The organism is Paenibacillus bovis (assembly GCF_001421015.2).
Lineage (GTDB): Bacteria > Bacillota > Bacilli > Paenibacillales > Paenibacillaceae > Saccharibacillus > Saccharibacillus bovis.
Genome location: NZ_CP013023.1, coordinates 5,070,344 through 5,112,500, shown reverse-complemented (window position 1 = coordinate 5,112,500; position 42,157 = coordinate 5,070,344). Strand labels below are relative to the sequence as shown.

At 47.8% G+C, this 42,157-nt stretch carries 28 protein-coding genes, 11 tRNA genes, 2 rRNA genes and 1 pseudogene (2 of these 42 cut by a window edge); 30 read left to right on the top strand and 12 right to left on the bottom strand.

All coding sequences use genetic code 11. The features are described from left to right. The 20 genes from AR543_RS21930 to glmS form a co-directional block, all read left to right on the top strand. Positions 1-2,490 (top strand): 23S ribosomal RNA (locus tag AR543_RS21930) (it extends 433 nt beyond the left edge of the window). A gap of 71 nt (positions 2,491-2,561) precedes the next feature. Next, a 5S ribosomal RNA gene (gene rrf, locus AR543_RS21925) occupies positions 2,562-2,678 on the top strand. 39 nt (positions 2,679-2,717) lie between these two features. Next, positions 2,718-2,793, top strand: a tRNA-Asn gene (locus AR543_RS21920). A 3-nt stretch (positions 2,794-2,796) separates the two neighbouring features. Beyond that, positions 2,797-2,869: transfer RNA gene (locus tag AR543_RS21915), tRNA-Thr, on the top strand. Positions 2,870-2,879: 10 nt separating this feature from the next. Next, a tRNA-Glu gene (locus AR543_RS21910) sits at positions 2,880-2,951 on the top strand. An 11-nt stretch (positions 2,952-2,962) separates the two neighbouring features. Further along, a tRNA-Val gene (locus AR543_RS21905) sits at positions 2,963-3,038 on the top strand. Positions 3,039-3,056: 18 nt separating this feature from the next. Next, positions 3,057-3,131, top strand: a tRNA-Gln gene (locus tag AR543_RS21900). A 4-nt stretch (positions 3,132-3,135) separates the two neighbouring features. Then, positions 3,136-3,211, top strand: a tRNA-Lys gene (locus AR543_RS21895). 15 nt (positions 3,212-3,226) lie between these two features. Continuing rightward, positions 3,227-3,308: transfer RNA gene (locus AR543_RS21890), tRNA-Leu, on the top strand. Positions 3,309-3,319: 11 nt separating this feature from the next. Next, positions 3,320-3,394 (top strand) — tRNA-Gly (locus AR543_RS21885). A gap of 4 nt (positions 3,395-3,398) precedes the next feature. Further along, positions 3,399-3,475 (top strand) — tRNA-Arg (locus tag AR543_RS21880). 22 nt (positions 3,476-3,497) lie between these two features. Beyond that, positions 3,498-3,571: transfer RNA gene (locus AR543_RS21875), tRNA-Pro, on the top strand. A gap of 5 nt (positions 3,572-3,576) precedes the next feature. Then, positions 3,577-3,650: transfer RNA gene (locus tag AR543_RS21870), tRNA-Gly, on the top strand. Between the two features lie 518 nt (positions 3,651-4,168). Next, positions 4,169-6,964, top strand: coding sequence for a phosphoenolpyruvate carboxylase (gene ppc, locus AR543_RS21865; RefSeq protein WP_060536420.1), 2,796 nt, complete (start codon positions 4,169-4,171; stop codon positions 6,962-6,964). A gap of 569 nt (positions 6,965-7,533) precedes the next feature. Then, complete coding sequence (sigW, locus tag AR543_RS21860) at positions 7,534-8,103, top strand: RNA polymerase sigma factor SigW (protein WP_060536419.1); 570 nt, start codon at positions 7,534-7,536, stop codon at positions 8,101-8,103. Between the two features lie 165 nt (positions 8,104-8,268). Beyond that, the gene (locus AR543_RS21855) at positions 8,269-8,883 is read left to right on the top strand and encodes a zf-HC2 domain-containing protein (protein WP_017814207.1); all 615 of its coding nucleotides are present in this window, start codon (positions 8,269-8,271) and stop codon (positions 8,881-8,883) included. Between the two features lie 372 nt (positions 8,884-9,255). Next, positions 9,256-10,098 (top strand): diadenylate cyclase CdaA, encoded by an 843-nt coding sequence (gene cdaA / locus AR543_RS21850; protein WP_060536418.1) that lies wholly within the window; start codon positions 9,256-9,258, stop codon positions 10,096-10,098. Continuing rightward, entirely contained in the window at positions 10,079-11,680 is a 1,602-nt protein-coding gene (locus AR543_RS21845) for a CdaR family protein (RefSeq protein WP_060536417.1), read from the top strand. The genes cdaA and AR543_RS21845 overlap by 20 nt, the downstream gene beginning before the upstream one ends. A 177-nt stretch (positions 11,681-11,857) precedes the next feature. Continuing rightward, positions 11,858-13,198 carry a phosphoglucosamine mutase gene (gene glmM, locus AR543_RS21840; protein ID WP_060536416.1) on the top strand — a complete coding sequence of 447 codons (1,341 nt, stop codon included), beginning with the start codon at positions 11,858-11,860 and terminating at the stop codon, positions 13,196-13,198. An 884-nt stretch (positions 13,199-14,082) separates the two neighbouring features. Beyond that, a complete protein-coding gene (gene glmS / locus AR543_RS21835; protein WP_060536415.1) occupies positions 14,083-15,915 on the top strand; it encodes a glutamine--fructose-6-phosphate transaminase (isomerizing) in 1,833 nt (610 codons plus the stop codon). 164 nt (positions 15,916-16,079) lie between these two features. Here glmS and AR543_RS21830 read toward each other — a convergent pair. The 8 genes and pseudogenes from AR543_RS21830 to AR543_RS21790 all read right to left on the bottom strand — a co-directional run bounded on the left by AR543_RS21830 (position 16,080) and on the right by AR543_RS21790 (position 26,096). Then, positions 16,080-16,774 (bottom strand): annotated as a pseudogene (locus AR543_RS21830) (response regulator transcription factor). Next, positions 16,774-18,237 (bottom strand): sensor histidine kinase, encoded by a 1,464-nt coding sequence (locus AR543_RS21825; RefSeq protein ID WP_060536414.1) that lies wholly within the window; start codon positions 18,235-18,237, stop codon positions 16,774-16,776. Before AR543_RS21825 ends, AR543_RS21830 begins: the two are co-directional and overlap by 1 nt. 41 nt (positions 18,238-18,278) lie before the next feature. Next, positions 18,279-19,451 (bottom strand): ABC transporter permease, encoded by a 1,173-nt coding sequence (locus AR543_RS21820; RefSeq protein WP_060536413.1) that lies wholly within the window; start codon positions 19,449-19,451, stop codon positions 18,279-18,281. Beyond that, positions 19,448-20,143: an ABC transporter ATP-binding protein gene (locus tag AR543_RS21815; protein WP_060536412.1), complete on the bottom strand. Its 696-nt coding sequence runs from the start codon at positions 20,141-20,143 to the stop codon at positions 19,448-19,450. Before AR543_RS21815 ends, AR543_RS21820 begins: the two co-directional genes overlap by 4 nt. Beyond that, a complete protein-coding gene (locus AR543_RS21810) occupies positions 20,140-21,543 on the bottom strand; it encodes an efflux RND transporter periplasmic adaptor subunit (RefSeq protein WP_060536411.1) in 1,404 nt (467 codons plus the stop codon). Before AR543_RS21810 ends, AR543_RS21815 begins: the two co-directional genes overlap by 4 nt. Further along, positions 21,540-24,302, bottom strand: coding sequence for a hypothetical protein (locus AR543_RS21805; protein WP_060536410.1), 2,763 nt, complete (start codon positions 24,300-24,302; stop codon positions 21,540-21,542). The genes AR543_RS21810 and AR543_RS21805 overlap by 4 nt, the downstream gene beginning before the upstream one ends. 298 nt (positions 24,303-24,600) lie before the next feature. Further along, complete coding sequence (locus AR543_RS21800; protein WP_060536409.1) at positions 24,601-25,104, bottom strand: DUF4334 domain-containing protein; 504 nt, start codon at positions 25,102-25,104, stop codon at positions 24,601-24,603. 533 nt (positions 25,105-25,637) lie between these two features. After that, on the bottom strand, positions 25,638-26,096 hold the full coding sequence (locus AR543_RS21790; protein ID WP_060536408.1) for a rhodanese-like domain-containing protein: 459 nt from the start codon (positions 26,094-26,096) through the stop codon (positions 25,638-25,640). 270 nt (positions 26,097-26,366) lie between these two features. On the opposite strand from AR543_RS21790, the gene AR543_RS21785 reads away from it, so the two are divergent. Together AR543_RS21785 and AR543_RS21780 are read left to right on the top strand one after the other, a co-directional pair. Further along, on the top strand, positions 26,367-27,305 hold the full coding sequence (locus AR543_RS21785; protein WP_060536407.1) for a LysR family transcriptional regulator: 939 nt from the start codon (positions 26,367-26,369) through the stop codon (positions 27,303-27,305). Positions 27,306-27,439: 134 nt separating this feature from the next. Further along, positions 27,440-28,366 carry a manganese-dependent inorganic pyrophosphatase gene (locus tag AR543_RS21780; RefSeq protein WP_060536406.1) on the top strand — a complete coding sequence of 309 codons (927 nt, stop codon included), beginning with the start codon at positions 27,440-27,442 and terminating at the stop codon, positions 28,364-28,366. A 330-nt stretch (positions 28,367-28,696) separates the two neighbouring features. Here AR543_RS21780 and AR543_RS21775 read toward each other — a convergent pair whose 3' ends face one another. The 3 genes from AR543_RS21775 to AR543_RS21765 all read right to left on the bottom strand — a co-directional run bounded on the left by AR543_RS21775 (position 28,697) and on the right by AR543_RS21765 (position 32,231). Further along, positions 28,697-29,983, bottom strand: coding sequence for an ABC transporter permease (locus tag AR543_RS21775; RefSeq protein WP_060536405.1), 1,287 nt, complete (start codon positions 29,981-29,983; stop codon positions 28,697-28,699). Then, the gene (locus AR543_RS21770) at positions 29,967-31,370 is read right to left on the bottom strand and encodes an HlyD family secretion protein (RefSeq protein ID WP_060536404.1); all 1,404 of its coding nucleotides are present in this window, start codon (positions 31,368-31,370) and stop codon (positions 29,967-29,969) included. Before AR543_RS21770 ends, AR543_RS21775 begins: the two co-directional genes overlap by 17 nt. A gap of 204 nt (positions 31,371-31,574) precedes the next feature. Beyond that, positions 31,575-32,231, bottom strand: coding sequence for a MarR family winged helix-turn-helix transcriptional regulator (locus AR543_RS21765; protein WP_227871797.1), 657 nt, complete (start codon positions 32,229-32,231; stop codon positions 31,575-31,577). Positions 32,232-32,487: 256 nt separating this feature from the next. On the opposite strand from AR543_RS21765, the gene AR543_RS21760 reads away from it, so the two are divergent. Beyond that, positions 32,488-32,952, top strand: coding sequence for an RrF2 family transcriptional regulator (locus tag AR543_RS21760; protein ID WP_060536403.1), 465 nt, complete (start codon positions 32,488-32,490; stop codon positions 32,950-32,952). Between the two features lie 117 nt (positions 32,953-33,069). On the opposite strand, the gene AR543_RS21755 is transcribed toward AR543_RS21760, so the two are convergent. After that, positions 33,070-34,041 (bottom strand): bile acid:sodium symporter family protein, encoded by a 972-nt coding sequence (locus AR543_RS21755; RefSeq protein WP_060536402.1) that lies wholly within the window; start codon positions 34,039-34,041, stop codon positions 33,070-33,072. A 241-nt stretch (positions 34,042-34,282) separates the two neighbouring features. Here AR543_RS21755 and AR543_RS21750 point away from each other — a divergent pair, with 241 nt between their 5' ends. From AR543_RS21750 to AR543_RS21720, 7 genes are all read left to right on the top strand, one after another. Next, positions 34,283-34,888 carry a DJ-1/PfpI family protein gene (locus tag AR543_RS21750; protein ID WP_060536401.1) on the top strand — a complete coding sequence of 202 codons (606 nt, stop codon included), beginning with the start codon at positions 34,283-34,285 and terminating at the stop codon, positions 34,886-34,888. A gap of 50 nt (positions 34,889-34,938) precedes the next feature. Beyond that, a complete protein-coding gene (locus AR543_RS21745) occupies positions 34,939-35,508 on the top strand; it encodes a glycerol-3-phosphate responsive antiterminator (protein WP_269466987.1) in 570 nt (189 codons plus the stop codon). Between the two features lie 245 nt (positions 35,509-35,753). Then, a complete protein-coding gene (locus AR543_RS21740; protein ID WP_060536399.1) occupies positions 35,754-36,575 on the top strand; it encodes an MIP/aquaporin family protein in 822 nt (273 codons plus the stop codon). Positions 36,576-36,667: 92 nt separating this feature from the next. Then, entirely contained in the window at positions 36,668-38,161 is a 1,494-nt protein-coding gene (glpK, locus tag AR543_RS21735; RefSeq protein WP_060536398.1) for a glycerol kinase GlpK, read from the top strand. A gap of 334 nt (positions 38,162-38,495) precedes the next feature. After that, positions 38,496-39,473: an iron-hydroxamate ABC transporter substrate-binding protein gene (locus tag AR543_RS21730; RefSeq protein WP_060536397.1), complete on the top strand. Its 978-nt coding sequence runs from the start codon at positions 38,496-38,498 to the stop codon at positions 39,471-39,473. 381 nt (positions 39,474-39,854) lie between these two features. Further along, positions 39,855-41,543 (top strand): glycerol-3-phosphate dehydrogenase/oxidase, encoded by a 1,689-nt coding sequence (locus tag AR543_RS21725; RefSeq protein ID WP_060536396.1) that lies wholly within the window; start codon positions 39,855-39,857, stop codon positions 41,541-41,543. Between the two features lie 245 nt (positions 41,544-41,788). Continuing rightward, positions 41,789-42,157 carry the 5' portion of a hypothetical protein gene (locus tag AR543_RS21720; protein ID WP_060536395.1) on the top strand. It continues 135 nt past the right edge of the window, so 369 of the gene's 504 nt are visible here — the first part of the coding sequence; its start codon is at positions 41,789-41,791; its stop codon lies beyond the right edge, outside the window.

Genomic DNA, 42,157 nt, shown 5'->3' with positions numbered 1-42,157 from the left:
TGAAACCCCGTATGAATCTGCCAGGACCATCTGGTAAGGCTAAATACTCCCTAGCGACCGATAGTGAAGCAGTACCGTGAGGGAAAGGTGAAAAGGACCCCGGAAGGGGAGTGAAATAGAACCTGAAACCGTGTGCTTACAAAAAGTCAGAGCCCGATATAGGGGTGATGGCGTGCCTTTTGTAGAATGAACCGGCGAGTTACGTTCCCGTGCAAGGTTAAGGTGAAAAGCCGGAGCCGCAGCGAAAGCGAGTCTGAATAGGGCGAATTAGTACGTGGACGTAGACCCGAAACCGGGTGATCTACCCCTGTCCAGGATGAAGGTACGGTAACACGTACTGGAGGTCCGAACCCACGCACGTTGAAAAGTGCGGGGATGAGGTGGGGGTAGCGGAGAAATTCCAATCGAACCCGGAGATAGCTGGTTCTCCCCGAAATAGCTTTAGGGCTAGCCTCGGAAGGTGAGTCGCGGAGGTAGAGCACTGATTGGATGCGGGGCCCGCAAGGGTTACCAAGTTCAGTCAAACTCCGAATGCCGCAGACTTTATTCCGGGAGTCAGACAGTGGGTGCTAAGGTCCATTGTCAAAAGGGAAACAGCCCAGACCATCAGCTAAGGTCCCCAAGTGTGTGTTAAGTGGGAAAGGATGTGGAGTTGCTTAGACAACCAGGATGTTGGCTTAGAAGCAGCCACCATTGAAAGAGTGCGTAATAGCTCACTGGTCGAGTGACTCTGCGCCGAAAATGTAACGGGGCTAAACACACCACCGAAGCTATGGCTTGATACATTCGTATCAGGGGTAGGGGAGCGTTGAATTTAGGTTGAAGGTGTACCGTAAGGAGCGCTGGACAGAATTCAAGTGAGAATGCCGGTATGAGTAACGAAAAGATCAGTGAGAATCTGATCCGCCGAAAGCCCAAGGGTTCCTGAGGAAGGCTCGTCCTCTCAGGGTAAGTCGGGACCTAAGGCGAGGCCGAAAGGCGTAGTCGACGGACAACAGGTTGAAATTCCTGTACCACCGAAAGCCGTTATGAGCAATGGGGTGACGCAGGAGGGTAGTGACGCGGACTGATGGATGTCCGTCTAAGCAGTGAGGCTTGCATGTAGGTAAATCCGCATGCTCCAAGGCCAGGCTGTGATGGGGAGCGAAAATTATAGTAGCGAAGGTCATGATCTCACACTGCCAAGAAAAGCCTCTAGCCAGGAAGCAGGTGCCCGTACCGCAAACCGACACAGGTGGGCGAGAAGAGAATTCTAAGGCGCGCGGAAGAACTCTCGTTAAGGAACTCGGCAAAATGACCCCGTAACTTCGGGAGAAGGGGTGCCCCGGTAGTGTGAATAGCACGAGGGGGCCGCAGTGAAAAGGCCCAAGCGACTGTTTAGCAAAAACACAGGTCTGTGCGAAGCCGCAAGGCGAAGTATACGGGCTGACGCCTGCCCGGTGCTGGAAGGTTAAGGGGAGTGGTTAGCGCAAGCGAAGCTATGAACCGAAGCCCCAGTAAACGGCGGCCGTAACTATAACGGTCCTAAGGTAGCGAAATTCCTTGTCAGGTAAATTCTGACCCGCACGAATGGCGTAACGATTTGGGCGCTGTCTCAACGAGAGATCCGGTGAAATTTTAATACCTGTGAAGATGCAGGTTACCCGCGACAAGACGGAAAGACCCCATGGAGCTTTACTGCAGCTTGATATTGAACTGGGGTGCGATTTGTACAGGATAGGTGGGAGCCTACGAAGAGGGAGCGCAAGCTTCCTTGGAGGCGCCGTTGGGATACCACCCTGATCGCATCTGAGTTCTAACCTGGTACCGTGATCCGGTACAGGGACCGTGTCAGGTGGGCAGTTTGACTGGGGCGGTCGCCTCCTAAAATGTAACGGAGGCGCCCTAAGGTTCCCTCAGAATGGTTGGAAATCATTCGAAGAGTGTAAAGGCATAAGGGAGCTTGACTGCGAGACCTACAAGTCGAGCAGGGACGAAAGTCGGGCTTAGTGATCCGGTGGTACCGCATGGAAGGGCCATCGCTCAACGGATAAAAGCTACCCTGGGGATAACAGGCTTATCTCCCCCAAGAGTCCACATCGACGGGGAGGTTTGGCACCTCGATGTCGGCTCATCGCATCCTGGGGCTGAAGTAGGTCCCAAGGGTTGGGCTGTTCGCCCATTAAAGCGGTACGCGAGCTGGGTTCAGAACGTCGTGAGACAGTTCGGTCCCTATCTGTCGTGGGCGCAGGAAATTTGAGAGGAGCTGTCCTTAGTACGAGAGGACCGGGATGGACGCACCGCTGGTGTACCAGTTGTTCCGCCAGGAGCATCGCTGGGTAGCTACGTGCGGACGGGATAAGCGCTGAAAGCATCTAAGCGTGAAGCCCCCTCAAGATGAGATTTCCCAACTAGTAAGACCCCTTGAAGACGACGAGGTAGATAGGTTGGGGGTGGAAGTGCAGCAATGCATGGAGCTGACCAATACTAATCGGTCGAGGGCTTATCCAATAAAGCTTTCTAAAGCAGCGATGTTACGTTTCGGATTCAGTTTTCAGGTGATTAACCTGTAAGGTAAGACGTTTGGTGATGATGGCGGAGGGGTTCCACACGTACCCATCCCGAACACGACCGTTAAGCCCTCCAGCGCCGATGGTACTTGGACCGCAGGGTCCTGGGAGAGTAGGACGTTGCCAAGCGAAAACAGCAAGACTTCCGCTCGCACGAGCGGGCATTATTCCCTGATAGCTCAGTTGGTAGAGCACTCGACTGTTAATCGAGTTGTCACAGGTTCGAGTCCTGTTCGGGGAGCCATTTGCTCTCATAGCTCAGTAGGTAGAGTGCATCCATGGTAAGGATGAGGTCACCGGTTCGAATCCGGTTGAGAGCTTACTCAGCAAGGCCCGTTGGTCAAGGGGTTAAGACACCTCCCTTTCACGGAGGTAACAGGGGTTCGAATCCCCTACGGGTCATCTACATTTATGGAGACTTAGCTCAGCTGGGAGAGCATCTGCCTTACAAGCAGAGGGTCGGGGGTTCGATCCCCTCAGTCTCCACCATAGATATTCTTGATACGTTGGGGATTAGCCAAGCGGTAAGGCAACGGACTTTGACTCCGTCATGCATAGGTTCAAATCCTATATCCCCAGCCATTGAGAGCCATTAGCTCAGTTGGTAGAGCACCTGACTTTTAATCAGGGTGTCGAAGGTTCGAGTCCTTCATGGCTCACCATTTATTTATCAATATGCGCGTGTGGCGGAATTGGCAGACGCACTAGACTTAGGATCTAGCGTCTTACGACGTGGGGGTTCAAGTCCCTCCACGCGCATCCTTATTTTTGCGGACGTGGCTCAGCGGTAGAGCATCGCCTTGCCAAGGCGAGGGTCGCGGGTTCGATTCCCGTCGTCCGCTCCAATACGCGCCCTTAGCTCAGCTGGATAGAGCGTTTGACTACGAATCAAAAGGTCAGGAGTTCGAATCTCTTAGGGCGCGCCATTTTTATTATTATAATATGTATCGGGATGTAGCTCAGCTTGGTAGAGCACCTGGTTTGGGACCAGGGGGTCGCATGTTCAAATCGTGTCATCCCGATTGATGCGGGTGTAGTTCAATGGTAGAACTTCAGCCTTCCAAGCTGATAGCGTGGGTTCGATTCCCATCACCCGCTCCAATATGTATATAAAGACCGGTAACGGTCTTTTTTTGCTATATACAGGTTTTACAAAAGGAATTATGATTTCATCGAATAATAATGGATCATCGTTTTAACTATTATGTAAAGATCTAAAATCTAAGATTTAAGATTTAAGATTTAAGATTTAAGGTTTAGGATGTAGAAGGTACTGATCAAAGCAAGTACAAACGTTTGCGTTGAGATTTGCTCCATTTTTGTATTTAACTGATTAGGATAGTAAGGACATTTTAAATAATAGAAAACTATACAGGTTACTATGGAAGTTAATTTGTGAACTTTTTTGTGAGACTTTGTACAATTAGTATGGAAAAAGTGTAGTATAATATTTTTGCGCAATAACGCTGTGAAGCATTATGAATGAATGATAGAATGTTTGCATAATTAATCATATTATTCAAATTAATTAAAGTAATCATTCCGGCTTTGTTGTATGATGTTAAGAAGATGTGAACCTTTAAATAGAATGAACCACCGGGAACGATAGGAGGAAGAGCATGTCTGAGTTGACAGTCAATGTGAGTAAAAATCATTCTAATAATTTGCTTCGACGTGATGTACGTTTTTTGGGCAATATCCTGGGAGAGGTACTCGTACACCAGGGAGGCCAGGAGCTGCTGGATATCGTCGAAAAAATTCGTGAGTTGAGCAAATCATTACGGGCAGTTTCTTTGCCAGAGGTATTTGAAGAATTCAAAACATTAATCAAAAATCTGGATTCTGATAACAGACATCAGGTTATACGTGCTTTTGCTGTTTATTTTCAACTCGTTAATATCGCAGAGCAAAATCATCGTATCCGCCGGAAACGTGATTATGAACGTTCTGCTGGTGAAAATGTACAATCTGGAACGATGGAAAACGCTGTTCAGGAACTGAAAAATAATAACTTTACGGCTGAAGAGGTTGAAGCGATCTTTGCTGACCTTTCACTGGAACTGGTTATGACTGCCCATCCAACCGAGGCTATGCGCCGGGCTATTCTGGATATTCATAAGCGTATTTCTGAAGATGTAAAGCTGCTGGACAATCCAACGCTTACTTTCCGTGAACGGGAACAACTGCGTGAGAAGCTGCTGAATGAGGTTATTACTCTCTGGCAAACAGACGAGCTGCGTGATCGCAAACCGACTGTACTGGATGAAGTGCGTAACGGGATGTATTACTTCCACGAGACGCTGTTTGATGTACTACCTGAATTGTATCAGGAGCTGGAGCGTTCGCTGTCCAAACATTACCCTGAGCATGACTGGCATGTACCTGGTTTCTTGCGCTTTGGCTCATGGATTGGTGGAGACCGGGATGGTAACCCTTCTGTTACAGCAGAAGTGACCTGGAAAACACTACAGATGCAGCGGAAGCTGGCTATTCGTGAATACCAGCGTATCCTGCGTGAAATGATGCAGTCGCTGAGCTTCAGCACAACGATCATTGATGTGTCGGAAGAACTGTTGTCTTCTATTCAAAAAGATCGTCTGCATGTCACTATCGATAAAATCTACAGTTGGAATAATGAAAATGAGCCTTATCGGATCAAGATCGCTTATATGCTGCGCAAGCTGAGCAATATTGGTGATGATTCCAAGCAGGGTACTACAGAGCGTTACAATGATGTATCTGAACTGCTGGAAGATCTGAAAGTGATTGATAAGAGCCTTCGTCATCATTATGCTGATTATGTAGCGGATACATACGTGAAAAAGATGATCCGCCAGGTTGAGCTATTCGGGTTCCATACGGCTACACTTGACGTACGTCAACATAGCCAGGAGCACGAGAACTCCCTTAAGGAAATTCTCGCCAATATGGAGATTGTGGAGGATTACTCCAAACTTCAGGAAGAAGAGAAAATCGAGCTGCTTGGCAAGCTGCTAAGCGATCCAAGACCGATTACTTCTCCTTATTTCAAATATAGCGAGAGCACAGAAGAGTGTCTGGCAGTGTATCGTACGATTCATAAAGCGCAGCAGGAGTTCGGTACCAACTGTATCTCCAGCTACCTGATCAGTATGACACAGGGAGCGAGCGATATTCTGGAAGTGATGGTATTCGCCAAAGAGATGGGATTGTTCCGTCAATTGGCGGACGGCAGTGTACACTGTACATTGCAGGCAGTTCCGCTGTTCGAGACGATCGATGATCTGCACGAAGCACCTCGGATTATGCGTCAAGTGCTTGATTTGCCTGCTTATCGCAAAGCAGTAGCAGCGATGAATGACCTGCATGAGATTATGCTTGGTTACTCGGATAGCAACAAAGATGGCGGTGTGGTTACAGCAAACTGGGAACTGCGTCTTGCCCTTAACAATATTACGGCGATGGGCCAGGAATACAGCATCAAGCTGAAATTTTTCCATGGTCGTGGTGGTGCGCTCGGTCGCGGCGGAATGTCGCTGGATCGCAGTATTCTTGCACAGCCGCCGCATACGATCGGTGGAGGCATCAAGATTACGGAGCAGGGTGAAGTATTATCATCCCGTTACTCTTTGCAGGGAATTGCTTACCGTAGTCTGGAACAGGCAATCTCTGCGCTGATTCATTCCGCTACGATTGCCAAAACCGGAGAACCTGCCGGTGAGGGAAATGAGGAGTGGGAAGACATCATTCGTGGTATTTCGGAAGTATCGCTGGATAAATACCAGCAGCTGATTTTCCGTGATCCTGACTTTATGAGCTTCTTCAAGCAGTCCACGCCTTTGCCGGAAGTAGGCGAACTGAATATCGGTTCTCGTCCTTCCAAACGTAAAAACAGTGATCGGTTCGAGGATTTACGGGCAATTCCGTGGGTATTTGCCTGGACACAGAGTCGTTATCTGCTACCGGCATGGTATGCTGCCGGTACAGGATTGCAGCATTTTTATCAGAATCAGCCTGAAAATATGGCTGTTCTGCAAATAATGTATAAAGAGTTCCCGTTCTTTACGACATTGATCGATACGCTGCAAATGGCTATTGCGAAAGCGGATCTGACGATTGCCAGAGAGTATGCAGGAATGTGTCAGGATGATCAGTCCCGCGCACGCATCTTCGGATTAATCGAGTCCGAATTTAATCTGACTCGTGATCTGGTACTTCAAATTACCGGACAACAGGACATTCTTGATAATGTTCCGGTTATTCAGGAATCGGTACGTCTGCGTAACCCATATGTAGATCCACTCAGCTATTTGCAGGTACAGCTGCTTAGTGAACTGCGCCAGATTCGTGAAGAAGGTGCAGATGATCCGGAATTGCTGCGTGAAGTACTATTGACGATCAATGGTATTGCGGCAGGTTTGAGAAATACGGGCTGATTTGGGTAGTATTTGTATAGAGGTTAAGTAGACTATGCAGATAGCAGATAGCAGATAGCAGATAGCAGATAGCCATGCAGCCAAGCACAATGGGGTTGTTTAGGTTAATAGACGATCAATGCCAATCTCTCAAATTATAAAAGCATTATGACAGATAGCTCCATATAGACGGTATACATTTCTGGTTGTATAACCACCGGAGAAGGATACAATTCAAAAGGCTGACATTATTGTTTGGAAATAATGTCAGCCTTTTATTATGAATAAAAGCTTATTATGAATAAAAGCTTATTATGTTCAAAAGCTTATTTTGTTCGAAAATTTATTGTATTCGAAAGTTTATTATGTACAACAGATCATTATAAAAAAACAACATGATAATAAAAAATGAACTGATTCATAGGAGATTTGCAGGCAGTTATTTTCCTGTTTTCCGAAAAACAAAAGAAGTTTGCAAGAAACAGAGGATTAAGATTGCAATTTAAGGTATCATCCATTACGATTTTAATTGGATTGTAAAATGGTTTTACAGAATACTATACATACCGGGAACTGAGTCTGGGGGAGTGATGGTGGATAATCTGGATACGAGATTAGCCAAATTGGCGCTGAAAGGTGATCAGCGTGCATTTGCCGAAATCGTTGATTTATACAAAGACAAGATATTTCATTTGGGTTACCGTATGTTGAGCAATCGTCATGAAGCGGAAGATGTAGTACAAGAGACGTTTTTGCGGGTCTATAAAAGTCTGGATCGCTATGATCCAAAGCAAAAATTCTCGACCTGGATCTACCGGATTGCTACCAACCTGTGTATTGACCGGCTGCGCAAACGCAAACCGAGCTTTTCACTGGATGCGGAATTGAATGACCAGGACAGTACAGATGGTTATGCATTGATTCCGGGTGATGAACGTACGCCGGAAAGTGAATACCTGCTTACAGAGACACAGCAGCTTATTCATCAGGCGATCGATTCTTTACCGGATAAATACAAAACTGTCATGATTCTGCGTTATCTGCAAGAGCTGTCCTTGCAGGAAATCAGCGATGTTATGGATATGCCGGTAACTACAATCAAAACCCGTGTCCACCGCGGCCGGGAATTTTTGCGTAAAAAGCTGGAATCCAAGCTGTAGGATGTACCATTATTTTTAAATATTGTTATGAAAATCAAAAAAAAGCTTCAGGTTTATGAAACGGTTTGAAACCTGAAGCGTATTTAACAGAGTAATCGCAGTTCCAGACATGGTCCGGCTGTGATATGATGCTGGAATATTATATACAAGAAAGGAATGGCTCATATGGATTGCAAACTGGCCGTCTCATTTATACATGAGTACCTGGACGGCGACTTACCTGATGAACAGGCAAATGAGCTCAAGCAGCATATGGCTGAGTGCTCAGAGTGCCGTGCAGTTTTTAAAGAATTGGAGCAGACTGAATTGCTTCTGTTTGCCGTCAATCACCGCAAGCCGCCAGTATCTGATGAGCTCACCGACCGGATTATGCAGGCTCTTCCCAAGAAGAAGCAGCCTCCTGCCTGGACGACCTGGTTGAAGAGACATCCGGCGTTAACGGCAGCAGCAGCATTTTTCGTGATTCTGCTCGGTACACTTCCCTTCTGGAATGAAGGTCCTGAAATGATCGTCAAAGGACAGAATCTGGATCAGGTTGTGATTGAAGGAAATACGGTGATTGTACCGGAAGGCAAAACGATTGCCGGTAATTTAACTATAGAAAAAGGGCAAGCCAAGATTTATGGTGATGTTGAAGGCGATGTAACAGTTATCGATGGCAGCATTTTTCAAGCAAGTACGGCCCATATCTCTGGACAGGTTCAAACGGTAGATCAAGCGGTAGGCTGGCTTTGGTACAAAATTTCAACAGCATTTTCAGAAGTCGCCTCTACTAATTAAATGACTTTTTGTAAGGCGCCTCTTATGTAGAAGGCGTCTTTTTTGCATGTTCACGGATAAAACGTGTAAAATAGGGCAGTGGACTTTAACAGACACAAATAGTGGTCTGCAGCTACCATATGAAAAGTTATAGGCATTTTATGAAAAAAGGTAGTAAATTTAACGGCAGGTTAGGGTAATATTATATATTATACTGCTAATAAGTACGGGAATGGTGTGAGTGTTCAAAGTACGCGTAGTCCTGGCCGATGGTGCAATATAGCATATACAGTACACTAACAGCCTGAAGCAAGTCTGTATGTATCCAAAAATGCAGGCAGCGAGTATACCAGGTTAAAGGTCCACCAGATAGAACATAACGGGGGTTGCAGTATGGAGTATTTTGCGGACTTGACTTGGAAAGATTCCATTAAAGATATAATCGACATATTGATTGTAACGTACATCATTTATCAGCTCATTCTTCTGGTACGTGGTACCCGGGCAGTGCAGCTGCTAAAGGGTATTCTCGTGCTTGTCGTCATCTGGGCGCTGAGCACCTGGTTTGATTTGTATACATTAAAATGGCTGATGAACCAGGCATTCACTTTTGGAGTGCTGGCCGTGTTTATCATTTTCCAGCCGGAACTGCGCCGGGGTCTGGAGCAGCTCGGACGTGGTAAAATCTTTGGACGTACAATAGCAGAAGATGAAGAAATTACCCGCATGATCAACGAAGTGATCAAGTCTGTCAATTATCTGTCCAGACGAAAAATTGGCGCATTGATCGTATTCGAACGGACAACAGGATTAAACGAATATACCGAATCAGGTATTAAAATGCAGTCTGTAGTCAGTTCGGAGCTGCTTATCAATATCTTCATACCGAATACGCCGCTGCATGATGGCGCCGTGATTATACAGGGGCAGCAAATTTCGGCAGCAGCCTGCTATCTTCCGCTGTCCGAGAATCCTTTTATTAGCAAAGAGCTCGGAACACGTCACAGGGCAGCGATCGGTATCAGTGAAGTAGGCGATGCGCTGTCGCTGATTGTATCCGAGGAAACCGGGCAAGTATCCCTTGCAATGAATGGACAGGTTATTCGTGATATCAACGAAGAATCTCTAATCTCCAAACTGCATGAAGCTCTCAAACCCAATGTAACGACCAAGGAGAAAAAGAGCCTGTTCTGGAAGCGAAAGGGGGATAACAAGGATGATGGACAAATGGATTAGTAATAACACGGTAGCCAAGGTGCTGGCATTGGTTGTAAGCATACTGCTGTGGATTATGGTCCATATGGATAACAATACTCTTCCTATGCAATCCTCAGCCTCTCAGGTAGGCACCAGTGTAATTAATGATGTGCAGGTACAACCTTATGGTTTTGATGAAGACAAATATGTATTGAAATCGATTGAGCCCTCGACGGTAAGTATTGAAGTACGAGGTACGCGTCCGGATCTTCTGCCTTCGGACAGCTACAAGGCAAAAGTAGATCTGAGCCAGATTAAGGGAGCAGGAACTGTCAGTCTTCCACTGATTACCGATACACCGGCAAGTGTGCAGTATGTGTCTTCCACACCCAGTGTAGTAAAGGTAACGATTGAAGAGAAAACATCCAATGCTTTTGTACCCGAGATTATTACGCAAGGAGAGCCTGCTGCCGGCTATCAGAAAGGCAACCCGGTTATTACGGATGGAACTGACAAGGTAAGTGTTACACTGCCGCAGAGCCGTCTGGAGGATGTGCAGAAAGTGCAGGGTGTGATCAGCGTAGCAGGCGCAACCGATACCGTGTCCAAAACGGTAGCACTGGCTGTGTATGATAAATCCGGAAATGTAATGAAGGATGCCATTATTTCGCCTTCTTCGGTCAAAGCAGAAGTACCGATCGGAGCTGCAACCAGAACGCTGCCGCTCAATCTTAGCTATACCGGCCAGCTGCCGGATCGTCTGGTACTGGCCGGAACCGAGGTCAGCGCAGATCAGATCAAGGTGTACGGATCCGAATCTGCTCTGGCTGCACTGGGTGACTCGATTACTGCTTCGGTCGATCTGAGCTCTATAGAGCAGGCAGGCACTGTCACATTGACAGCCAAGCTGGCTCTTCCCGAGGGAACCGAACGCATCTCGCCTTCTTCGGTTCAGGTGAAAATCATGACAGAGGAATTCTCCGAGCGAGTGATTCAGAATATACCGATCGGCCTTGTAGGCACGGGCTCCAATCTGGAAGCCGTGATTACTAAGCCGCAAAGCAAACAGGTCAGTCTGAATATCAAAGGCTCACCGGAAGCACTTCAGGCTGTGAAGCCCGAAGATATCAAGGCTACAGCTAATCTAAGCGGCCGCGGACCAGGTACGTATACGATTCCGGTTCAGATTGTACTGCCGGAAACGGTTAGCCTGACGGACCCTGGAATCAAGCTGGATGTAACAGTTACAATTACAGAAAAGGCAGATAATTCGGGAGCAGGCAATGGGGCTGCAGATAATGGATCCAATAATGGCGCGGGTACTACCGAAGAGGGGGAGAATGAGTCAGGTACGGGAACAGGTAATGCTGTACCTGACTCCTCGAACCCGGAAGAAAAGCCAGGCACGGATTCCGGTACAGGCAGTGAACAGCAGCCGGAGACGCCTCCGACAGAAGGAGAGCAGCCGGAAGCAGGAACGCCGCCAGTATCCAGTAATGAATCTACGCAGCCCACTGCTCCATCTACAGAAGAAAATACACAGCCCAAACAGGGCTCTGCCAACCAGAATGGCGAGACTACAACAAGTGCCAAAGCGGTTTTCACTACAACCTATCATTGATTGGATATAAATGATACGAATAGCTATTGACAGTAAGGTAGGGAAGACGTATAAAGAAATGGTTGTCTGATGCAGTCCGATCGGCGATAAAGTTAGCAGAATCGCCGCTGCCGGGCTGCTTTTAGACTGTCCAAACAACAATTCAATTTATTATTAATATCATAAGGGAGCACAACTATGGGTAAATATTTCGGAACAGACGGTGTACGTGGTGTAGCAAACAAGGAATTAACAGCAGAAATGGCTTATCAGATTGGACGCTGTGGCGGTTATGTACTGACACATGGGGCAGAAAAGCCAACCGTAGTAATTGGAATGGATACCCGCATCTCCGGTCTAATGCTGGAATCGGCTCTGATCGCCGGTATGCTGTCTATCGGCGCTCACATTATTCGTCTCGGTGTTGTAAGTACACCGGCGGTAGCGTACATCACTCGTTTGCTTAAAGCGGATGCAGGCGTCATGATCTCCGCTTCACATAATCCGGTAGAAGATAACGGCATCAAGTTTTTTGGCGGTGACGGATTCAAGCTGTCCGATGAAACCGAGCTGCAGATCGAAGCATTGATGGATGCAGAAGTCGATGAACTGCCACGTCCAGTCGGAGCAGAGCTGGGAACGATTGTTAATGATGATACATCCAAATACAAGTATCTGGAGCATCTCAAGTCTACGATTACGCATTCTTTTGCTGGGGTGAAAATTGTAATGGACTGCGCCAATGGAGCAGCGTATGAACTGGCTCCTGCTTTCTTCAAAGAACTGGGTGCAGAAGTTATCGCTATTGGTGCAGAACCGAATGGTCTGAATATCAATGACCACTGTGGATCTACCCATCCTGAGAAACTGAAAGAGGAAGTTCTGCGTCATGGTGCACAGATCGGTCTGGCTTTTGATGGGGATGCGGATCGTCTGATTGCTATCGATGACAAAGGAGAAGAAGTGGACGGTGATTATATCCTCTGTATCTGCGGCGATGCAATGAATCGTGCCGGCAAGCTGAAAGACAGTACAATTGTATCCACGGTAATGAGCAATATCGGCTTCTACAAAGCTACAGAAGCTCTTTCTCTGCGTACAGCACAGACAGCAGTAGGCGACCGTTATGTTATGGAAGAGATGAGACGTGGTGGTTACACACTCGGTGGCGAGCAGTCCGGCCATGTTATTTTCCTTGATTACATCACAACCGGGGACGGTATCCTGACAGCGGTACAGCTGGTAGATACACTGGTTGGTTCTGGCAAGTCACTCAGCGAGCTGAAGTCCATGATGAACAAGTATCCACAGGTACTGGTAAACGTACGTGTCGAAAGCAAAGCACGTTACGAAGGCAATACAGCAATCGCTGCTGCCGTCAAAGCGGTTGAAGACCAACTGGGCAGCAACGGACGTGTACTGGTACGCCCGTCTGGCACAGAATCTCTGATCCGTGTAATGGCGGAAGGCCCGGATAAAAACGAATTGGAGCAGTACGTAGCCCAGATCGTGGATGTTGTCAAAAAAGAACTGGTATAAACCTTATGTATCTGGTTGTTCGTTTATTCAAAAGTGTGCAGAGTGTTGTGAAGACGACTGATTCGGCAGCTTGGTAATAAACTAAATGCAGCTTTTCAATAATATTTTTAATGATACAAGTAAAGTAAAAGACAGTAAGCCTGTTCACGCAGACTCGCTGTCTTTTTACTTTAAGGATATATAGTGGATTTGAATATGATGTGAGGGAGTATGGAATTTTAAACATTCAGCCGTTAGTACGGCAAAAAAGAAAATGAACAAGGCAAAAAAAGGACAGAATTAAATGGATATAATTGTAAAATATTTCGGATATAAAGGTTAATTCAGTCATTTATCGTGTAAATGTAGAATATACACAGCAATTAAACATACTCATATGAACGTAATTTCATATAAAGGCTATTCATTCTGCTCATGACAATGATGTCACATTTTTATCATTGCCTTATCCGGGAAACATGCATATAATGAAAAAGTTGCTATTTGTAATATAACTGTAACATTGCAGTGCTTACAACAGCATCACTCAAGAAACAGAAAGTGAGGATCGTGATGTTGCCAGGCAAGACCAAGCGCCAGAGCTCGAAGAGACGGAGAAAGTAAATATCGAGCTGACGAGGTGAAGGTGTTCGAAACATTCGGCGGGGACCTTCCGGTGATGCATCAGACCGCAAATTGGAATCCAAATGCAGAGAGTGATCTCTGCCACAAAGATCCATTCGATGCCAGCTTTATCATTATAAGAATGTGCATGTGACATGAATAGAAATACAGCATTATCAAGTGTGCATTCATTACGAATCTATAATTGAATAGTACTGATTTCTATTCCTCGTGTACTTATCAACGTCAACAGACGTACTATCGAACGGAGGAATATAAACATGTGTGGTATTGTTGGATATATTGGAGATAAAAATACGCAGGAAATTCTGGTAGATGGACTTCGCAAATTGGAGTATCGCGGGTATGATTCCGCAGGTATCTCCGTATTTACAGACAGTGGTCTGCAGATTGTCAAAGCACAGGGACGCATGGCTAACCTGGAATCCAAACTGGAGCAGCATCCACTGATCGGCAGAGCAGGTATCGGACACACGCGCTGGGCGACTCACGGTAAACCATCTGACGTTAACTCCCATCCGCATACAGACGAGAAGCAAAAATTCTCTGTTGTACACAACGGCATTATCGAGAACTATCTGGAACTGAAAGATGAACTGATTCGTTCCGGTATTCACTTTGTATCCGAGACGGATACTGAAGTTATCGCGCATCTGGTAGCTCGTGAATACGAAGGTGATATCGTAAAAGCTGTACAAAAAGCAGTTACTTACATGCGCGGTGCATTTGCACTGGGCGTTCTGACAGAGCATGAGCCAGACAAACTGGTAGCTGTACGTCAAGCCAGCCCGCTCGTTATCGGCGTAGGGGAAGGCGAGAACTTTATCGGTTCGGATATCCCGGCTATTCTGAAATATACACGTAACGTATATATTCTGAATGATGGTGAAATGGCTGTTCTGACCAAGGATGCTGTTGAACTGATGTCGATTGAAGGCAACTTTATTTCTCGGGAAATGATTCATGTGGACTGGGATGCAGTAACCGCAGAAAAAGGCGGATTTGACCATTTCATGCTGAAAGAAATTCATGAGCAGCCAAAAGCTTATCGTGACACCATGCTGGGCCGTGTTAATGACGATGGTAAAGGCGTTCACTTCAGTGATCTGAAGCTGACAGCCGAGCAAATTCGCAATATCCGTAATGTACAGATTATTGCATGTGGTACAGCGTACCATGCAGGTCTGGTAGGACGTAACATTATTGAGAAGCTGGCTCATATTCCGGTTGAAACGGATGTGGCTTCCGAGTATCGTTATCGTTCTCCGATCGTGAACAAAGATACACTGGTCATCGTAGTCAGCCAATCCGGTGAGACTGCAGATACATTGGCAGCACTGCGTGAAGCACAGGCCAATGGTGCTCACGTTATTGCAATCACCAACGTGGTAGGCAGCTCGATCGCTCGTGATGCAGATGACGTAATCGCTACACTGGCAGGACCGGAAATTGCTGTAGCTTCTACCAAAGCCTACACTTCCCAGCTGATCGCATTCTATCTGTTCGGTCTGTACATGGCCGAGATTCGCGGCACACAGACAACCGAAGAGATTACGCGTACACTGGCAGCTATGGATTCCTTGCCGGAGCAGGTAGAAAAAGTACTGGAAATGGCACCGGAAATCAAAGAATATGCAGAGCATATCGCTCAGCACAAACACCTCTTCTTTATCGGACGCGGTGTGGATTATGCAGTCGTACAGGAAGGTTCTCTGAAACTGAAAGAGATCTCCTATATCCATTCCGAAGCTTATGCTGCAGGTGAGCTGAAACACGGTACACTGGCTCTGATCGAAGATGGTATCCCTGTTATCGCTCTGGCAACACAGGAAGATGTTATCGAGAAAACAGTCAGCAATATCAAGGAAGTCAAAGCTCGTGGTGGCGAAGTGATGGTTGTCTCTTATGAAGAAAACCGTGAAGATTTGCTCAAATCGGTAGATACCGTGATGACAATTCCAAGAACACTGCCAATCCTGAGCCCGGCACTGTCTGTTGTTGTACTGCAGCTGCTGGCTTACTACGCTTCTCTGGCGCTGGAGCATGATGTGGACAAACCACGTAACCTGGCGAAAAGCGTAACGGTTGAATAGTAGGTTACGAGTTGATCGATTAATAATATGCAGGCGATGATGACGTGTATCCCTGTATGGTATTATAAATAGAAAATGCACCCTTTCCCTAAACAGGCAGACCTTTTACAGGTAAGCTGTTAAGTCGGAAAGGGTGCATTTTTATATGCATCATAGCAGGTTACTTACGGTTGAAAACGATAGCCCGCTCCCCATACGGTCTGAATATAGCGCGGATTGCCCGGGTCGTCTTCAACCTTCTCGCGCAGACGATTGATATGAACAGCTACAGTAGCATTATCACCTACCGAGTCAAAGCCCCAGATGCGTTCGTACAGCGTATCTTTGCTGAACACAATATTAGAATTCAGCACCAGAAAATGCAGCAGCTCAAATTCCTTTTTCTTCAGCTCCAGTTCGCGTCCCTGCAGATAGGCGCGGTGGGCATGGGTATTGATTACGAAGGCGCCCATCTCAATAGTACCGCTCTGCTGGGCTGCGCCTATTCCTTTTTTGAGCCGATCATACTGTGCCAGATTGGATTTGACCCGGGCAATCAACTCATGGGGGAAAAGGGCTTTACAATATAATCATCTGCACCCAGTCCCAATCCACGAATTTTATCGATATCTTCCTGCTTGGCGGTTACCATCAGGATCGGAATATCGAGCTTCTCCCGTAGCTGTCGGCAGACAGCGAATCCATCCTGACCCGGCAGCATCAGATCCAGCAGGATAAGCTGGAATTGGCCGGATAACGCCCGTTCTGCACCGGTAATGCCATTGTCGGCGATTTCTACGGCAAACTGGTTGATCTCCAGGTAATCCCGTTCAATCGCTGCAATAGCTTCATCATCTTCAATAATCAGTATCTTTTTCATTATAAGTCCTCCTGTTGAAGCACTGGCAGTATAATCTCGATACAGAGACCGCCTGTAGATGCCAGCCTGGCTTCAATATGACCACCCATGCGTTCTACGGCTTTGGCTGTAATAGCGAGTCCCAGACCACTGCCCTTGTGGGGAAGATTGCGTGAAGGATCACTGCGGTAAAAAGCATCAAATAATTTGCCCAGCGATTCTTCCGGTACCCCGGGACCATTGTCGGTCAACGTAATGAGCAGCTGATCCTGCTGCAGCCGGGTACTGATCCGAATGAGGCAGCGTTCCTTGTCTTTGTAGTTCAGGCTGTTTTCCAGAATATTCGTAAAAATACTATCCAGCTGCACCTGATCGGCTACAATCGCAGCCGGAGCATCGGAGATATCCATTTCAATATCAAGACCTCGTGTCCGATACTCCTCAGCAGTCGCCCGAATCAAGGACAACAGCTCCTGATGAACATCCAGTACTTCGGGATCATATGGATAATCACCCATATCTAATTTGGAAAAAAGGAATATTTTGGATACCATGCGATCGATATCCTCGGCTTTGGTTTTGATCATCGAAATGTATTTTTGACGGGACTCCGGTGTACTGGCAACACCGTCCAGCAATCCTTCGGAATACGCACGAATCGAAGTAAGCGGCGAACGCAGATCGTGGGAGATGCTGGCCAGCAGTTCCTTGCGGTTCTCTTCCTGCCTCTGAATCAGCTGCAGCGATTGCTTGAGCTGGACCGCCATATCGTTAAAATCTTTGCAGACCGCAGCAAATTCATCATTATTTGGATAATGGATATGTGCATCCAGGTTTCCGTCCCGAATCTCGTGAACGGCATGGACCAGGTTGTCGAGCGGCTGACGAATATGCCTGAATACAAAATGAGTCAGAAACCGATTGGTGAAAATAACAGTAATAATCGTCCCCAGTCCCAGCAGTACAAGGAAAATATTACTAAGGAAGCTATATAGTTCGTAATTGTCATCTATCGAATTGTAGCGGTCGTATTTGCTGAAAATAGAGACGATATAACGATCTCCATCCACCTGGACAGGCTGGGTATAGACGCTTTCCTTTTCCAGTGACAGACTGGCTTCTCCCTGGAGTGTCCAGATGATTTTCATCATTTTGTTATCCGCATCAATATCCAGCATACCAAAGTTGTAGATCTGCTTTTGGGACGAAGCGGAATAGATGCTCAATTTCATGGAGTTTTTGTTCAGATACTCGTTTAGCTTCCGGACCTGGTTGGAATCGGGATGGGGCTGTTCACGAATCAGTTGCTTGGTGACATTTAATAGTCTGCTGGGGTCGGCATAGGCACTGTTTTCGCTCTCGTCAATACTTTTCCAGTACTGATCGGACAGTAACTTGCCGGACAGAATAATAATGACAGAAATAAATACAGGTATTACAACCATAAGAATGTTAGAGATCACCAAGCGCTGTTTAATTGTCATACCTTTATCCTTTCTGTGATCATTATGGTGTTGCTATGCAATCAGTCGGTGCGCAGCGCATGGATCGGACGCAGCCGCGAAGCTTTGTATGCAGGGCTGATGCCGAATACAAGACCGATAAAAAAGGAAAACAAAAAAGCAATCAGCACCATATCCCATGCGTAGGCAATCGGATTGCCCATCAATTGCCCAGCCAACGAAGTCAGTCCCAGTCCTGCTCCGATCCCGATCAATCCTCCAAACGTGCTGAGAACAATCGATTCGAACATAAACTGCATCAGAATATTGCTTTTCTTGGCGCCAAGTGCTTTGCGGATACCGATTTCCCGGGTGCGTTCGTTGACTGACATGATCATGATATTCATAATGCCGATCCCGCCCACAACCAGGGAGATGCCTGCAATACTGGCCAGAGCGGTAGACATCATCGCCGAGGTTTTTTCCGAACTTTCTATCATTTCCTGGGCATCAAATACATTATAGGCTTCCGGATGGTTTTTGAATGTTTTGCTTAGATTATTTTCCAGTTGGGCTTTGACCTGCGGGACGTCCTGACGGTTGACAGCTTTGACCACAAAGGATTGAATTCCTTTGGTCTGCAGGAAACGTTCGGCGGTCGCTATCGGGATCAGTACCTTGTCATCATTGGAGCCGGTCAGATCGGAGCCTTTGGGCTGCAATACGCCTACCACCTTGAATGAAATACCGTTCAGGCGTATATCCTGCCCAACCGGGTTGCCAAGACCATACAGCTTGCTTGCCACCTCGGAGCCGAGTACAGCGACCTCCTGGCGATATTGACTGTCGATATCAAGTAGAAAGCGTCCTGAACGCAGCCGGTAATTTTTGAGTGGTCGGTAATTGGGCGTGACACCCTCCAGTGAAGCATCGGTATGCCGATTGCCGTATTTGGCGGTCGCACTGCCGGAGATAGTCGGTGATACCAGATCCACGCCTTGCAGGTGACTGTAGGCATCTACTTCTTCAAGGGTGAGGGAACTAGTTACACCCATACCCATAATGGATACCATCAGCTGATTGGTTCCCAGATCGTCAAATTGTCCGGTGATAGAATCGGTAAAGCTCCGCCCGACAGATACGACCAGAATAACAGACGATACACCAATAATAATACCAAGCATCGTCAGAAAGGAACGTATTTTGTTGCCGATCACACTGGTCATGGCCATCCGTATACTTTGGAAAAAGATCATGATTGCATCCTCCGATCTTCGGTGACCTGCCCATCATGAATCCGGATCACCCGTTTGGCCTGTTCGGCAATCTCCAGATCATGCGTAATCAAAATAATGGTATGTCCCTGGGCATTGAGGGATTGCAGCATCTGCATTACTTCTTTGCCTGTTTTGGGGTCCAGCGCACCGGTAGGTTCATCAGCCAGCAGGATAGGAGGCTGCCCGGCAAGTGCACGGGCTATCGCTACCCGCTGCTGTTGTCCGCCGGAAAGCTGATTGGGACGGTGATGCATTCGTTCTTCCAGACCGACCCGGGTCAGTGCTTCCGCTGCTTTTTGTTTTCGTTCCCGATAGGAGATTCCCCGGTAGATCAGAGGAAGCTCTACATTTTCGATAGCCGAGAGCTTGGGCAAAAGATTAAAGTTTTGGAAAATGAAGCCGATCTTTTCGTTGCGGATTCTGGCGAGACGATTATCCGACAGCTTGCGTACATTCTGCCCATCGAGCAGATAATTGCCTTCATTGGGAAGATCCAGACATCCGATCATATTCATCAAGGTAGATTTGCCTGATCCCGAAGGACCGATAATCGCGACAAATTCTCCATGATCTATCGTAAATGATATTCCCTGCAGGACCAGCATTCGTTGTCCTGCCATCATATAGCCATGCTCCAGATTCTCTATCCGGATTAGTGGTTCTGTACTCATTGGCTGTTTCCTCCGGTAGAGGAAGTATTGTCAGCCGCACTGCTGCCTGTATCAGCCGTACTGCTGCCGGTAGAAGAGGTACTGCTGGTCGACGTACTGTTATCTGTGGAAGACGTGCTATTTGTCGATGTATTGCTATTGGCGGAATCAGCACTGCCAGTCGATGTACTGCTGTCTGTAGAAGAAGTAGCATCCGCAGTACTGCTATCGGTTGAACTGCTGTCGGTGGACGAGCCGGAATCAGTGCTGTCCGAAGCCGCTGCTGGATCTGCTGAAGAGCTATCCATCGCCGGATCGCTGCCATCCATGGATAATCCGGTTCCTCCAAACATATCGGCTTCCGGTCCGATCACCTGATCGCCTTCTTTAAGCCCGCTTTTGATTTCGATCAGGTTTTCATTATGAATACCGACTTTGATTTCCTTTTCGACAGGGGCAGGCGGTGTGCCTGCAGGTGCCTGTGGATCAGGCGGACCCTGCAGCTGAACAAAGTATTTGCCATCCCGCTGATTCACGGTTTCCAGAGGAAGCACAGGAATATTCTTTTTTTCTTCTACAAAAATAGTAGCCTGGGCAGACATGCCTGCTTTGGCATTGGGTGCGCGATCCAGATGAATAGTTACGGCAAAAGTGGACACCCCATTTTTGATCGAACCTTCATTGGCAATGGCGGATACGCGTCCGGTATAGGTCTGATCCGGCAGCGCATCCAGCTGTACCGAAGCTTTCATGCCGGTGCGGATTTTTGGAATATTCATCTCATCCACCTGAATCGTAGCACTCAGGTCATGATAGTCTACAATAGTGAATACCTCTGCTCCATTGCTGACTGCACCGCCGGGAACGATACTGACCTTGGTAATCGTACCGCTGGCTGGTGCAACCAGCGGATTATGGGGAATCTGGTCTTTTTGCAGCTGTGCGATTTCGGATTCGGTGCTGGCGATATCGGTTTTGGCTTTTTCAATGCCGAGCCGGGCACTATCTATATCGGTCTGGGACGTACCATCCATCACCAGCTGTTTGTACTGCTCCTGCTTGTCATGCAGATCGCTTTGCTGCTGCTGAAGCGTGGTTGTACGCTGCCGCATATCTTTGGAGACATCGGTGCCTTTGTATGTCATTAATACCTGTCCTTTTTTGACATCCATATTCAGCTTGCCGAGTACCTGATTCACATTGCCCTGATCCGCAGCATAGACGATAGTCTGCTCGGTGGCTTTGGTGGCACCGGAGCCTTTGATTTGAACAGAAATGGTATCTTTTTGTACGGTCATCAGATTGGGTACAATTACCGGAGTCGGTTCGGGTTTGGGCCAGAAATGATATATGGCTGCAGCTGCAGCCGCTGCGACTATAACAGTCACAGCAGTGATCCAGATTGCTTTTTTACTTCTCATGCTTTGCCTCCAGTTGTAGTGGATGAGTGATTTGTATTGCTGTCCGAACCGGTATTTTTACCAGTATTACCAGCATTACCGGAATTATCTACTGTACCGGATTTGCCTGTATCGGGTGTCTCGGGTGTATCCGGTGTCGATGGGGCAGGTGTAGAGCTGCCGGTATTGGATGAAGAGTCTATAGTCGTCAGAACCATCTCCAGATTGTAGCTCTGGCTGCCCAGCTGGATTCGTTCACCCTGGAATTCATCATAGACATTCATAGTGAATTTTCTCGATTGGGTCGTTTTGTACGCATTGCTCGTCAGGGAGGTAGAGTAGGCGAGCGATTGACCTGTGGTCAGATCGGTACCCGGAACCATTACTTTTTCCTGAATCTGACCGGATGGATCAATCCACTGCAGGATCAGACGATGACCGGTGTCTCCGGTTTCGTAGTTGTTATTTTTGGTCAGGTTATAAGTCATATTAAAGGAAACGGTATCCTGGCCTTCTACCAGTGTCCCGGTAGCACGTGTAACAGCAAACGTATAAGGGAACAATTCCATATTGCTGCTGAGTGTAGTGACCGGAGCTGGTGTCTGCTTTTTCAAAGCTAGCTCGACAGCATTGATATAAGCGGTTGGTGTATCGCTTGGCTGTGCCAGTTGCCCTTCTTTGACGCCTTCACCGATGTACAGTGTCAGCTGGGATGTATTCACATTGGCAGGAAGCTGACTCCAGACCGTAACCAGGTTTTTGCCTTTTGGACGAATCGCTTTGCTGGACTGGATCACTTCGGCTTCGTAATATTCGTTATCCTGCGTTTTGTAATAGGCGACGAGTCGGGATGGATTGGAGGTGCGTGTCTCTTCGCTGCTCATCTCCAGCTCGGTATAGGCGATATTCTGCCCTGCACCTGTATAGGTTATGGTACGACATTCCTTGACTTCGGCACGCTTGCCGGCTGTCTGGATATGGAATGATGCACCGCTGGCAATCCGGGATACGGCAGAGTTGATTGGTCCGGTACGCAGTGTCAGGAAAAGCTCGCTGGCATCTGCGGTAGCATCTGATTTGTCAGCTGCCGTATTCAGTTCAAGCTGAAGCTGATTTAGATTATGGTCATACGGGAATCTTCCGATGACGTAATAGACCGCACTGTCTCCGGCTGCCAATGAAGAGCTCTCGTTATTTTCTGCGACCAGCTGAACAGGACTGCTCGTACGGTTGTTCTCGGCTCTCATAGATCCGGTTAATTCCGGTAATGTAACAGAGGAAGAACCGGCATTGCGCAGGCGGATCTTGGCAACGACCATATCTTCTGTAGACCATGGCATACGCTGGATCGATTCCAGGGTCACGCCAAAGCTGCCATAGCTGTTATCCACGGTATATTCAGCCTGCTCGGATTGAGTCTGCTCCGGCGTATACGGAATTTTGTAAAAGGCGGTAGGCAAATCAATCGAACTTGTAGCCGGTGCTGCAGTTGGTTTGGCAGCTGTGTCACTATCACTGGAACTGCTGCTCTCGGCAGGTACGGAAGGCTCCACCAGTTGCAGCTGAAGCGCACTTTGCTTGAGTTTGAGCGGTACTTCGGCGGACAGCTGAATGACTTTGTCTTCCAGCGGCTTGAGTGTGAGACTGCCGAGTGCTTTGGTACGAATCGGGAAGGCATAACCTTCGGACGATTTGAGCGCTAGTTCGTAAGCAGGTAGCGTAAGTGCCTGGGTTCCGGTATTTTTGACGCGGAACTGAATCATCCATGCGGCTTTGTCGCCACTGGTGGACATACTGGCCTGCTTGAGCTGCGTTTCGATTGTGCTGCTGCCTATAGTCAGTGTTTTGACTTTGCCGGCAGGTACGACCAGATTGGATGCCGTCACCTCGGGCAGTTGAAAAGAAGCGACCGGTAGCTCGGTTTGTAGGGTCTGCTCGGTACGGGTGATCAGCAGTGACATTTTTTTCATTTTTAGGGAAGCCGGAATCTCGGTCAGATAGGTGACCGTTTTGCTGCTGCCGGGGGCAATACGGTATTCACGGCCTGCGTGATCCAGACGAAGCTCAAAGGTGGAGCCGCCAGCGGATTGCAGATATGTTTTATAGTTGGGAGAGTCCAGTGTCTCGGCTCCCTGGTTGGTAATATTCAGCATCACGACAGCATAGGATGTATTGTTGAACCGGATAGTTTGCAATTTTGCCGGTTTCAGAACGATGGGGAGATTATCAATGACTACTTTTTGGCTGTGTCCCTTGGCAGCAGCAGGAGAATAAGCGGCAGGAATATGGAAGCTGCCCAGCTTTTTCTCATAGTTCGAACTGTTAAAGTCCCAGCCGAACATGGTGATTCGGGTACCGTTCAGACTGGCTGCGGCCTCGGGCTTGATATAGTAGGTAACAGACAGCTGGTTATGAGCAGGGACGATCGTTTTGGTCTTGTCTTCCGGTAGAACCGTACCGCGGGTGGTGATTCCCTGAGAGGTTGTTACTTTGGAAAAGGCATTCAGCAGTTTGTAGGGGCTGGATGTAGTATTGGTGTAAGTCAGCGTGTATACGAGAATGCTGCCGGTGTTTTTGCGGGCCATCTGCAGATTGCTCAGTCTGGCACTTACACCGGACTGTAGAGCGACCGAAGATAGAGAGCCGAGCGAGCTTACACGCTGTATCTGGGCATGGGGTACGGAAGTGCTGACCGGTGCGGCCAGTACCGATGTGGGTATACTCTGACTGGAAGTTACGATTCCAGCCAGAAGTAAAAAGTACGTTGGATAATTCTTCATTGATTTCCCTCCTGATATGCAGAACTCTGTCTGAGCCGATCTTCATGTACTAAGCTACCGACTTATCATAGAAGAAGGTTCTAACACATCGATAAATAAAAGAACATCAATGATATACAGATTCTAAAATAAAGTTAAACTTTTCTTAAACTAGCAGCGAATAGTCAATTCCAGCTGGTTCAGGATAAATCAATTGAAGCGGGTTCCTGAAAAGATCATCTGTTCCAATAAAAATCCCTGCACCGTCCAAAGGACGATACAGGGATATAGGCAGCAACCGGGAGATGCATTTGTTCCATTAACGAATAGCCGGTGCACCCAGTTTTTTGAGGTAAAAGAAATAGGGCAGTGGATGATTTTTCATATCCATCATCCCCATAACGACATCTACACTGACTTTGCGAAAATGGTCCATAATCGGTAAATGGTCATAAATCATCGTCGCTGTAATGCGTCCACGGTGTTCAACCATACGCAGACGGGCTTCTCCGCCATCGCTGGGTACCAGTTTCATCTTGTCCACCAGGCGACCGGGATCGGCAGGAAAGATGCTGCCATTTTTTTTATAAAAAAGCAGAGGATCGACATTGTCCACCGAGTGAAATGCCTTGCCATACCAGTGCATTTTCTCCAGTATTCCGTCCATTGGATGACCGGTGCGCAGTTCGAATCCGCGCCACGTTCCTATCATCTCCTCCAGTTCAACAGTATCCAGTTCATCATAAAAGTCCAATGCTTGTTCTCTCGAAATCTGATCTTGATAGGTCATACTCCAGAATTGCGGTTCCATCGTCTCGATCATACAATTTCCTCCCTTAATGAGATTCTTGCTGGCTGTATCGATAGTTCCATAGCAGAGGAATACATTTGGTTATCCAATAAAAAATAGGTCTTATTTAATACTTATACGGGTTCGAAGGTCTTTAATCGCCAGTTCCATAAAAAGATATACACAGGCATTAAAATGGCCTAATAGATGATGAAAGCATCTAGAAAAAGCAGCAGCTTTCTGCTTTTTTATTTGATGCTAATGCTGGCTACCGCACTAGATTCTCAGGAAGTGGCACTGACCAAGCTGGTACTGTATGTCACTGATAGCGAATACAGCTATCTGATCAGTATTGCCTAGTCTAGGTATAGGCTACAATAAAATAGGAATCGTATAAAAGAAGCTTATACAGACAAAAGCAGAAAATATTAACATTTTATCCACGTTATCCACGGAACAGTCCACTTTTTATCAGTTATCCACTGTGGATAAAATAAATAATCCCCGCTGCCTGAATATGGTGCAGTCGGGGATTATTTATTTTCCAACTTTAATTCAAACAGTTATTATTCCGATCGAACAGGTACCTGCCAGTAAAAAGGAGCATCGTGACCGAGACTACCTTCTACGGCACCGCCTTCTTTTCGCCAGTATTCCATACCGCCGATCATTTCTTTTACCGAAAAGCCGAGCCGGGCAAGTGTGGATGCTGCGCGTGTCGCTCCATTGCAGGCAGGCCCCCAGCAGTAGGTAATAATCGTCTGTTCCCGATCCCAGTCTGCTGTTGTCTCTTCATTGATCCGGCGCCCCGGCAGCGAGATAGCACCGGGGATATGACATTCTGTATACGACTGCTCATCCCGTACATCCAGTAGGATAAAAGAAGTGACTCCTTTGCCCAGATCGGCAGCGACATCTGCTACATCCGTCTCATAAGCGAGACGCATGGCAAAATGGCGATAAGCCTCTTCGGGGGCAGCCGCCGGTATTTCTGTAACCGATGAAAAGCGTGGACGTGTATTCATAACAGTTATCTCCTTTATATTATCTATTGGTCTGAAGTCATAAAAGGATCAGGTATCGTCCTGCTCGCTCTGTCTTCTCTACGGATTGTAAAGGATCTCGCAGTATCTGGTATGGTGAAGTTATGAATAGGAGCTATCGATATTATCGATAATAGGACTGGGGAAGAAAGAATATATCGCTCTGCATCTTGTCGATTATTATTTTGCTGCACAGCAGGGTTCATTTATCGTAAGCTGAATCATATACCCTGCTAGGGAGGAGGCATCACGATGGAGCTGCTTTATCTAAAAACCTTTTGTGCACTGGTTCAATGGGGAAATTATACACGTACCGCGCTGGAGCTGGATTATGCACAGTCCAGCATCACTAATCATATCCAGCGGCTCGAACAGTTGTATGGCGGACAGCGTTTGCTGCAGCGGAGCGGCAATCAGGTAGTACCGACAGAAGCGGGACAGCGCCTGCTGCCCTATGCCCGTCAACTGCTGGAATTGCAGCACCAGGCCAGAGAGGCAGTGATGGCTCAGTATCCGGAGGCGCCTGTACTGGTGATCGGTACAATCGAATCGCTATCGCTTTATTACCTGCCGGAACTGCTGGAGGCTTTTCGTCATCAATATCCTGCGTACAAAGTCAAAATTGTTCTCGGACAGGAAGCAGAGCTGATCGAGCAGGTCAGACAGGGCAAGCTGGATCTGGCACTGATCTTCGATCAACCTTGCAGCAGTGCAGGCATTGAATGTATGCTGCTGTTCGAAGCGCCCATGATGATCATTATGCATTCACAGCATCCGCTTGCCGGTTCAGCGTCTGTCTCGGCGGCTGCACTGGTAGAACAGCCGCTAATTCTTACGGAAGACGGCTGCACCTATCGGGCCGGGCTGCTGGAGACGATGCGTCAATCTGCACTGGCTGCAGATATACGCTGGGAGCTGAGCAGTATTGAAGCGATCAAGCAGGCGGTGAGCAGACAATGGGGCATCGGATTTTTGCCTTTATTTACGATAAAAGAAGAAGATCGATCACAGGGAATAACCGCCATACCCTGGATCGAGCAGGGGCGCCGCTGGTATGGACAGCTGGTTTATTCCGGTCAGCTATCGGCAGGAGCACAGGCGTTTATGCAGCTGGAACAGCTTTACGCCCATTCTGCTGCGCCAGCTTTCAGACATATTGTTCAACAGAATACGGAAACAGTTCATCAATAAATATTCATTTATTCCTATAAACTTAGTCTGGATTAACTTCATTTTAATTTGGAAACAAGGTATACTATTGAAGAAAACGGGCAAGATAAGATATACTTTTCCCGCAAACCCTATATCGCTAAAGGAGTGTCATTATGCCACAAGTATTGGTTTTTGGTCATAAAAATCCGGATACGGATACAATCACATCCGCTATCGCCTATGCAGCACTGAAAAAAGAACTGGGTGTCGATGCAGAAGCTGTGCGTCTCGGTGAAGTTAACGGAGAGACCCAGTATGCACTGGACTACTTCAAAGTAGCTGCACCGCGTCTGGTAGACAAAGTAAGCGAAGTAAAAGAAGTTATCCTCGTCGATCATAACGAGCGCCAGCAAAGTGCTGACGATATCGATCAGGTTACGGTAACCGAAGTTATCGACCACCATCGTATCGCCAACTTTGAGACCAGTGCTCCACTGTACTACCGCGCTGAGCCTGTAGGCTGCACAGCTACGATTTTGAATAAATTGTACAAAGAAAACGGCGTGACGATCACCAAGGAAATTGCCGGTTTGATGCTGTCTGCAATTATTTCCGATTCCCTGCTGTTCAAATCTCCTACTTGCACCGAGCAGGATGTAGCTGCTGCGCGCGAACTGGCTGAAATCGCTGGTGTAGATGCCGAGAAATATGGTCTGGATATGCTCAAAGCCGGTGCGGATCTGAGCCAGAAAACGGTAGAACAACTGATCTCTCTGGATGCCAAAGAGTTCCAGATGGGCGATGCCAAAGTGGAAATCGCACAGGTAAATACAGTAGACGTAAATGACGTACTGTCCCAGCAGGCTGCTCTGGAGACTGCTATCAATGCCGTTATCGAAAAAAAAGGTCTGGATCTGTTCCTGTTCGTCGTAACCGACATTCTGAACAATGACTCGGTAGGTCTGGCACTGGGTAAACGTACCGATGTAGTGGAAAAAGCGTACAAAGTATCCCTGGATAATCATACTGCTCTGCTCAAAGGTGTAGTATCCCGTAAATCCCAGGTGGTTCCTGTCCTGACGGATACATTTGCTCAATAATCGATTCAGCGCCAGAATCGATATTCGCTTCACCTGTTCATGAATACATAGGGTGATGCAGTCGGTCATACACAAAAAGCTGTTCCGCAAACGAAAAATAGAAACTGTCCTTGTTGGAGTCAACAAGGGGACAGTTGTCATTTTTCACTGTGGAACAGCTTTTTTGTTATACCGATATAAGGGATCGACAGCGTACGGACCATCTGTGGACCAGATAGCCTCTATCATCCATGCAGCCCCAATAGATCCTTTATACCGATATAGAACCTACTACACTTATCTGCCTATTAAGCTGAGGATTTACTTTATTCTATATATCGTTGTTTAGGTTTAGCTGCGGGACGGTTCATGAGTCGGAGCAGGAGGACCGCTGGGCAGCATGTTGGGACCGAGAGAACCGGAAGCGCCAGGCAGACTGCCCGGTGCACCGGACGGAGGGCCGCCTGCTCCGGGCAGTCCCGGCAAATTGCCAACCGGTGCTGCAGCAGCCTGTTTGGCCAGCTTTTGCTTTTCCCATAGGCCACGGGCAATAACAAGCATAGCCAGTACACTTGTGTACAGCATCATGGAGCCGAGCTCAGGCAGCATTTCCCGAAAAGGTGCTCCGCGAAGACCCAGACTTCGCAGGAATTTGAACATCCATACAAACGGGAAAAAGTCACTGATCTGCAGCGCAAGTGGAGGGAAGAGCGCTCGGGCCATCGTACCGCCGGATAGCACAAATGCGGGCATGAAAATAAAGATCATGCGAGAGGCTGCAATTCCCGGATGCGCTGCACCCCAGGCGACCAAAATATTGATACATACCGATCCAAACACATACAGCATCACCGGAATCATAAACAAAAACGGACTGCCGACAAAGCGGGTATCATCAAACAGCTTCAATACACCCATCGCAAAAATCAGACCAGCAGTCGAAAATAGCAGATATGGAATAATCCGGAACAGCAGATTAAACGGATTTTGCAGCTCGCTAGCCAGACGGTGCGATACACGCAGCCGGGCGACGATCGGCAGACTGTTGATATTCAGCATCATAAACGAGAACATACAGACAAATGTCAGAATCGTCGTGTTCTGGTAATTGCTCGTCGGATTGAACAGTGCACGGACTTCAACCGCGAGATTACTTAGCGTCCCTTGCGCCTGGGTACTGCTCATTCCGGTTCGTGCCAGAGCAGGTATCGATAGCTGCATGTTTTCCGTAGCGGTAATTTCTTGCATCGCTGTCCGGATAAAAGTAACCGCCTGGCTATTCGTATTATCCAGAATCAGCCCCAGACGATTCGGTACCGCCCGGTTGTGATTATCCTCGAGTCCCTTGGGCAGGGAGATCACGGCCAGATACTGCTCATGATAAAAGTATTCCTCCGGGTGCTCGGCATAGGATACGACCTGGTCGACATGAATATACTGGGACGAATCGATTTTCTGAATCAGTTGTCTACTATAAGCCGTATTGTCCTGATCGACAACCACAACGCGGGATTCGTTAATCTGACTGCTCGGCAGCAGCAGGGTATAAGCGAGCACCGCGACCAATGGAAACATGATGGCGATAATCGGATATTTGGATTTGACCAGGTAATTCCATTCATCAAGAAGTGATTTCATCAGTATTCACCTCAGCGGTCATGCCCGGCAGCAGTGCGCCGGTTTTTGGTACATAGATGCGAACCTGGAAGGTAGCGATATCCGCTTCGCCTTTTTCACGGGACATACGTAGGTTGGCAAATTGCGGCGCAGAAGTAACATAGCGCACCTTGCCCTGGATATCCTGATTGGTAGCAGGAAGGTGAACCGTTACCTGCTTATTCGCTTTGAACTTGCTTGCCTGGTCTTCGCTCACATACAGGTCAAAGTACATTTCATTCGTTTCGAGCGTAATCACAGGGGTACCTTGAGCGATATTCTCACCGATTTTGGTGCTGACTGCAGTGATTTTGCCATTTTGCGGAGCTTTGAGTACCAATCGGGATTTTTTGAGTAAAAGGGTTTTGAGTTCGACCTGCTGGGCGGCTTTTTGCTGCTTGAGCAATTGGACGGACAGCTCCTGATCCGCCAGCTGCTGACGAGTCTGGGCAACGGTATCCAGCTGGGTCGCGGAGTTTTCGGCTGCGATTCGGGCAGCTTCAATCTCGTCCTGCGCCTGGGTGATGCTGACTGTAGCCTGACCAACTTGCTCGGTTGCCTGATTGGCCTGTTCCGCAGCCTGACGGGTACGCTCATTCGCTTGCTGGCGCTCCTCGGCAGTCGCCCCGTTTTTCATTTTGGTCAGTGCTTCCTGCTGCTGGCTTAATTGGTTTTTGGCCAGAGTGAGTGCATTGTCGGCACTGTCCATTTCGGCTTTGCTGCTCAAACCGGCATCATATAGCTTGCGGATGCGATCGTAACTGGTCTGCGCGGTTTGCAGACTTTTGGTCGCTGATTGTACAGCGATTTGCTGCTGCTGCATATCTTCTTGGCGGGAACCATCATTGACCTGTTTCTCGGCAGCCGCTGCCTGACGCTGAGCAGACTCAGCCTGCCGGCGTGCCGCTTCGGCCTGACGTTGGGACGCTTTGGATGTTTCCAGAGCTGCCGCGCTCTTGTTTTGATTTACCTGGGCCTGCGCAATCGCCAGCTTGGCCTGTTTTTCCTGGGTTGTAGCTTTGGCATAGCCCAGTTTGATCGATTGTTCCTGCTGCTGGATCTGGGTATCGAACTGCTGAATTTGCTTTTGCAGCTGTTCAATCTGCAGATTCACATCGGTAGCATCAAGCGTCATTAGTACATCGCCTTTTTTGACGACTTTTTCTTCCTGATAAGGAATAGTGGTCACTTTGCCGCCTACCTGTTCGAACGATACATGTACCGTATCCGAGCTGAGAGTAGCGCTGCGAGCAGATTGGGATAGAGTAACCTGATCCTGCCCTTTGGCCTGCAGCAGGAATCCGCCTCCCAGTAGACAAACAATAGAAATAACGGGGATCACAAGACTTGCGATTTGATTGCGATTCATGAATAATAACGCTCCTTGATCATTTAAAATGGATAAATACATTCTGCAGATTATCACTATGAATGATGGATTTGGCTACTGTTGCTTTATCGATTAGACATATAAGCAGTCAGCAGGAGGAAATACAAATTTTACCTTGAATTAATAAAGTAAGCCAGCTAACAATATGGTGGATAATGGGCATTAATATGCCCGGATGAATGGTTAGATTTTTTCGGCTTCCGAAATGCCCAGCTGTATTTTCTGCATCAGCCCCAGCAAGATTTCGCGCTCCGCTTCGGATAGATGGCTCATAATACGGGACGTACTCGTAAAATGAATAGGGAGCAGATCATTCATTAACGATGTGCCTTCATCGGTAAGATGAATAATACTCATGCGGCGGTCGGAAGGATGATCCTGGCGGCTAACGAGTCCGTCACGCTCCATGCGTTCGATCAGTCCGGTCACTGTAGCTTTGGTAATGCCTGCTCGTTCCGCCAGCTCGGTTGCCAGCAGTCCGGTATCCTGATAACGATACAATAAAATAAGCAGCGCAAATTTACCGCTTGAAATACCGTATTGTTCGTATCGTTGTGTACTGACTCTGAAAATATTGGATGATGTGCGCAGAAACAATAGCATCGCTTCTGTCGCAGTAATATCAATTTCAGGAATACGCTCCGAGAATTTCTGAAGCATCTCACGAGTAGGCAGATCACGCATATCAAAATCCATAGCTAATTCTTCCTCTTCAAAAAGATTCGCAGTCATCCGCATGTACAGATACGTAATCTCCATGGCGGCATCGTCGCGTGTTCTATGATTATACAGTGAAAGTTCTCCGTATGTCTCGGGCGACGGCCAATTGTCAGAATGCAACTTTAATTCCTCCTTTCCAAAAATAAAATAGATTTTCTCAAACTTGTTAGCTGGCTAACAACATCGGTGAGCGAGACCAATCATCCGTCTTTATGGGTTCAATGTATTTGCTTGCTTATGATAATCCAGATTTTATATTTTTGCAATTCAAATTTTTGATATTGGTTTGAGTACAAAAGGAAAAAAATGTACAAATTCGCATTGCTTTGCCTTAATGACTGAGCTAAAATTTTAAGTTAAGACAGGGGGGAAGGTTATGACTACATCCAGAACCAGATCGATTGGACCGGCCCGCTTCAATACAGCAGTTCAGGCCCTGGCAGGTCTGGCCTGCAATGGAGGAACCGTATCGAGTTCAGTCATTGCTGCACAGGTTCAGTCGCATGCGACTTTTTTGCGCAGAATTCTGGCTACACTGGCAAGCCACGGAATCGTAGATACACGCGAGGGCAGAGACGGTGGCTATTCTTTGAAAATATCTGCGGATACACTGACACTGGCAGATATTTATCAGGCGATCCGCAATGACGAAGTGCAGCAGGCAGCACCTGCTGAATGTATGGAAACAAGCAGCACCGAAATTGGAAGTATCCTCAAAAACGTCATGATGGATGCGGAGCGGCAGGCAATCGAATATCTCAAAAAGTACACATTATCTGACCTGCTGTATGAAGCCAATCAAAAGAAAATATCCAATATTGCCGAACTGCTGAATAATTAAAACGAAATCAGGGGAAAAGCAGCAGGCCGTATAGGAACAGCAGCAAGCCCGGTGGCGATGATACCTACATCGCTGGCCGGGCTTGTTGTCTACTTATGGATCATAGCGTGCGATATATCAGTGTTTGGCGGCATGAACAGAAGACGTTGTCCCCTGTTCTTCCCTGGCTGCCCGGCGGGCAAACCATGTAGCAAGCAGAGAGCCGGAAATGTTATGCCATACACTGAAAATAGCACTTGGTACAGCGGCTAACGGATTGAAATGGGCGGCAGCCAGACTGGCACCGAGCCCGGAGTTCTGCATACCGGTCTCAAATACAATCGCTTTGCGCTGCGCCGGGTTCATACGGATCAAGCGGGCAAACAGATAGCCGAGCAAATAGCCAAGCCCATTATGCAAAATAACCACAGCAAAAATCAACAATCCGGATTCTACAATATGGGGCTTGTTTAATCCCACTACAATCGCTACGATAAGAACAATCGCCAGTGTCGATACGGCAGGAAGTGCTACAGTAGCCGCTTCAGCCTGTCTGCGGAACAGTGCCTTGACGATAACGCCAAGCAGAATCGGCACGATCACAACCTTGAGAATATCGAGGATCAGACTGCTTGCGCTGACATTCATCCATTGTCCGGCCAGCAGCGAGATCATCGCCGGGGTAGCCAGCGGTGCAATAAGCGTGGATACGGAGGCGATAGATACCCCGAGTGCCACATCTCCGCGTGCGAGAAAGGTCATAACATTGGAAGCAGTACCACTCGGACAGCATCCCACTAGTATAACTCCTACGGCAATATCCGGCGGCAAATGCAGCCCCACCGCCAGACCATAGGCGAGCAGCGGCATAATCACATAATGACCGACAACCCCGAGCGCCACATCCAGCGGGCGACGAAATACTTCACGAAAATCTGCCGAAGATAATGTCAGTCCCATTCCGAACATGACGATACCGAGCAGCAGAGAAATTTGTCCTTTGAGCCCAATAAACACCGAGGGCAGGAAAAAGCCGAGCAGGGCAAACAAAATGACCCATACGGAAAAAGTATTACCTATAAATTTGCTGATTCGTGCAACTCCATTCATGGCCCATTCTCCTCTGTCTTGTCTCTATGTAGTCTGTTGTTTAAATAACAGTGTCCAAAATTTTACTATAAAAAACCTTACATAGCTATTGTCCTGCATCCCAGAAAAATAAGTGTTTTTATTCTTTTATTTGTTCATGATGCACAAAAATAGATAACCAGCATACCGAATAATCAGCTGAAGGATAGATATCCTTCTATATCTTTCACAAGTGAATATTTGGCAGAAAAGGGGATGAAATATGAGCGATACGACAGTACCTGTCTATAATGTAGGAATATTTCTGTTCAACGAAGTGGAAGTACTGGACTTTGCCGGGCCATTCGAGGTATTCTCAATCTCGGTGCACAGTGACGGCAGCAAGGCTTTTCGTGTATATACCGTATCGGAAAACGGGCAGATGATTTCGGCCCGTAATGGTCTGCAGGTACAGCCAGAGTACAGCTTTGCCACCCTGCCGTCTGTTGATATTCTGATCATACCCGGAGGCTATGGAGCAGAAGAAATCGAAATTCACAAACCGCAGGTGATAGAGTGGATTCGCAGTCATGCCGCGCAGCAGCGGGTAGTGGCTTCGATCTGTACAGGAGCATTGCTGCTGGCAGAAGCCAGTTTGCTAGACGGTTTATCCGCGACCACACACTGGATGGATCTGGAGCGTCTGGAGCGTGATTATCCAAAAGTTCAGACACGTTCCGGTATCAAATATGTCGATGAAGGCCAGATTCTGACCTCGGGCGGTATCTCGGCAGGCATTCATCTCTCCCTGCATCTGGTCAGACGATATACAGGAATCGAAACTGCCGAGCGAACAGCCAGACGAATGGAGTACGATTGGAACGAATGAACGAATGAACGAATGAACGAATGAACGAATGAACGAATGAAATTCAGGAAATGAGTGATTATACAATGTATGAAGGACAGGCGATTTTACCGGCTGCTAAAAATATGAAACAGTTCGAACAGCTGCTGGACAGCTCTTATCAATACGGTGTATTTCTGGATACCCATATCGCCCAGCTGAAAAGTATCTATAGAATGGCAGGCAGCCGCAACAAAAAGATGTTTTTACATGCGGATCTGGTGCATGGACTCAAAAATGACGAGTACGCAGCAGAATACCTTTGCCAGGAGATCAAGCCGTTTGGCATTATCTCTACTCGTGGCAATGTCATTATGAAAGCCAAGCAAAAAGGCGTGCTGGCTATACAGCGCATCTTTATGCTGGATACGATCGCACTGGAGAAAAGCTATGCGCTGCTGGAAAAAACGCAGCCCGATTATATAGAAGTATTGCCGGGCGTGGTTCCCCATATGATCCGTGAAGTAGTAGAGCGCGCAGGTATTCCTGTATTTGCCGGTGGTCTTATTCGCACGGTGGAGGATGTAGAGAACGCGCTGGCAGCAGGGGCAACAGCCGTAACCACCTCCAATGCCTATCTGTTTAATGAGTATAAGCGATGAAGAAGATCACAGATTTGCATGAAGAACAGATGAAAAAATGATATTGACACCGCTTACATGTTACGATATGATGAACACAAGTTAATACATGTGACGGAGAACCGGAGAGCCACGCAAAAGCCCTTGCTACATCAGAGGGAGGTTTGCGCTGGCTCTTTTGCGTCTGCTCACGTTTATTACCATAATTACACATACTTAATGTAAACAGACAAAAACATTTTTCCAAATCGAATGGAGGTTATATGATGTCACCGTTTATAGCTGAACTGGTAGGAACGATGATTCTGATTGCTCTGGGTGGCGGTGTCTGTGCAGGCGTATCCCTTCGCAAAACGTTTGCTGAAAATTCAGGCTGGATGGTTATCGGAGCAGGATGGGGACTCGCTGTTGCCATGGCGGTATATGCTGTAGGCAGTGTGAGCGGCGCTCACCTGAATCCGGCGGTTACCCTGGCACTGGCATTCAATGGCGATTTCCCGTGGAGTCAGGTTCCTTCTTATATTCTGGCTCAGATTATCGGAGCTATGGCAGGTGCACTGCTGGTGTACTTCCAATACCTGCCGCACTGGAAAGCAACACCGGATCCTGCGACCAAGCTGGGCGTATTCTCTACTTCCCCGGCGATCAAGCATCCGGTCGGCAATATGCTGAGTGAAATTATCGGTACATTTATCTTCGTCATGGTATTGTTATCTATGGGTGCCAATGAGTTCACACAGGGTCTTCATCCATTGATTGTCGGCCTGCTGGTAGTAAGTATCGGGCTGTCCCTGGGTGGTACAACCGGATATGCGATCAACCCTGCACGTGACTTTGGTCCGCGTCTGATGCATTTCCTGCTGCCGATCCCTGGTAAAGGTCCTTCGGACTGGAAATATGCATGGGTACCGGTAGCGGGTCCACTGCTGGGCGGATCACTGGGCGGACTATTTTACAAAACCGTCTTCCTGGGACAGAGTACACCGTTGCTGTGGGTACTGCTGGCAGTAACAGTCGTATGTCTGTTCTTCGCTCATCTGGCTGGACGCCGGATTCAGCGTTCCGCTTCCGGACAGGCAGCTGCCTAAGCTGCCCTTCGGGTCCAACTTTTGTTATACCCCATACTACAAATTATGATATTGCAAATTCGATAGTGATAATCTTGAGGAGGAACTAACAGATGGAACAGTATATTATGGCATTGGATCAAGGAACAACAAGCTCCCGCGCAATTCTTTTTAACAAAAAAGGCGAAATCCACTATATGGCACAGCGCGAATTCCCGCAATATTTCCCCAAACCGGGTCATGTCGAGCAGAATGCAGACGAGATCTGGAGTTCCATTCTGGCAGTAATTGCTTCCTGTTTGTCCGAATCCCATGTCAAACCGGCACAGATCGCAGGGATCGGGATTACCAACCAGCGGGAAACGACGGTTATCTGGGATCGCAAAACAGGCGACCCGGTCTACAATGTACTCGTATGGCAATCCCGTCAAAGCGCCTATATCTGTGAAGAGCTCAAAGCCAAAGGGCTGGAACAGACATTCCGCGACAAAACGGGTCTGCTGATCGATCCTTATTTCTCCGGTACCAAAGTAAAATGGATTCTGGATAATGTAGATGGTGTACGTGAACGCGCCGAGCGCGGTGAGCTGATGTTCGGAACGATCGATACCTGGCTGATCTGGAAACTGTCCGGCGGCAAAGCGCATGTAACCGATTATTCCAATGCGTCCCGTACACTGATGTACAATATTTATGATCTGAAATGGGATGAGGAGCTGCTGGAGATTCTGGATATCCCGGCATCCCTGCTGCCGGAAGTTCGTCCTTCCTCCGAAGTGTATGCCCATACAATCGATTACCATTTCTTTGGTCAGAGCGTTCCGATTGCCGGAGCAGCCGGTGACCAGCAGGCAGCTCTGTTCGGACAAGCTTGTTATGAAAAAGGATCGGTCAAAAATACGTATGGTACAGGTTGCTTTATGCTGATGAATACCGGTGAAGAGCCGATCCGCTCCGAGCATGGACTGATCACGACGATTGCCTGCGGTGTAGGCGACAAGATCAGCTATGCGCTGGAAGGCAGTATTTTCGTAGCGGGTTCCGCGATTCAGTGGCTGCGCGATGGATTGCGCATGTTCCGCGATGCCGCTGAAAGTGAAACCTATGCTTCCCGTGTGGAATCGACAGAAGGCGTATATATCGTACCTGCTTTTGTTGGACTCGGCAGCCCTTACTGGGATAGTGATGTACGTGGTGCAGCCTTTGGCCTGACACGCGGTACAAGCAAAGAGCACTTTATCCGGGCAACACTGGAGTCCCTGGCGTATCAGACCAAGGATGTACTGACAGCGATGGAGAGCGACAGCGGTGTAACTGTAGGTTCCCTCAAAGTCGATGGCGGAGCAGTGAAAAATGAATTCCTGATGCAGTTCCAAAGCGATATTCTCGGCGTACCGGTAGAGCGTCCGGCTGTTAACGAAACGACAGCACTGGGAGCCGCTTACCTGGCAGGCCTGGCTGTTGGTTATTGGGAAAGCCTGAATGAGATCGCGTCCACACACAGCGATCTGATCGATAATTTCGAGCCGAAAATGGAAGAGAAATATCGCGAAGAATTGTACGGTGGCTGGCAAAAAGCCGTACACGCAGCGATGGCATTCAAATAATACAGTTGTGCAGTAATACGATAAGCAATATCGTATTTCAATTATGCAATAGGCAGCGTACCCTACGCTGTACAATAGGCAAATGATGTAAACCAAAGCACTCGTTGTCCATCAGCAGCTTTTACCGTCTTGCTGAAGGACAATGGGTGCTTTTTTATTTGCAAACATAGCTGTTTATTATGGCCACCCGTACAGAGCTGCATAGTATACCGCTTACATATCAGACGAAAAACAGTAGCTAGACCCTTGCATTTATGCTAAGATGTCAATTGCGAATGATAATCTTTATCAATGTGAAAAGTTCAACCAATCCCATCAAAGGCGGTTTTGATGTATGCATACACAAAAAAGATTCACCATGATCATAATGGCTGTTCTGCTGATCAGTATTCTGGCAGCCTGCAGTCAATCCGGAACAAGCGGCGGCAGCACAAGTCCTGCAGCAGGTACAGATGCTGCTCCGGCAGCACAAGAAAGTGCAACAATTACTTACAAAGCAGCCAATGGCGATGTAGAAGTTCCTCGCCATCCACAGCGTGTAGTTGTACTCGCGGACAGTTATTACGGCTATCTGTATTCACTCGGCATCAAGCCGATTGCTACAACAAACAAGCCATTTGACAGTATCTATCTCAAAGACACAACAGAAGGCGTCACCAATCTGGGCGAAACGCCTGAAGTAGAAAAAGTACTGGATTTGAATCCCGATCTGATCATCGTCTGGGATGGCGACGCCAATCTGGACAAATTCGCCAAAGTGGCACCAACAGTAGCGATCAAGTATGGTCAGTACACGTACAAGGAACAGCTGCAAGAGTTCGGCAAAATGACGGGTACCGAGGATAAAGCCAAAGAAGTGGCAGCTGCCTGGGAATCCAAAATCAATGAAGTCAAACCACAAGTACAAGCAGCTGTAGGCGACAAAACGGTCTCCATTATCCAACCTTATGCCAAAGGCGTATACGTCATGGGCGACAGCTTTGGCCGCGGCGGCGAGATCATCTACCAGGAACTCGGACTCAAAGGTACCGAAATGACGCAAAAAGAAGCGATCGATAATGGTCCGGGTTATGTGAGTATCTCTCTGGAGAATGTTCCCGACTTTGCCGGTGATTATATCTTCACCGCTCCATGGGGCGGGGATGCTGACAAGGAAGGTACTTCTCTGTACAACAGCAGTCTCTGGAAGCAGCTGCCTGCAGTGAAAGCCAATCATGTGTTCAATATCGACCCGATAGCCTATTATTTTAATGATCCGATCTCGATGAATGCACAGCTCGACTTTATCGTAAAAAGCCTGACAGGCAAGTAAGTCGATCAGGCAGTCAGGTCAGTCAGGTTATTGTAAAGATGTATAGATAACAATGGAGCGCAGACACGCAGTCAGTATACGATCACTTCTCTGTTATCCGTACAATAAGAGCCAATTTTCGCTACTGTAAATTGCAATAATCAAAAATAATTGTAAAATTTAAACGTTTTCTTTGCCTGAGTACAGTGCAGTATGGTATAATCTGATTACAAGTTAATAAATTCGTCATTAGACTTTGGAGAGACCACGAATACACGCGGCAGCAGCCGTTTATGTGTAATGTTCGTGGTCTCTTTTTTGCGGCTTTAACTGGAATAATATAGCAATTTAATCGGCTGAACAGCCACATACAAATGAACTTATCACAGGGAGGAAATAATAATGAACACGATGTTTGCAGCACAGGAACGAGCAGTCGTATTACAGAAGATGAGCCAGGAACCACTGGATGTACTTGTCATTGGCGGCGGGATTACCGGATCGGGAATTGCACTGGATGCCGTGACGCGCGGTATGAAAATCGGCTTGGTCGAGATGCAAGATTTTGCAGCAGGTACTTCCAGCCGTTCTACCAAGCTGGTGCATGGTGGGCTGCGTTATCTGAAGCAGTTTGAGGTGAAAATGGTTGCCGAAGTCGGCAAAGAACGCGCGATTGTCTATGAGAATGGCCCTCATGTGACGACACCGGAGTGGATGCTTCTTCCTTTCCATCAGGGCGGAACTTTCGGCAGCTTCAGTACATCGATCGGTCTGCGGGTATACGATTTCCTCGCAGGCGTGAAAAGCAGTGAGCGCCGCAAAATGCTGAGTGCGCAGGAAACGCTGAATAAGGAACCGCTGGTGAAGCAGGATGGACTCAAAGGCGGCGGCTACTATGTCGAGTACCGTACCGATGATGCCCGTCTGACGATCGAAGTGATCAAGGAAGCGGTCAAACGTGGCGCCATGGCTGCCAACTATACCAAAGCGGTAGATTTCATTTATGAAAATGGCAAGCTGAAAGGCGTCAAAGTCAAAGACACCATCAGCGGCAAAGAATACAAAATCTTCGCACGCAAAGTCATTAACGCAGCAGGCCCATGGGTCGATACCCTGCGCAAAATCGATAACTCCAAAAAAGGCAAAACCCTGCAAATGACCAAAGGGATTCATCTGGTTATCGACCACGAACGCTTCCCGCTGGAGCAGGCGGTTTACTTTGATACACCGGATGGACGGATGGTATTCGCGATTCCGAGAGACGGCAAAACGTACGTGGGTACGACCGATACCGTATACAAAGCCGATCCAATCCATCCACGTATGACTACAGCCGACCGTGATTATGTAATCAAAGCGATCAATTACATGTTCCCGACCGTGAAAGTAACCGCAGAGGATGTGGAGTCCAGCTGGGCAGGAGTACGTCCGCTGATTCATGAAGACGGCAAATCCCCGTCCGAGATTTCCCGTAAAGACGAAATCTGGCAGTCCGATAGCGGCCTGATCACTATCGCCGGCGGCAAGCTGACCGGTTACCGTAAAATGGCCGAAATGGTCGTCGATCTGGCAGCCGAGCTGCTGCAAAAAGAAACCGGCCAAACGTTCAAGCCATCCCAGACCAAGCATATGCCGATCTCAGGCGGTAATGTAGGCGGCTCGGCAGGTCTACCTGCTTTTATCCGTCAGCATGCGGATGCAGGTGTAAATGTGGGACTGAGCCGAGAGCAAGCAGAGAAACTGGCTGGTTTCTACGGTTCCAATGTGACGCAGCTGTTCGCCCGTGTCAACCAGCAGGATGCCATTGCCGAAGAGCTGGGACTGCCAGCCGATGTGCGTGTACGTCTCGTCTACGCGATAGAAGAAGAAATGACAGCCAAGCCGGTCGATTTCTTTATCCGCCGTACCGGAGCATTGTTCTTCGATATCGCCTGGGTACAAGAGTGGAAACAGCCGGTTATCGAGTATATGGCAAGACGCCTGAACTGGACTGCCGATCAGAAGCGCCGCTATACCGACGAGCTGGAAGCCCAGCTGCATGATGCAGTAGTGCCTTCCGATGCGGAAGCTAGCAGTGAGTTTGCGGTATAAATCAGTTGTAGAATGTTGTAATCAAATAAAGTACAGCTGCAAATTATGAATATCTATAAACGGCTCTCTTCCTTTGGAGAGCCGTTTTGCTATGTACAGATGCAGAATCACAGAAATAATGAATAATGTCTGTCCCCGACCAAAGTCCAGGTGCAAAATCATCCAGAGGCTGAGGTCAATTCGTATAATTCCATGGTATGCTGGATATACTCAGGTAGACCATAAGGATAAAGGGGAGAAATAATATGATCAAACGGGCCATTCTCGCACCGGTATTGCTGCTGCTTGGCGTGTATTTGTTTTTGAATCCCGGCGGATCGGGTGGGGTAGGTGAGATTTTTGCGACATTCTGGCCGACGTTGTTCGTTATACCGCTCGGGCTGCTGTTTCAGTGGATGTATTTTTCACTGGTGGGGCCCAAGGGAGTCGGGCTTCTGGTGCCGGGAGGTATACTGCTGACAGCCGGAGCAGTGAGCCAGCTGGCTCAGATGTTCGGTATCTGGAGCTATATGTGGCCGGGGTTTATTCTGGCGGTAGCTGTGGGACTGTTCCAACTGTACTGGTTCGGTTCGCGTAACAAATGGCTGCTGATTCCGATCAATATTCTGACGGTG

Coding starts and splice junctions, on each gene's coding strand:
- ppc (WP_060536420.1), top strand. CDS start 4,169: ATGTCTGAGTTGACAGTCAATGTGAGTAAAAATCATTCTAATAATTTG.
- AR543_RS21725 (WP_060536396.1), top strand. CDS start 39,855: ATGAACACGATGTTTGCAGCACAGGAACGAGCAGTCGTATTACAGAAG.
- AR543_RS21775 (WP_060536405.1), bottom strand. CDS start 29,983: ATGAAATCACTTCTTGATGAATGGAATTACCTGGTCAAATCCAAATAT.
- AR543_RS21760 (WP_060536403.1), top strand. CDS start 32,488: ATGACTACATCCAGAACCAGATCGATTGGACCGGCCCGCTTCAATACA.
- glpK (WP_060536398.1), top strand. CDS start 36,668: ATGGAACAGTATATTATGGCATTGGATCAAGGAACAACAAGCTCCCGC.
- cdaA (WP_060536418.1), top strand. CDS start 9,256: ATGGAGTATTTTGCGGACTTGACTTGGAAAGATTCCATTAAAGATATA.
- AR543_RS21750 (WP_060536401.1), top strand. CDS start 34,283: ATGAGCGATACGACAGTACCTGTCTATAATGTAGGAATATTTCTGTTC.
- AR543_RS21730 (WP_060536397.1), top strand. CDS start 38,496: ATGCATACACAAAAAAGATTCACCATGATCATAATGGCTGTTCTGCTG.
- AR543_RS21800 (WP_060536409.1), bottom strand. CDS start 25,104: ATGATCGAGACGATGGAACCGCAATTCTGGAGTATGACCTATCAAGAT.
- sigW (WP_060536419.1), top strand. CDS start 7,534: ATGGTGGATAATCTGGATACGAGATTAGCCAAATTGGCGCTGAAAGGT.
- AR543_RS21820 (WP_060536413.1), bottom strand. CDS start 19,451: ATGATCTTTTTCCAAAGTATACGGATGGCCATGACCAGTGTGATCGGC.
- glmM (WP_060536416.1), top strand. CDS start 11,858: ATGGGTAAATATTTCGGAACAGACGGTGTACGTGGTGTAGCAAACAAG.
- AR543_RS21770 (WP_060536404.1), bottom strand. CDS start 31,370: ATGAATCGCAATCAAATCGCAAGTCTTGTGATCCCCGTTATTTCTATT.
- AR543_RS21805 (WP_060536410.1), bottom strand. CDS start 24,302: ATGAAGAATTATCCAACGTACTTTTTACTTCTGGCTGGAATCGTAACT.
- AR543_RS21855 (WP_017814207.1), top strand. CDS start 8,269: ATGGATTGCAAACTGGCCGTCTCATTTATACATGAGTACCTGGACGGC.
- glmS (WP_060536415.1), top strand. CDS start 14,083: ATGTGTGGTATTGTTGGATATATTGGAGATAAAAATACGCAGGAAATT.
- AR543_RS21755 (WP_060536402.1), bottom strand. CDS start 34,041: ATGAATGGAGTTGCACGAATCAGCAAATTTATAGGTAATACTTTTTCC.
- AR543_RS21815 (WP_060536412.1), bottom strand. CDS start 20,143: ATGAGTACAGAACCACTAATCCGGATAGAGAATCTGGAGCATGGCTAT.
- AR543_RS21740 (WP_060536399.1), top strand. CDS start 35,754: ATGTCACCGTTTATAGCTGAACTGGTAGGAACGATGATTCTGATTGCT.
- AR543_RS21845 (WP_060536417.1), top strand. CDS start 10,079: ATGATGGACAAATGGATTAGTAATAACACGGTAGCCAAGGTGCTGGCA.
- AR543_RS21745 (WP_269466987.1), top strand. CDS start 34,939: ATGAGTGATTATACAATGTATGAAGGACAGGCGATTTTACCGGCTGCT.
- AR543_RS21790 (WP_060536408.1), bottom strand. CDS start 26,096: ATGAATACACGTCCACGCTTTTCATCGGTTACAGAAATACCGGCGGCT.
- AR543_RS21810 (WP_060536411.1), bottom strand. CDS start 21,543: ATGAGAAGTAAAAAAGCAATCTGGATCACTGCTGTGACTGTTATAGTC.
- AR543_RS21780 (WP_060536406.1), top strand. CDS start 27,440: ATGCCACAAGTATTGGTTTTTGGTCATAAAAATCCGGATACGGATACA.
- AR543_RS21785 (WP_060536407.1), top strand. CDS start 26,367: ATGGAGCTGCTTTATCTAAAAACCTTTTGTGCACTGGTTCAATGGGGA.
- AR543_RS21825 (WP_060536414.1), bottom strand. CDS start 18,237: ATGACAATTAAACAGCGCTTGGTGATCTCTAACATTCTTATGGTTGTA.